Source organism: Pseudomonas sp. DTU12.1 (genome assembly GCF_009873475.1).
GTDB lineage: Bacteria > Pseudomonadota > Gammaproteobacteria > Pseudomonadales > Pseudomonadaceae > Aquipseudomonas > Aquipseudomonas proteolytica.
Window position 1 is genome coordinate 1 of record NZ_CP045254.1, and the last position, 55,461, is coordinate 55,461.

Sequence of the window (55,461 nt, forward strand, 5' to 3'; positions counted from 1 at the left end):
ATGTCCCGACTCAATCCCCGGCAGCAAGAAGCCGTGAACTACGTCGGCGGCCCTCTATTGGTGCTCGCCGGTGCTGGCTCCGGCAAGACCAGCGTGATCACCCGCAAGATCGCGCACTTGATCCAGAACTGTGGCATCCGTGCCCAGTACATCGTCGCCATGACCTTTACCAACAAGGCCGCGCGCGAGATGAAAGAGCGCGTCGGCACCCTGCTCAAGGGCGGCGAAGGCCGTGGCCTCACCGTGTGTACCTTCCACAACCTGGGGCTGAACATCATCCGCAAGGAGCATGCGCGGCTGGGCTACAAGCCGGGCTTCTCGATCTTTGACGAGACCGACGTCAAGGCCCTGATGACCGACATCATGCAGAAGGAATACGCGGGCGACGACGGCGTCGATGAGATCAAGAACATGATCGGCGCCTGGAAAAACGACCTGATCCTGCCCCCCGAAGCCCTGGAAAACGCACGCAACCCCAAGGAACAGACCGCCGCCATCGTCTACACCCACTACCAGCGCACGCTCAAGGCGTTCAATGCGGTGGACTTCGACGACTTGATCCTGCAGCCGGTCAAGCTGTTCCAGGAACACGCCGACATCCTCGAAAAGTGGCAGAACAAGGTGCGTTACCTGCTGGTGGATGAATACCAGGACACCAACGCCAGCCAGTATTTGCTGGTGAAGTTGCTGATCGGTACGCGCAACCAGTTCACCGTGGTCGGCGACGATGACCAGTCGATCTACGCCTGGCGCGGCGCGCGCCCGGAAAACCTGATGCTGCTCAAGGTCGACTACCCGTCGCTGAAAGTGGTGATGCTGGAGCAGAACTATCGCTCCACCAGCCGCATCCTGCGTTGCGCCAACGTGCTGATCTCCAACAACCCCCACGAGTTTGAAAAGCAGCTGTGGAGCGAGATGGGCCATGGCGACGAAATCCGCGTGATCCGCTGCCGCAACGAAGATGCCGAAGCCGAGCGCGTGGCCGTCGAGATCCTCAGCCTGCACCTGCGCACCGACCGGCCCTACAGCGATTTTGCGATCCTGTATCGCGGTAACTACCAGGCCAAACTGATCGAGCTGAAGCTGCAGCACCACCAGGTGCCGTATCGCCTGTCAGGCGGCAACAGCTTTTTCGGACGCCAGGAAGTAAAGGATCTGATGGCCTACTTCCGGTTGATCGTGAACCCGGATGACGACAACGCCTTCCTGCGCGTGATCAACGTACCGCGTCGGGAGATCGGCTCCACCACCCTGGAAAAACTCGGCAACTACGCCACCGAACGCAAGATCTCGATGTACGCCGCCACCGACGAAATCGGCCTGGGCGAACACCTGGATACGCGCTTCACCGATCGCCTGTCGCGCTTCAAGCGCTTTATGGACAAGGTGCGCGAGCAGTGCGCCGGCGAAGACCCGATCAGCGCCCTGCGCAGCATGGTCATGGATATCGACTACGAAAACTGGCTGCGCACCAACAGCTCCAGCGACAAGGCCGCGGATTACCGCATGGGCAACGTCTGGTTCCTGATCGAAGCGCTGAAGAACACCCTGGAAAAAGACGAAGACGGTGAAATGACCGTCGAGGACGCCATCGGCAAGCTGGTCCTGCGCGACATGCTCGAGCGCCAGCAGGAAGAAGAAGATGGCGCCGAAGGGGTGCAAATGATGACCTTGCATGCATCCAAAGGCCTGGAATTCCCCTACGTGTTCATCATGGGCATGGAAGAGGAAATCCTCCCACACCGCTCCAGTATCGAAGCCGACACCATTGAAGAAGAACGGCGCCTGGCCTACGTGGGCATTACCCGCGCACGTCAGACCCTGGCCTTCACCTTTGCGGCCAAGCGCAAGCAATACGGCGAGATCATCGACTGCGCCCCGAGCCGCTTCCTCGATGAGCTGCCACCGGACGATTTGGCCTGGGAAGGCAACGACGACACCCCGACTGAAGTCAAGGCGGTACGCGGCAACACTGCCCTGGCGGATATACGCGCGATGCTAAAGCGCTAGAATCGACTACTTTTTAATCTACTTTCGGCGCCCCTTGCGCCACCAGAGGAAGCTTTTGTGGAAGCACTGCACAAGAAAATTCGCGAAGAAGGCATCGTGCTTTCCGACCAGGTACTCAAGGTCGACGCCTTTCTGAACCATCAGATCGACCCGGCGCTGATGAAGCTGATCGGCGACGAATTCGCCGCGCTGTTCAAGGATTCGGGGATCACCAAGATCGTCACCATCGAAGCCTCGGGCATCGCGCCGGCGATCATGACCGGCCTGAACCTGGGCGTGCCGGTGATTTTCGCCCGCAAGCAACAGTCCTTGACCCTGACGGAAAACCTGCTGTCGGCGACGGTGTATTCCTTCACCAAGAAAGTCGAAAGCACCGTGGCGATTTCCCCGCGCCACCTGACCAGCAGCGACCGCGTGCTGGTGATCGATGACTTCCTGGCCAACGGCAAAGCGTCCCAGGCGCTGATTTCGATCATCAAACAGGCCGGCGCCACCGTGGCAGGCCTGGGGATTGTGATCGAGAAGTCGTTCCAGGGCGGCCGTGCAGAGCTGGATGCCCAGGGCTACCGTGTTGAGTCGCTGGCGCGGGTGAAGTCCCTGGCCGGTGGGGTTGTGACCTTCATCGACTGAAGGTGAGCGAACACAGTTAAAAATGTGGAAGCGGGCTTGCCTGCGATAGCGCAGTGTCAGGCGACAGAGATGTCGACTGGCAGGCCCTCATCGCAGCATAGGTATCTACACAACTTTACCGTAACGCCTAGATCCAGGTAGATAGCGCAGTTGTGGCGAGCGGGCTTGCCCCGCGCTGGGCTGCGAAGCAGCCCCAAAACCAGCCGCTGCGGTGTATCTGGTACAACGCATTCGGCTTATTGGGGCTGCTTCGCAGCCCAGCGCGGGGCAAGCCCGCTCGCCACAGGGGAGTTCGTCAGTTTCTGAAAGTTGTGTAGATACTTATGCTCATCGCAGGCAAGCCAGCTCCCACATTTGCCTTGTGTTACCTGTCAGTGTGCGGTGGCCTGTAGGCCAGCAAGCAATAGGCGCTGATACAGATCCTCTTTAAACCCCTCAGGCTTATCCAGGCGCATGCGCACCAGATGCTCGGGAAACGCCGCAGGTTCCGGTGCATCCAGCGCCGCCTTGCCCAACTCCAGAATCTCCGTCAGCTTGAATTTGCTCTTGAGCCAGTTCAACGCGCGCAACAAATCCCGCTCTTGATCAGTGAAGTCACTGCCCAGCGGATACTCCGGAAACAGCCTTGAATGCCGCGCCTGCACCGCCTGCAAACGCTCGGGGGTGTTGTCGGCAAAGCGTGGGTCGAGCTGGAAGTCCTTGGGCAACTTGCCGGCTTTTTGCGCCTGTTCGATCAAGTCGGCCTGGAACCGTGAGTCGGTGATATTGAGCAACGCCTCGATCACCTTGGCGTCGGTCTGGCCGCGCAGGTCAGCAATGCCGTATTCGGTGATCACGATATCGCGCAGGTGCCGGGGAATCGTGCAATGGCCGTACTCCCAGACAATATTGGAGCTGACCTCGCCAGCCGATTCGCGCCAACTGCGCAGGATCAGGATCGAGCGCGCACCCTCCAGCGCATGGCCTTGGGCGACAAAGTTGTATTGCCCACCCACACCGCTGAGCACGCGGCCATCTTCCAGTTGGTCGGCAACGCCTGCACCCAGCAGCGTCACCATGATCGCGCTGTTGATAAACCGCGCATCCACGCGCTGTAAACGCTTGAGTTCTTCCTGCCCGTACAGCTCGTTGATATAGCTGATGCGGGTCATGTTGAATTCCAGACGCTTGGCGTGGGTCATTTCCTGCAAGCGCTGGTAAAAACTGCGGGGGCCGAGGAAAAACCCACCGTGGATCGATATGCCATCGGGCTGCGCCGCATCGTCCAGCAGGCCTGCGTTGGCCTGCTCCTGCGTCGCCACATCCGGGTACACCTTGCGCCGCACAATCCCGGCATCGGCCAGCACCAGCAGGCCGTTGACGAACATTTCGCTGCAACCATAAAGGCCCCGGGCAAACGGTTCGACCCCACCCTCACGGCTGATCAGCGGCGCCCATTGGTACACATCCAAGTCGGTGAGCAACTGCCGATAGCTCTCGTTATCGGCCTGACGCGCCAGCAACGCGGCGGTCAAGGCGTCGCCCATCGAACCGATACCAATCTGCAAGGTGCCGCCATCGCGCACCAGGGTGCTGGCGTGCAAACCGATGAAGTGGTCTTGCAAACCCACTGGCATGTTGGGCGTAGAGAACAGCGTGGTGCGGTCTTTTTCGTCGATCAGGAAGTCGAACTGATCCATGCCCAGTTCGGCATCACCGGGCATGTAGGGCAAATCTTCATGCACCTGGCCGACCACCAGGATGGTCTCGCCTGCCGCGCGGCGCTTGGCGATCATGGGCAACAGGTCGAGGGTGATATCCGGGTTGCAACTCAGGCTCAGGCGATCCGGATGCTCACTGCTGCTGGCCACCAATTGCGCAACCAGGTTCAGGCCGGCGGCGTTGATATCGCGAGCGGCATGGCTGTAGTTGCTGCTGACATAGTCCTGCTGGGCCTGGGCGCTGTGCAACAGGCTGCCGGGCTGCATGAAGAACTGCTGCACGTGGATATTGGCCGGCAGGCTGTCCTTGCGCAGGGCGGCAAGGTAATCCAGCTCGGGATAATCACCGAACACCCGCTCGACAAACGGCTCCAGAAAGCGCTTCTGCAAACCATCACCCAGCGGCGGGCGGCCCAGGCTCAACGCGGTGTAGATCGTCAGCGACCGCTCGGGCAGCTTGGCGATACGCCGGTACAAGGCATTGGCAAACAGATTCGGCTTACCCAGACCCAGCGGCATACCCATGTGGATATGCGCCGGTAGGCGTTCCAGTACGTCGTCGACCGCTTGCTCGATTGAACACAACTGCACCATCCGACCCTCCTGACGTTCCGTGATTAGGGGTTGGACCGAGCTTGCCGGGTCTTTGCTGCAATGAACAGCCTTGGCCGGCAAATTGCGGGCACAAAAAAGCCGCTGGTCAGCGGCTTTTTGGCGAAGATTGGTTTATTTCAAACCAGACATCTTCTCGATTGCAGCCTTGAGGTCGTCATCCGAGCAATCGGAGCAGGTGCCTTTAGGCGGCATGGCGTTGATGCCGGTGATGGCCTTGGCCAGGATGCCGTCGAGGCCGCCCTGGTGGTCGGCGCGCTCTTTCCAGGCTGCGGTGTCACCGATTTTCGGTGCGCCCAAAAGGCCAGTGCCGTGGCAAGCATTACAGTGTTTGGCGATGATCTCGTCCGGCGTTTTTGCGCCGCCGCCGCCCGCTGTCACAGCGACTTCCATGCCCTTGCATTCCTCACCTTGAATACAGACCTTCCCCACGGGTTCAAGGCGCTTGGCAATATCATCATTGGTCGCAGCTTGAGCGCTGGCAGCCCAAAGGGCCAGTACGGTTGCTGGTACAGCCAGCATTTTCATAATTAGGTTCACGCGTTCACCCTCATGGTGGCTATTCACGCCTGCGGCCACGGTTTCGCAGGCGGCGAAAGTATAACGGTTAGGCCGCCTCACTGAAACAACCCTATTATCCAAGGGGAGATTGAGCATGGCGAAATACAACTACGGGCACCTCTGCAAGGTAGGCAGGGCGCCTCTTCTGTTAAAAGTTCGCGGGTGTGGCTGCGCTGATTAGTCGCGCCGGCACATCGAACGGATTGCGAAAACGGTGCGGCTTGGTGCTTTCAAAGTAGTAGCTATCGCCGGCTTCGAGCACAAAAGTTTCGACGCCCACGACCAATTCCAGACGACCTTCCAGCAGGATCCCGGTTTCCTCGCCGTCATGGGTCAGCATTTCCTCACCCGTATCGGCGCCCGGCGGGTAGATTTCGTTGAGAAACGCAATCGCCCGGCTCGGATGTGCCCGGCCCACCAGCTTCATGGTGACCGCGCCATCGGAGATGTCGATCAGCTCATTGGCTTTATAGACGATCTGCGTCGGTTTTTCCTGGAGGATCTCCTCGGAAAAGAACTCGACCATGGACATGGGGATGCCGCCCAGCACCTTGCGCAAGGAGCTGATGGAGGGGCTGACACTGTTTTTCTCGATCATCGAAATGGTGCTGTTGGTGACGCCCGCACGCTTGGCGAGTTCACGCTGGGAAAGACCTTTCAGTTTACGGATGGATTGCAGTCGTTCGCCGACGTCCAATGCAGGAGCCTCCTAGGATTCAGGCTTTGTTGTAATTGAGCGTTATCATGGCGACAGCGTTCAGTATTTACAACACTTTGGTCTGAATCCCGCAGGGCTTCATCTGCAGCTGGCGGCTAAGCGCCGGAATAGAGCCGTGGCACACGGCGCAGGTTGCAGAAAATCTGATAAGGGATGGTCTCGGCGGCGGTCGCCACATCGCTGGCGAGGATGTTTTTGCCCCACAACTCGACGGTCGAACCCAGACCCGCCTGGGGTACATCGGTCAGGTCGATGCACAGCATGTCCATCGACACCCGCCCCAGCAACTGGCTGCGCTGGCCGGCGACCAGTACCGGCGTACCGGTCGGCGCATGCCGTGGATAACCGTCGGCATACCCCATGGCAACCACACCGATACGCATCGGCTTGGGCGTCACGAAGCGCGCGCCATAACCCACTGGCTCGCCCGCAGGCAGCTCGCGGACGCAGATGACTTTCGACTCCAGGGTCATCACCGGCTGCAAACGCGCGGCAACCGCCTGGTCTTCGCCAAACGGCGTCGCACCGTAAAGCATGATGCCGGGCCGTACCCAGTCGCTGGAAACGCTCGGCCAGCCCATCACCGACGGCGAGTTGCGCAGGCTGACCTGGGCCGCCAAGCCCTGGCGCGCGGCCTCGAAGACCGTGACCTGTTCATCGCTGCTCGCGCAGTCCAGTTCATCGGCACGGGCGAAGTGGCTCATCAGCACGATCTTGGCTACTTTGCCGCTGGCCAGCAGGCGCTGATAGGCGTCGTGATAATCCTTGGGATGCAAGCCGACCCGGTGCATGCCCGAATCCAGCTTCAACCATACCGTCAGCGGCTTGCTCAGGCGCGCCTGTTCAATCGCTTCCAGCTGCCACAGCGAATGCACCACGCACCAGAAGTCATGCTCGATGATCAGCGGCAGTTCGTCGGCCTCGAAGAACCCTTCGAGCAACAATACCGGCCCACCAATCCCGGCAGCGCGCAGTTCCAGCGCTTCCTCGATACAGGCCACGGCAAAACCGTCGGCCTGGTCTTCCAGGGCCTGGGCCACGCGCACGGCTCCATGGCCGTAGGCATCGGCCTTGATCACGGCAAGGGCCTTGGCCCCGGTCAGTTCGCGGGCCAATTGGTAGTTGTGGCGCAGGGCTTGTAGGTCGATCAGGGCACGGGCAGGACGCATGGCGGCAGGCTTCTAGGCGGCGGTAGGAAGAAAAAACCGGTACCGACCGACAGCGCCGGCACCGGAAGAGGGATCGTTTAAGGCAGAGCGGCCACGACAGACAGCTCGACCAGGATTTCGGGTTCACACAGTTTCGATTCGACCGTGGCACGGGCGGGTGCGACACCTTTTGGCAGCCACTTGTCCCATACCGCGTTCATGCCGGCAAAGTCGGCGTCGATGTCTTTGAGGTAGATCGTCACCGACAGCAACCTGGTTTTGTCGGTACCGGCCAGATCCAGCAAGCGCTCGATGTTGGCCAAGGTCTCGCGGGTCTGCTGTTCAATCCCGGCACTCATGTCGTCGCCGACTTGCCCTGCCAGATACACGGTACCGCTGTGGACAACGATCTGGCTCATGCGCTCATTGGTGAGCTGGCGCTGGATTGACATGTTTTGTGGACTCCTGAGGGTTGCCGTAACGGGAAATATCGAGGCCTGCGGCGCTGATCTGCGGGGTTTTCTTGGCCATCAGGTCCGCCAGCAAGCGGCCAGAGCCACAGGCCATGGTCCAGCCGAGGGTGCCGTGGCCGGTGTTCAAGAACAGATTCTTGAACGGGGTGGCGCCGACAATTGGCGTACCGTCCGGGGTGGTCGGGCGCAGGCCGGTCCAGAACGTGGCTTCGCTCAGATCACCGCCTTGAGGATAAAGGTCGTTGACGATCATCTCCAGGGTTTCGCGCCGGCGCGGGTTAAGCGACAGGTCAAAACCGGCTATTTCAGCCATGCCGCCAACCCGGATGCGGTTGTCGAAACGGGTGATCGCAACCTTGTAGGTTTCGTCGAGAATGGTCGAAGTCGGGGCCATCGCCGGGTTGGTGATGGGCACGGTCAGGGAGTAACCCTTGAGCGGATACACCGGCGCCTTGATCCCCAGCGGCTTGAGCAACTGCGGCGAGTAGCTGCCCAGGGCCAGCACGTAGCGATCGGCGGTTTCCAGCTTGCCGTCGATCCACACACCGTTGATACGATCACCGGCGTGGTCCAGGCGCTGAATGTCCTGCTCGAAACGGAACTCCACGCCCAACTGCTTGCACATATCGGCCAGGCGGGTGGTGAACATCTGGCAGTCGCCGGTCTGGTCATTGGGCAGGCGCAAGGCACCGGCCAGGATATCCGTGACGCTGGCCAGGGCCGGCTCGACGCGGGCGATGCCGGCGCGGTCGAGCAGCTCGAACGGTACGCCGGACTCTTTCAACACGGCAATATCTTTGGCCGCACCATCGAGTTGCGCCTGGGTACGGAACAATTGCGTGGTACCCAGGCTACGGCCTTCGTAGGCAATGCCGGTTTCGGCGCGCAGTTCGTCGAGGCAGTCGCGGCTGTACTCGGACAGACGCACCATGCGCTCCTTGTTCACCGCATAGCGGTTGGCCGTGCAGTTGCGCAGCATCTGCGCCATCCACAGGTATTGGTCGATATCGGCCGTGGCCTTGATCGCCAGCGGCGCATGGCGCTGCAGCAGCCACTTGATGGCCTTGAGCGGCACACCCGGCGCAGCCCATGGCGACGCATAGCCGGGCGAAACCTGGCCGGCGTTGGCGAAGCTGGTCTCCATTGCAACGGCCGGCTGACGGTCGACCACGACCACCTCAAAACCGGCACGCGCCAAATAGTAGGCACTGGCCACACCAATGACACCGCTACCCAAGACCAAAACGCGCATTTTTATATCCTCATCACGGCTTGACCGCTGACGTTTGTTGTTCAGCACAAAGATGTGGGCAGTATAAAAAGCAATGACCAGTGCATTTCACTATATAAGTGCCTATATTTGGCGACAATTCTCGGCAAAAACCCTTTTCACGGAGGAGCATCCCCTATGCGGACCAATACCCAGACCAAGCGGGAGCTGGACAAGATCGACCGCAACATCCTGCGCATCCTGCAGGCGGACGGGCGGATATCGTTTACCGAGCTGGGGGAGAAGGTAGGACTGTCGACCACACCCTGCACCGAACGGGTCCGGCGCCTGGAGCGCGAGGGGATCATCATGGGCTACAACGCCCGCCTCAATCCGCAGCACTTGAAGGGTAGCCTGCTGGTGTTTGTCGAGATCAGCCTCGACTACAAATCCGGTGATACCTTCGAAGAATTCCGACGTGCCGTGCTGAAACTGCCCCATGTGCTGGAGTGCCACCTGGTCTCGGGGGATTTCGACTATCTAGTGAAGGCGCGGATTTCCGAAATGGCGTCGTACCGCAAACTGCTGGGCGACATCCTGCTCAAGCTGCCCCATGTGCGCGAGTCCAAGAGCTATATCGTGATGGAAGAGGTGAAGGAGAGCCTGAACCTGCCGATCCCGGATTGATCCTGTGGGAGCTGGCTTGCCTGCGATAGCGATCAACCCGCCGCCATTTTCATGGCCTGGCACACCGTCATCGCAGGCAAGCCAGCTCCCACCTTTTGACCGAGTACATCTGTCAGACCAGCACCTGCCGCGTCGTCGCCATGTACTCGTGGATCTGCTTCTCGACCCGAGGGTGAATCAGTTCCTCCGGCCCACGGTTATTGGGGCATGGCAGGCTGGGCGTAGTACCAAACAACCTACAGATCAATGGGCGCTCGTCGTACACCGTGCATCCGTTGGGCCCCAGGTGTACACAGTTCAGCTCATCCATGGCCGCTTCCTGCTCGGCCGCGGTCTTGCGCGGCAGGCGCGACATTTCCTCGGTGGATGTAGTCACCGGCCCACAGCAATCATGGCAACCCGGCACACACTCGAACGAGGGAATCTGCCGGCGCAGCGCGTTGACTTTCTGGCTGTTGCAACTCATCGAAACCCATACCGAACGGCGAATAGGTGTGGATTTTGCCCTAAAAGCCCCGAGTGAGACAGCTTCACCCGACCGCTGTATCCTGCGTCAAATTTTCCAAACACGGATGCTCCCCATGACCGCCAGCGCCCGGCACACCGCTTCCTACTACGCCGCCAGCAGCCTGCCGCAACCCGATTACCCGGCGCTGGCGGGTGAAGTCGTCGCCGATGTGTGCGTGGTGGGCGGTGGGTTTTCCGGGCTGAACACCGCGCTGGAGTTGGCGGAACGGGGCTTCAGCGTGGTGCTGCTGGAGGCCCGCAAGATTGCCTGGGGCGCCAGCGGGCGCAATGGCGGGCAACTGATTCGTGGCGTCGGCCACGGCCTTGATCAGTTTGCCAATGTGGTCGGCACCGAAGGCGTGCGGCAGATGAAGTTGATGGGCCTGGAAGCCGTGGAAATCGTGCGCCAGCGGGTCGAGCGCTTCCAGATTGAATGCGACCTGACCTGGGGTTACTGCGACCTGGCCAACAAGCCCCGCGACCTGCAGGGCCTGGCCGCCGATGCCGAGGAGTTGCACGACCTGGGTTATCGCCATGAACTGCGCCTGCTGCAAGCCGGGGAGATGGGTAGCGTGATCGGTTCCGACCGTTACGTAGGCGGCATGATCGACATGGGTTCCGGCCACCTGCACCCGCTGAACCTGGCCCTCGGCGAAGCCGCCGCCGCGCAGCAACTGGGAGTCAGGCTGTTCGAGCACTCCGAAGCGGTGCGCATCGACTACGGCCCTGAAGTCAAAGTCCATACCGCCCACGGCAGTGTGCGCGCCAAGACTCTGGTGCTGGGCTGCAATGCCTACCTCAACGGCCTCAACCCCCACCTGAGCGGTAAGGTGCTGCCCGCCGGCAGCTATATCATCGCCACCGAACCCTTGAGCCCGACCCAGGCCGCCGAGCTGCTGCCGCAAAACATGGCCGTGTGTGATCAGCGGGTCACGGTGGATTACTTCCGGCTGTCAGCCGACCGCCGCCTGCTGTTTGGCGGCGCCTGCCATTATTCCGGGCGCGACCCTCAAGACATCGCGGCTTATATGCGGCCCAAGATGCTCAAGGTCTTCCCGCAACTGGCCGAGGTGAAAATCGACTACCAATGGGGCGGCATGATCGGCATCGGTGCCAACCGCCTGCCGCAGATTGGCCGCTTGGCCGACCAACCCAACGTGTACTTTGCCCAGGCGTATGCCGGCCATGGCCTGAACGCCACCCACCTGGCGGGCAAGCTGCTGGCCGAAGCCATTAGCGGCCAGCACCGTGGGCGCTTCGATCTGTTTGCCCAGGTGCCCCACGTCACCTTCCCTGGCGGCAAGCACTTGCGCTCGCCGTTGCTGGCCCTGGGCATGCTCTGGCACCGCTTGAAAGAACTGCTCTGACTCACCCGCGCCAGAACGGTTTCAAGCCTTCCTGGCGCGCTTGCTCAGCGCTTAAGCCGATATCGCGCAGTTGCTCCGGGGTCAGGTCCAGCAGGGCCTGGCGCGTGTGGCGACGGCGCCAGAACAGTTCCCAACGGCTCGGCTGACCAGGCGCCAGCCCAGTCAGCCCACGCTCCTGCCCTGCTTCCAGTTCCTGACTGTGTAGCGCCAGCCGCACATCGCTCAAGCCACTCATTGTCCTGCCCCTCATTTGCCTGTTGCCATGAGTGACTAGAATGGACGGCGCGGCAAAACCATTACAGATTCAACCAACCTTTATTAAATCCATACAGATACTGCCATGCAGGGGCTGAATCCTGTATTTTCCCTTCATCTGTACTGGTCCACCGGGAGCGACCGCCATGACCCTCTACGTCAACCTCGCCGAATTGCTGGGTACCCGCATCGAGCAAGGCTTCTATCGCCCCGGCGATCGCCTGCCCTCGGTGCGTGCCCTGAGCGTGGAACATGGGGTCAGCCTGAGCACCGTGCAACAGGCTTACCGGTTACTGGAAGACAACGGCCTGGCGACGCCAAAGCCAAAATCCGGTTACTTCGTGCCCGTCGGCCGCGAGCTGCCGGCGCTGCCCGCCGTGGGTCGGCCGGCCCAGCGCCCGGTGGAGATCTCCCAGTGGGACCAGGTACTGGAACTGGTGCGCGCGGTGCCGCGCAAAGACGTCATACAGATGGGCCGCGGCATGCCAGATGTAATGTCACCGACCATCAAGCCCTTGCTGCGCAGCCTGGCCCGGGTCAGTCGCCGCCAGGACCTGCCCGGCCTGTACTACGACAATATCTACGGCTGTATGGAATTGCGCGAGCAAATAGCCCGTCTGTCATTGGATTCCGGCTGCCAGCTCGACGCCCAGGACATCGTGATCACCACTGGCTGCCACGAAGCCTTATCGTCCAGCATCCGCGCGATTTGCGAACCCGGCGATATCGTCGCCGTGGACTCGCCAAGCTTCCATGGCGCCATGCAGACCCTCAAGGGCCTGGGCATGAAAGCCCTGGAAATCCCCACTGATCCGCTCACCGGCATCAGCCTCGAAGCCCTGGAACTGGCCCTGGAGCAATGGCCGATCAAGGTCATCCAGCTGACGCCCAACTGCAACAACCCCCTGGGCTACATCATGCCCGAGGCGCGCAAACGGGCGCTGCTGACCCTGGCCCAGCGCTTTGACGTGGCGATCATCGAGGACGATGTGTATGGCGAACTGGCCTACAGCTACCCGCGGCCGCGCACCATCAAGTCCTTCGACGAAGATGGCCGCGTCCTACTCTGCAGCTCGTTCTCCAAGACCCTGGCCCCCGGCCTGCGGATCGGCTGGGTAGCGCCCGGACGCTATCTGGAGCGGGTGCTGCACATGAAGTACATCAGCACCGGCTCCACTGCCACCCAACCACAGATCGCCATTGCCGAATTCCTCAAGAACGGGCACTTCGAACCGCATTTGCGGCGTATGCGTACCCAATACCAGCGCAATCGCGACCTGATGCTCGATTGGGTCAGCCGCTATTTCCCCGCCGGCACCCGCGCCAGCCGGCCCCAGGGCAGCTTTATGCTGTGGGTGGAACTGCCCGAAGGCTTCGACACCCTCAGGCTCAACCGGGCCCTGGTCGAGCAGGGAGTGCAGATTGCCGTAGGCAGTATCTTTTCCGCTTCGGGCAAATACCGTAACTGCCTGCGGATGAACTACGCTGCCAAGCCAACCCCGCAGATTGAAGAGGCGGTGCGCAAGGTCGGGGCAACGGCGAGCAAGATGCTCGCCGAAGCCGAACAGCGGATGGACTGACCTTTTGCCAGCAATCACCGTCATATGCCCACCACCGTCCTGATTCGGAACCTGTCTCCTTGATGAGCCAACGGCTATTAGCGTTCTTTTTGCTGGGGTTCCTGGGCCTGGGCGGTTGCGCCACCCTGGACGTGCCCCGGGTGCCCAGCGAGGCACTGCCGGCGACGCAGTCCGCCTTTGGGCGCTCGATCCAGGCCCAGGCCGCGCCCTATCAGGGCCGCTCCGGGTTTCGCCTGCTGCCCAACAGCAGCGAAGCGTTCATGGCCCGCGCCGAATTGATCCGCAATGCCCAGACCAGCCTCGACTTGCAGTACTACATCGTCCATGACGGCATCAGCACGCGCATGCTGGTGGACGAGCTGCTGACGGCGGCCGACCGTGGCGTGCGGGTGCGCATCCTCCTGGATGACACCACCAGCGACGGCCTGGACCAGATCATCGCCACACTGGCTGCACATCCGCAGATCCAGATCCGCCTGTTCAACCCCTTGCACCTGGGGCGCAGCACCGGCGTGACACGGGCCATGGGCCGGCTGTTCAACCTGTCGCTGCAACACCGGCGCATGCACAACAAGCTATGGCTGGCCGACAATAGCGTGGCGATTGTCGGCGGGCGCAACCTGGGGGATGAGTATTTCGATGCCGAGCCCAACCTGAACTTCACCGATATCGACATGCTCAGTGTGGGGCCCGTGGCCGAGCAACTGGGCCACAGTTTTGATCAGTACTGGAACAGTGCGCTGAGCAAACCTATCGCCGACTTTATCTCCAGCGCCCCGTCCTCCCGCGACCTGGCCACGGCGCGCGGGGTTCTGGAGAAGTCCCTGGCCGAATCGCGCCAGCAAAACCATGCCCTGTATAACCGCCTGCGGACCTACCAGACCCAGCCACGCATGGATATCTGGCGCCGGGAACTGATCTGGGCCTGGAACCAGGCACTGTGGGACGCGCCGAGCAAAGTCCTGGCCAAGGCCGATCCCGACCCACAACTGCTGCTCACGACCCAACTGGGGCCAGAGCTGGAAGGCGTGCACAGTGAGCTGATGATGATTTCGGCCTACTTCGTGCCCGGCCAGCCGGGCCTGGTGTACCTCACCGGCCGCGCGGACGCAGGCGTCGACGTGCGCCTGCTGACCAACGCCCTGGAAGCCACCGACGTGCCGGCGGTGCATGGCGGCTATGCGCCCTATCGCAAGGCACTGCTGGAACACGGGGTGAAGTTGTACGAACTGCGTCGCCAGCCAGGCGACGGTGGCGGCAGTGGCCCGCACCTGCTGGGCAGCCGCTCGCTGCACGGTTCAGACTCGAGCCTGCACAGCAAGGCGATGATTTTTGATCGGCAGAAGTCGTTTATCGGCTCGTTCAATTTCGACCCGCGTTCGGTGCTGTGGAACACCGAGGTCGGCGTGCTGGTGGACAGCCCCGAACTGGCCGAGCATGTTCGTAACCTGGCCCTGCAAGGGATGGCGCCAGCGTTGAGTTATGAGGCAAAACTGCAAGATGGCCAGGTGGTATGGGTCACGGAGGACAACGGCCAGATGCACACCCTGAGCCGCGAGCCGGGGAGCTGGTGGCGCCGGTTCAATGCCTGGTTTGCCACCACCGTGGGTCTGGAACGCATGCTCTAAGAACCACGAATATCCATTGTGGGAGCTGGCTTGCCTGCGATAGCCATAGGTATCTACATAACTTTCAGAAACCGACGAACTCTCCTGTGGCGAGCGGGCTTGCCCCGCGCTGGGCTGCGAAGCAGCCCCAGTAAGCCGTACGCGGTGTATCAGATACTCCGTAGCGGCTGGTTTTAGGGCTGCTTCGCAGCCCAGCGCGGGGCAAGCCCGCTCGCCACAACTGCGCTATCTGCCTGGATTTAGGCGTTGCGGCAAAGTTGTGTAGATACCTACGCTGCGATAGCGGTGGGTCAGTTGGCCCATTTGCTACTGATACACCGCTATCGCAGGCAAGCCAGCTCCCACAGTTTTGATCGCATTTCCAGGTCAGGCTGGTTGCTCGAGGCCAAACGCGCCTTGGCGCAACAACAGAATCACCAATCCCAAGGCACCTGCGGCCATCAACAACGGCAACGCATGCCCGCTGATCCACTGGCTGCCAGCCCCCGCCACCAGCGGCCCGATCAGGCAGCCAATCCCCCACAACTGGGCAATATGGGCATTGGCTCGCACCAGCGCATCGTCACGGTAGCGCTCGCCGATCAGAATCAACGACAAGGTGAACAAGCCCCCCGCACTGGCACCGAACAGGACCCAGATCGGCCAGATCAGCCAGGTATCCAGCAACGGCGCAATGGCCAGGCTCGACAGCAGCAACAGCACCGCACAGCCGAGAAACAGGGTGCGCCTGGGCAGGTAGTCGGCCAGCGCACCAATCGGCAATTGCAGCAGGGCATCGCCTACTACCACGGTGCTGACCATCGCCAACGCCACTTCGGCAGTGAAGCCCTGTTGCAGGCAATACACCGGCAACAGCGTCAGAATCATCGCCTCAAACGCGGCAAACAATGCCACCGCCCAGGCGATCGCCGGCAAGCCCCGGCAAAATCCCCATAAGTCGCCAAAGGTCACGCTGAAGGCCTCTGCCGTCGGCGCCCCGCTACGCCCCAGCAGCAGGAAGGGCGCAACGATCAACAGGCCGACGCCAACCCAGAAGCCATAGTCGTGATCGGTGCCCAGCACGCCGAGCAACAACGGCCCCGACAGCTGGCTCAGGGCGTAGGTACAGCCATACAGCGCCACCAGCCGGCCACGCCACTGCTCCACCACCAGTTGGTTGATCCAGCTTTCGCCGAGGATAAACACAATGGTCAGGATCACCCCGATCATCAACCGCAGCACCAGCCACACCGGATAGCTGGGCAATACCGCCAGCAACCCGATGGAAACCGCCCCGGCCCACAGGCACAGGCGCATCAGATTTGCCGTGCCCAGCCAGGAAGCCAGGCGGCTCGACACCTTGGCGCCCAACAACACACCGAACGCTGGCATCGCCGCCATGATGCCGATAGCAAAGTTGCCATAGCCCCAGCTTTCCAGGCGCAGGGACACCAACGGCATGCTGACGCCCAGGGCAAGGCCGACGCTGAGTACTGAAGCCAGGACGGCAAAGTAAGTCGCCCAACGCATTGCCACGCTCCTGTGGATAACTCATTTGTGGACGGTAAAACGAACTGTAGGAGCGAGCTTGTGTGGGAGCCGGGCTTGCCCGCGATGCTGGCACCTCGGTACATCAGTTGCACCGAGGTGATGCTATCGCAGGCAAGCCAGCTCCCACACAAGCTCGCTCCTACAGGGGATCAGCGGGGTTGCTTACAGCTTGATCCAGGTTGCCTTCAGTTCGGTGTACTTGTCGAACGCGTGCAGCGACTTGTCGCGACCGTTGCCCGACTGCTTGAACCCGCCGAACGGCGCGGTCATGTCGCCGCCATCGTACTGGTTGACCCACACGCTACCGGCGCGCAGCGCTTTGGCGGTCAGGTGCGCCTTGGAGATATCCGAGGTCCAGACCGCAGCGGCCAGGCCATAAGGCGTGTCGTTGGCGATGGCTACGGCTTCTTCAGCGCTGTCGAAGGTGATCACCGACAGGACCGGGCCAAAGATCTCTTCCTGGGCAATCTTCATGGCGTTGGTCACACCGTCGAAAATCGTCGGCTCGACGTAAGTGCCGCCGGTTTCCTGCAGGGTGCGCTTGCCACCGGCCACCAGTTTGGCGCCATCGGCGTGCCCGGCTTCGATGTACGACAGCACGGTGTTCATCTGCTGGGTATCCACCAGCGCACCGACGTTGGTGGCCGGGTCCAGCGGGTTGCCCGGCTTCCAGCCCTTGAGGGCCTCGATCACCATCGGCAGGAATTTGTCCTTGATCGAACGCTCCACCAGCAGGCGCGAGCCGGCGGTGCAGACTTCGCCCTGGTTGAAGGCGATGGCGCCAGCGGCGGATTCGGCAGCGGCTTGCAGGTCCGGGGCATCGGCAAACACGATGTTCGGGCTCTTGCCGCCGGCTTCCAGCCAGACGCGCTTCATGTTCGACTCGCCGGAGTAGATCATCAGTTGCTTGGCGATCTTGGTAGAACCGGTGAACACCAGGGTGTCGACGTCCATATGCAGCGCCAACGCCTTGCCCACGGTGTGGCCGTAGCCCGGCAGCACGTTGAGCACGCCTTTGGGGATACCGGCTTCAACGGCCAGGGCGGCGATGCGGATGGCGGTTAGCGGCGACTTTTCCGACGGTTTGAGGACAACCGAGTTACCGGTGGACAGCGCTGGCCCCAGTTTCCAGCAGGCCATCATCAGCGGGAAGTTCCACGGCACGATGGCCGCCACTACGCCGACGGGCTCGCGGGTCACCAGGCCCAGTTGGTCATGGGGGGTGGCGGCGACTTCGTCGTAAATCTTGTCGATGGCCTCGCCGCTCCAGCTCAGGGCTTGCGCCGCGCCTGGAATGTCGATGCCCAGGGAATCACCGATTGGCTTGCCCATGTCCAAGGTTTCGAGCAGGGCCAGCTCTTCGGCATTGGCCTTGAGCAGCGCGGCGAAACGGATCATGGTGGCTTTGCGCTTGGCCGGGGCCAGGCGTGACCAGGCACCGGAGTTGAAGGTGGCGCGGGCGTTTTCCACGGCGCGCTGGGCGTCGGCGACGTCACAGCTGGCAACCGTGGTCAGCAGGCGGCCATCGACCGGGCTGAGACATTCGAACGTGTCGCCGGAAACGGCGGCGGTGTATTCGCCATTGATATACGCGCGGCCTTCGATCTTTAGGTCCTTGGCGCGTTGTTCCCAGTCGGCACGGGTCAGGGTGGTCATGCGAGTGTCCTCCTCTTATTAAATATAAGGGCCCGGCGTTATCACCAGTTCCCTTCCAAATGCTTGCCCGGCCAGCCAGCTATTCGGTCCGAGGCACCCGCCACCCTAAACCAGCCGCCGGGGATGTTTCAATATATTTGACATAACGGCCGCAAACGCCCTTGCGATGTTCATTTTAATAAACATAGACTTTGGCTCTCCAACCCCAGGCCTAGACGGGATACGTGCATGAACATTCAGGATGTCGTCGATTTCAGCCAGGCGAACACCGCCGCCGAACGCTACCGCCCCGCCACCGAAAAAATCCTCAAGGGCGACCCCGAGCAGACGCTCTTCAACCACTACAACAGCCCGTGCGGCCAGATGAACGCCGGGGTGTGGGAGGGTGAAGTCGGGCAATGGACGGTGAACTACACCGAACACGAATATTGCGAGATCGTGCAGGGGGTTTCGGTACTTCGCGATGGCGACGGCAACGCCAAGACCTTGCGCGCCGGTGATCGCTTCGTCATCCCGGCCGGCTTCAGGGGCACCTGGGAAGTGCTGGAGCCGTGCCGCAAGATCTACGTGGTGTTCGAAGAAAAGGCCTGATCGGTCGATCGCGACTTTTCAAAGACGAAAAAAAACCCGCATCGTGAGATGCGGGTTTTTTCACAAGAAAGAAAACCAATTACTTGATTTTGCCTTCTTTGTAGATCACGTGCTTGCGAACGCGCGGGTCGAACATTTTCTTTTCGAGCTTGTCCGGGGTAGTACGCTTGTTCTTGTCGGTAGTGTAGAAGTGACCAGTACCGGCGCTAGAGATCATTCGAATCAATTCACGCATGATATAGCTCCTTAGATTTTGCCGTCGCGGCGCAGTTCAGCGAGCACGACAGTGATGCCACGCTTGTCGATGATGCGCATGCCTTTGGCAGATACGCGCAGACGGACAAAACGTTTCTCTTCTTCAACCCAGAAGCGGTGATGCTGCAGGTTTGGCAGGAAACGACGACGGGTTTTGTTGTTTGCGTGGGAAATGTTATTCCCAGTCACCGGACCCTTACCGGTAACTTGACAGACTCTCGACATGCCTCAGCCCTCTAAAACCACATGCCCAACCCGGCATGGGTTGGCCGCTTAATCTCTCAGTCATTTGGCGCCAGGCGCCGCGTTTCTTTAAGGGTCTTACCGGCTACACCTACAGTGAAGGAACCGGGCCCCTAGAAAAGAGCGCTGCTTTATACCAGAAAGACCCCAGTGCAACAACAGCCGGTGTGTTTTTCCCGCTGTAAATCTCGCTCGAACAGGCCTCAAGCGCTGCCAGGGTGGGGCGCCGTGCTGCAGAACCGCTCGTCGCACCGAATGATTTGTCGCCGCTGCTTGCAGGCCAAGGCCCTGGGCAAAATGACCTGAAGCGCCATCAAAACAGTATTTGCCGTAAATGCACAGGCAAAAATGGGCTAGTCATTTATGAATGAGCCCACTACGGTAGGACTTTTCCAGACTGCACTCGCAGATGGGCCTCCGATCTGCAAAGGAAACCGACCATGCGTCTCGCTGCCCTACCCTTATTGCTCGCCCCGCTCTTCCTCGCCCCACTGGCCCAGGCAGCCTCTACGCTGAGCGTCTGCACCGAGGCCAGCCCCGAAGGGTTTGACGTGGTGCAATACAACTCGCTGACCACCACCAACGCCTCGGCGGATGTGCTGATGAACCGCCTGGTGGACTTCGATGCCGCGAGCGGCAAGCTGGTACCGAGCCTGGCCGACAGCTGGGAAGTCTCCCCGGACGGCCTGACCTATACCTTTAAATTGCACCCGGACGTCAAATTCCACCGCACTGCGTATTTCAACCCAAGCCGCAGCCTCACGGCTGAAGACGTGCGTTTCAGCTTCGAGCGCATGCTCGACCCGGCCAACCCCTGGCACAAGATCGCCCAGAGCGGCTTCCCCCACGCCCAGTCGCTGCAACTGCCAGCGCTGATCAAGAAGATCGACGCCCTTGACCCGCTGACCGTGCGTTTTACCCTGGATCACGCCGATTCCACCTTCCTCGCCGCGCTGAGCATGGGCTTTGCCTCGATCTACCCCGCCGAATACGCCGACAAGCTGCTCAAGGCCGGTACCCCGGAAAAGCTCAATAGCCAACCCATCGGCACCGGGCCGTTCGTGTTCGGGCGCTTCCAGAAAGATGCGGCCATCCGCTACAAGGCCAACCCGGATTATTTTGCCGGCAAGCCGGCTGTGGATAACTTGATCTTTGCTATCACCACGGACGCCAATGTGCGCCTGCAGAAACTGCGCCGGGACGAATGCCAGATCGCCTTGTCACCCAAGCCCCTGGATATCGGTGAAGCGCAAAAGGATCCTGCACTCAAGGTGGAAAAAACTGCTGCCTTCATGACGGCTTTCGTCGCCATCAATAGCCAGCACCCGCCACTGGACAAACCCGAAGTGCGCCAGGCAATCAACCTGGCCTTCGACAAGGCCAGCTACCTCAAGGCCGTGTTTGAAGGCACCGCCGAAGCTGCCAATGGGCCTTACCCGCCCAATACCTGGAGCTTTGCCAAGGAGTTGCCGGGTTATCCACAGGACATTGCCAAGGCCAAGGGGCTGCTGGATCGCGCCGGGCTCAAGGACGGGTTCAAGACCACTATCTGGACCCGGCCATCCGGCAGCTTGCTCAATCCCAACCCCAGCCTGGGCGCCCAGCTGTTGCAGGCAGACCTGGCCAAGATCGGCATCCAGGCAGAGATCCGCGTGATCGAATGGGGCGAGCTGATCCGCCGCGCCAAGGCCGGCGAGCACGATCTGTTGTTCATGGGCTGGGCCGGCGACAACGGCGACCCGGATAACTTCCTGACCCCGCAGTTTTCCTGCGCGGCGGTCAAATCCGGCACCAACTTCGCCCGTTACTGCGACCCGGCGCTGGACAAGCTGATCAGTGCCGGCAAGACCACCAACGAGCAAGGCGTGCGCAGCAAGCTCTACCAACAGGCGCAGGCGCAGATCCAGCAGCAGGCGCTGTGGTTGCCACTGGCCCATCCGACGGCCTTTGCCCTGACACGCAAGAATGTCGAGGGGTATCAGGTCAGCCCGTTTGGGCGCCAGGACTTCTCCAAAGTCAGCGTCACCCCCTGACCCTTCGTGTGTAGGAGCCAGCTTGCCGGCTCCTACACGGGATTGCGTTATATCCAGCCATATTCGGCCATCGACAGCGGATCGCCGTCGCCGACGATAATGTGGTCGAGTACCCGCACATCCACCAGATCCAGGGCTTTTTGCAGCACCTTGGTCAATTTTCGATCAGCGATGCTCGGCTCGGCATTCCCGGAGGGGTGGTTGTGGCACAGGATCAACGCCGCCGCGTTGTAGTCCAGGGCGCGCTTGACCACTTGTCGTGGGTAAACCGTGGCGTTGTCGATGGAGCCCTGGAACAACGCTTCGAAGCCCAGCACCCGATGCCTTGAATCGAGAAACAGGCAACCAAAGATCTCATGGGGTTGATGGCGCAGCAGTGCCTTGAGGTAATCACGCACCGCCACCGGGCTTTCCAGCACCGACTCATTACGCACATGCTCGGCCAGATGGCGCCGGCCCATTTCCAGCACCGCCTGCAACTGGGCGAATTTAGCCGGCCCCAGCCCCAGATGCTGGATGAATAAGGCCTGCCGAGCCTCCAGCAATGCGCGCAGGCTGCCAAATTGCTCCAGCAGATGACGCGCCAGATCCACTGCACTTTTACCCGAGACGCCGGTGCGCAGGAATATCGCCAGCAACTCGGCATCCGAAAGACTCGCCGCGCCCAACTCCAAAAGCCTCTCCCGCGGACGCTCCGCCGCAGGCCAATTGCGAATACTCATGCCACCTCCCTGTGCATGTGCGCCGCTGTTGCATGGCGGACGCTGTGTTATCTTAGCCCCTCTTTTTTGCGCGCGATTTCTCCTGGGGAGGGGGGATCGCAACGCCATCACTGAACTGGAAAGGCAAACCAATGCAGCGTCTGTATCGGAAACGCATCGTTCTCGGCGTCGGCGGCGGCATTGCCGCCTACAAGAGCGCAGAGCTGGTTCGCAGGCTCCTGGACCAAGGCGCCGAAGTGCGCGTGGTCATGACCCGTGGCGGCAGTGAGTTCATTACCCCGCTGACCATGCAGGCGCTGTCCGGCCACCCGGTTCACCTGGACCTGCTGGACCCGGCGGCCGAAGCTGCCATGGGCCATATCGAGCTGGCCAAATGGGCCGACCTGGTGCTGATCGCACCCGCCACCGCCGACCTGATTGCGCGCCTCGCCCAAGGCATTGCCGACGACTTGCTGACCACGCTGGTACTGGCCACCGACGCCACCGTCGCCATCGCCCCGGCGATGAACCAGGCCATGTGGCGCGACCCCGCCACCCAGGCCAACACCCAATTGCTGCAAAGCCGTGGCCTCAAAGTCTTCGGCCCGGCCTCCGGCAGCCAGGCCTGTGGCGACGTAGGCCTGGGCCGCATGCTCGAAGCCACCGACCTGGCGCTGTGCGCCGCCGAGTGTTTCCAGCACCTGGCCCTGACCGGCAAGCACGTGCTGATCACCGCCGGCCCGACCCAGGAAAACATCGACCCGGTGCGCTACATCACCAACCATAGCTCAGGGAAAATGGGCTTTGCCCTGGCTGAAGCGGCGGTTGAGGCAGGCGCACGCGTGACCCTGATCACCGGCCCGGTGCACCTGCCGACCCCGGATCGGGTCACCCGCATCGACGTAGTCAGCGCCCGTGACATGCTTGCGGCCTGTGAGGCGGCGATTCCCTGCGATGTGTTTATCGCCTCGGCAGCGGTCGCAGACTACCGTCCGGAAGTAGTTGCGCCGCAAAAACTCAAGAAAGACCCTACAAGCGGCGACGGCCTGCTCCTGCAAATGGTCCGCAACCCGGATATTTTGGCCACCATCGCCACCCGCGCAGATCGTCCGTTCAGCGTCGGTTTCGCCGCCGAGACCGAAAACCTGCTGGACTACGCCGCACGCAAACTGAAAGACAAAAACCTCGACCTGATCGTTGCCAATGATGTCGCCAACCCGAGCATCGGTTTCAACAGCGAGGAAAACGCCTGCAGCGTGATCGACCGCGAACTGCACGCGACCCTTTTCGCCCAGACCAGCAAGGGCAAGATTGCCCGCCAACTGATCTCTTTTATCGCCCAACGGCTGAACCAGGTTTAATTTCCATGCACGCTTTGCAAGCCAAGATCCTCGACCCCCGCATCGGCAGCGAATTCCCACTGCCGGCCTACGCCACACCGGGCTCCGCCGGCCTGGACCTGCGCGCCATGCTCAAGCAGGACACCGTGCTTGAGCCGGGCCAGACCCTGCTGATCCCCACCGGCCTGTCGATCTACGTCGGCGATCCCGGCCTGGCCGCGCTGATCCTGCCGCGCTCGGGCCTGGGCCACAAACACGGGATCGTCCTGGGCAATCTCGTTGGCCTGATCGACTCCGATTACCAGGGCGAACTGATGGTCTCGTGCTGGAACCGTGGCCAGACCGCCTTCAATATCGCCGTTGGCGAACGTATCGCCCAACTGGTGCTGGTACCGGTGGTGCAGGCGCATTTCGAACTGGTGACCGAGTTCGACGAAACCCAGCGTGGCGCAGGCGGTTTCGGGCATTCCGGCAGCCACTGACTACGCTCAGGCATGCCGGGCTCCGCGCCCGGCATGCCCCGATGGCATTTCCGCACCACGAACTCTAGGCCAAAAACGCCGTCTTACCCTTCAGTTTGAGCCTGCCGGTCGCCATATTCAGGCCTGTCCGCCCCGTATCGATGGAGTTTTCCCAGTGATGAGCAACGCAGCCCCAGTCGCACCGACGTTTCCCGACAGTATTTTCCGCGCCTACGACATCCGTGGCGTCGTCCCGAAAACCCTGACCGCCGAAACCGCCTACTGGATCGGCCGCGCCATCGGCTCCCAAAGCCTGGCCCAGGGCGAACCCAACGTCTCGGTAGGCCGTGATGGCCGCCTGTCCGGCCCCGAGCTGGTGGAACGCCTGATCCAGGGCCTGGCCGACAGCGGCTGCCATGTCAGCGACGTCGGCCTGGTGCCGACACCGGCGCTGTACTACGCCGCCAACGTGCTGGCCGGCAAGTCGGGCGTCATGCTCACCGGCAGCCACAACCCGTCGGACTACAACGGCTTCAAGATCGTGATTGCGGGCGACACCCTGGCCAACGAACAGATCCAGGCCCTGCACACGCGCCTGAAAACCAATGACCTGACCAGCGGCAAAGGCAGCATCACCAAGGTCGATATCCTCCAGCGCTATTCCGACGAAATCACCCGGGACGTCAAGCTTGAGCGTCGCCTGAAGGTCGTGGTCGACTGCGGTAACGGCGCGGCCGGCGTAATCGCCCCGCAATTGCTCGAAGCCCTGAACTGCGAAGTGATCCCGCTGTTCTGCGACGTCGACGGCCACTTCCCCAACCATCACCCGGACCCGGGCAAGCCTGAAAACCTGGTGGACCTGATCGCCAAGGTCGAAGAAGTGGGCGCCGATGTCGGCCTGGCCTTCGATGGCGATGGCGACCGCGTGGGCGTGGTGACCAACACCGGCAGCATCGTGTTCCCCGATCGCCTGCTGATGCTGTTCGCCCGCGACGTGGTGGCGCGCAACCCAGGCGCCGAGATTATTTTCGACGTGAAGTGCACCCGTCGCCTCACACCGCTGATCAAGGAATACGGTGGCCGCCCACTGATGTGGAAGACCGGTCACTCGCTGATCAAAAAGAAAATGAAGGAAACCGGCGCCCTGCTGGCGGGCGAAATGAGCGGCCATGTGTTCTTCAAGGAGCGCTGGTTCGGTTTCGACGACGGCATCTACAGTGCCGCACGTCTGCTGGAGATCCTCAGCAAGGAAAAATCCAGCGCCGAGGATCTGTTCGAGACCTTCCCGAACGATATTTCTACGCCGGAAATCAATATCCATGTGACCGAAGAGAGCAAATTCAGCATCATTGACGCACTGCACGATGCGCAATGGGGTGAAGGCGCCAACCTGACCACCATTGATGGTGTGCGAGTCGATTATGCCGAAGGCTGGGGCCTGGTTCGCGCGTCCAACACCACACCGGTGCTGGTCCTGCGTTTCGAGGCGGATACCGAGGCCGAGTTGCAGCGCATCAAGGACGTGTTCCACGCCCAGTTGAAACGTGTTGCCCCTGATCTCCAACTACCGTTCTGATTATTTGCCCCGGAGCCCTGAATGACCCTCGAACGCGAAGCCGCCGCCAACACCGCCAAGGTCCTTTCCGAAGCGCTGCCTTACATTCGACGCTACGTCGGCAAGACGCTGGTGATCAAGTACGGCGGCAATGCCATGGAAAGCGACGAGCTGAAAACCGGCTTTGCCCGCGACATCGTGCTGATGAAAGCCGTCGGGATCAACCCGGTGGTGGTCCACGGCGGCGGCCCGCAGATCGGTGACCTGCTCAAGCGCTTGTCCATCGAGAGTCACTTCATCGACGGTATGCGCGTCACCGATGCGCAGACCATGGACGTGGTGGAGATGGTCCTTGGCGGCCAGGTGAACAAAGACATCGTCAACCTGATCAACCGTCATGGCGGCAGCGCCATCGGCCTGACCGGCAAGGACGCCGAGCTGATCCGGGCGAAGAAACTCACCGTGACCCGCAAGACCCCGGAGATGACCCAGCCGGAAATCATCGACATTGGCCAGGTAGGCGAAGTGATCGGCATCAACACCGACTTGCTGAACCTGCTGGTCAAGGGTGACTTCATTCCAGTGATCGCGCCGATCGGCGTGGGTGCCAATGGTGAGTCCTACAACATCAACGCCGACCTGGTCGCCGGTAAAGTAGCCGAGGCCCTGAAGGCCGAGAAGCTGATGCTGCTGACCAACATTGCCGGCCTGATGGACAAGGAAGGCAAGGTCCTGACCGGCCTGACCACCCAGCAGGTCGACGATTTGATCGCCGACGGCACCATCTACGGCGGCATGCTGCCGAAGATCCGCTGCGCACTGGAAGCCGTGCAAGGTGGCGTAGGCAGCTCGCTGATCATCGATGGCCGGGTGCCGAACGCGGTGTTGCTGGAAATCTTCACTGATACCGGCATGGGCACGCTGATCAGCAATCGCAAGCGCCCCTGACCGCTGAAACAAAAAGCCCCCGTTCAACCTGGTTGAGCGGGGGCTTTTTTATGTGCGCCGACCTGCAGCCTTGTGGAAATCCCCTGTAGGAGCGGGCTTGCCCCGCGCTGGGCTGCGAAGCAGCCCCAATAAGCCAAATGCGTTGTACCAGATACACCGCAGCGGCTGGTTTTGGGGCTGCTTCGCAGCCCAGCGCGGGGCAAGCCCGCTCGCCACAGGAAAGTTCGTCAGTTTCTGAAAGTTGTGTAGATACCTATGCCGCGATGAGGGCTTGTCAGTCAACATCAGTGTTGAATGTACTACCGCCATCGCGAGCAAGCTCGCTCCTACACGAGCTCATCAGCTACAAGGGGGTTGTGTCAGACGCCAAACTGCTCGCGGTACGCCCGTACAGCCGGCAGGTGTTGCTTGAGCTGTGGGTCGTCTTCGAGGAACTGCAATACCTGGTTCAGCGAGACAATACTCACCACCGGGATTGCGAAGTCACGCTCCACTTCCTGGATCGCCGACAACTCACCGTTGCCACGCTCCTGGCGGTTCAGCGCGATCAACACGCCAGCGGCCTTGGCGCCATCCTGGGATGCAATGATCTGCATCACTTCGCGGATCGCGGTGCCGGCGGTGATCACGTCGTCGATGATCAGCACATCACCGGTCAACGGAGCGCCGACCAGGCTGCCGCCTTCGCCGTGGGCCTTGGCTTCCTTGCGGTTGAAGCACCATGGCAGATCCCGGTCGTGATGTTCAGCCAGGGCCACCGCGGTGGCCGCAGCCAACGGAATGCCTTTGTAGGCCGGGCCAAACAGCACGTCGAAGGAAATGCCGCTTTCAACGATGGCGGCAGCGTAGAAACGCCCCAGCTGCGCCAGGGCAGAACCCGAGTTGAACAGGCCGGCATTGAAGAAGTATGGGCTGGTGCGCCCGGACTTGAGGGTGAACTCACCGAAGCGCAAAACCCCGCGATCGATGGCAAAACGAATGAAATCGCGTTGATACGCCTGCATGAAAAAAGCCTCAGATACCACGGATTTAGCTAAATAGGTAGACGGCGTGTATCATACACGCACGCGATTTTTGGGGCCATTTATGCGGATCATCAGTGTGAACGTTAATGGTATTCAGGCTGCAGTCGAGCGTGGTTTGCTCAGTTGGCTGCAAGCCCAGAATGCCGACGTCATCTGCCTGCAGGACACGCGCGCCTCCGCCTTTGAACTGGACGACCCAGCCTTCCAACTGGATGGCTACTTCCTTTATGCCTGTGATGCCGAAGTCCCTGCCCAAGGTGGCGTGGCTCTGTATTCACGGTTGCAACCCAAGGCGGTCATCAGCGGCCTCGGCTTCGAGACAGCCGATCGCTACGGGCGCTACCTGCAAGCCGATTTCGACAAAGTCAGTATTGCTACCTTGCTGCTCCCTTCGGGGATGAACGGCGATGAAGACTTGAACCAGAAGTTCAAGCTAATGGACGATTTCGCCCGTTATCTGGATAAACAGCGACGCAAACGCCGCGAGTACATTTATTGTGGCTCGCTGTACGTGGCGCAACAGAAGCTGGATATCAAGAACTGGCGCGACAGCCAGCAATCCCCGGGCTTCCTGGCGCCGGAACGGGCCTGGATGGACGAGATTGTCGGCAACATGGGCTATGTAGATGCCCTGCGTGAAGTCAGCCGTGAAGGTGACCAGTACAGCTGGTGGCCGGACAACGAACAGGCCGAGATGCTCAACCTGGGCTGGCGTTTTGACTACCAACTGCTGACCCCCGGCCTGCGCCGGTTTGTCCGCAGCGCACGCCTGCCGCGTCAACCGCGCTTCTCGCAACACGCGCCGTTGATCGTGGATTACGACTGGACCTTGACCATCTGAGGTCATGTTCCAGGTACAAAAAAACCGACATCGCTGTCGGTTTTTTTGTGGGCGATCATTATTTGATCAATCGCCATGTGCACGGGTAACGGTAGGCAATGCCTTTATTGGCCTTGATGCCCCCAATGATGGTCAGCACCAACGCGGCAATCACCAGCACCGCCATCATCAGGAAACCAATGATCACAAAACCCAGAACAAAGCAGACCAGCCAGGCAATGGCCACGGTCAGCTGGAAGTTCAGCGCTTCCTTGCCCTGATCATCGATCAGCGGGTCCATGTCCTTCTTCACCTGCCACAGGATCAAAGGCCCCAGCACACTGCCAAAGGGGAACACCAGGCCAAGGAACGCCGCGAAGTGACAGAGCATGGCCCACTGGCGCACTTCCTTGGTCTGGGCTGGCACAGGAAGCTGGTTGTCACTCATGGCGTTGCTCCTTGAGGCGGGTTTCAGTCAGCCAGTGCGGCGGTCTGTAGTTCGAAGATTTCGCTCATGCCTTTCTGGGCCAGGGCCAGCATGGCGTTCAGGTCTGCTGGCTGGAACGGCGCGCCTTCGGCGGTGCCCTGCACTTCGATGAACCCACCGGTGCTGGTCATGACCACGTTCAGGTCGGTCTCGGCCGCCGAATCTTCCAGGTAGTCCAGGTCCAACACAGGCTCGCCCTGATACATGCCCACCGATACAGCTGCAATCATCTGCTTGAGCGGGTCGCCGCCTTTCAGGCCGCCGCGCTTCTTGATCACTTTCAGCGCATCGACCAGCGCGACCATGGCGCCAGTGATGGACGCGGTGCGGGTGCCGCCGTCGGCCTGGATCACATCGCAGTCGACGTACAGGGTGACGTCGCCCAGCTTGGACATGTCCAGCGCAGCGCGCAGGGAACGGCCGATCAGGCGCTGGATCTCCAGGGTGCGACCGCCCTGCTTGCCACGGCTGGCTTCACGCTGGTTACGCTCGCCGGTGGCACGCGGCAACATGCCGTATTCGGCGGTCAACCAACCCTGGCCCTGGCCCTTGAGGAAACGCGGCACGCCGTTTTCAACGCTGACGGTGCAGATGACCTTGGTATCGCCGAACTCGACCAGTACAGATCCCTCGGCGTGTTTGGTGTAGTTGCGGGTGATGCGGATCGAGCGGAGCTGATCGGCAGCGCGACCACTTGGACGTTTCATAGGGGATACCTGTACTGAGGACGAAAAACTGCCGAGCATTATAGAGCCGCAGGCCGCTTCGCGGCACTGCTAATAAATTCGGTTACCAAAGGGCGGCCCTGGGCACCCTTTGTCACAGCCAGCATTTGGGGGCGCTTGCCCCGTTGCGCTACAATCCTGCGCCTTCGCAGCCAGTCGGCTTCAATCTACCTACCAGCCCGCCCGTTTGCGGGACTGTATCGCGAGGTACCTCCATGGTGCATAGCATGACCGCCTTCGCCCGCGTCGAAAAAGCCGGCGCCCAAGGCACCCTGAGCTGGGAGTTGCGCTCGGTCAACAGCCGCTACCTGGAGCCGCACCTGCGCCTGCCCGAGTCCTTTCGCGACCTTGAAGGCGTCGTGCGCGAAGCCCTGCGCGCGGGTATCTCACGCGGAAAACTGGAATGCACCCTGCGCTTTACCGAGGAAACCACCGGCAAGCCACTGCAGGTTGATCGCGAGCGCGCTGCACAGTTGGTCGCTGCCGCTGAAACGATTGCCAGCCTGATCAAGCAGCCGGCGGCACTGAACCCCCTGGAAGTCCTGGCCTGGCCCGGCGTACTGGTGGCTGACGCCACTGACCCGCAGGCACTGAACGCCGAGGCCCTGGCCATGTTCAATCAGGGCCTCAAGGAGCTCAAGGCCGGCCGTGAGCGCGAAGGCGCCGAACTGGCCCGCCTGATCAATGAGCGCCTGACTGCCATCGAAGAAGACGTCGTGACCTTGCGCGAGCTGGTGCCACAAATGCTGGCCACCCAGCGCCAGAAAGTCCTCGACCGCTTCACCGACATGAAGGCCGACCTCGATCCGGTACGCCTGGAACAGGAAATGGTCCTGCTGGCGCAAAAAAGCGACGTCGCCGAAGAACTCGACCGCCTGAGCACCCATATCCTGGAGGTGCGTCGCGTACTCAAGTCGGCCGGTGCCGCTGGTCGGCGCCTGGACTTCCTGATGCAGGAACTCAACCGCGAAGCCAATACACTGGGCTCCAAAGCCTTCGACCCGCGCAGCACCCAGGCTGCGGTCAACCTCAAAGTGTTGATCGAGCAAATGCGCGAACAAGTACAGAATATTGAGTAAGGCAACTCCCATGACCCACAGCACCGGCACCCTGTACATCATTTCCGCCCCCTCGGGCGCGGGCAAAAGCAGCCTGGTCAAGGCCCTGACCGACACCAACCCGGAGATCCGCGTATCGGTCTCCCACACCACCCGCGCCATGCGCCCCGGTGAGGTGAACGGTGTGAACTATCACTTCGTCGAGCGCAGCGAGTTCGTGAAGATGATCGAGCACGGTGACTTCCTGGAGCGCGCCGAAGTGTTCGGCAACCTCTATGGCACGTCCCAGAGCCACCTGCAGCAGACCCTGGACGAAGGCCACGACCTGATCCTGGAAATCGACTGGCAAGGCGCCGAACAGGTCCGCCAATTGATGCCCAAGGCGCGTTCGATCTTTATCCTGCCGCCTTCACTGGAAGCCTTGCACCAGCGCCTGAACAATCGCGGCCAGGACAGCGAAGAGGTCATCGCCGGGCGCATGCGCGAAGCTGTCAGCGAAATGAGCCACTATGTGGACTACGACTACCTGATCATCAACGACGATTTTGCCCACGCCCTGGACGACCTGAAGGCGATTTTCCGCGCCAATCAGCTCCAGCAAAAACGCCAGCAGCAGCGTTTTGGCAAATTGTTGGCCGAACTGCTCGGTTGAATGGCTCTTCCCAAAACCGCTGCAAGGGCCTTACATTGGCACTTGTAGCGTGTTTGCCGGGGCCTGCGCAAAATCAGCGCTTCCCTAAACGCTGGTGATTTTTTAAACTGTTGAGTCCGCTCGCCCAACCGGGCAGCGCGCATCTTGCATTCGCTCCGAGGAATACCATGGCCCGCGTAACCGTTGAAGACTGCCTAGAACACGTGGATAACCGCTTTGAGCTGGTCATGCTCTCTACCAAGCGTGCCCGTCAATTGGCCACTGGCGGCAAAGAGCCCCTGGTCCAGTGGGAAAACGACAAGCCTACCGTTGTAGCCCTGCGTGAAATCGCTGAAGGCCTGATGAGCTACGAGTTCATCGCCAACGCCGAAATCGTTGAAGACGAACCGCTGTTTGCAGCGTTCGAGGACGAGTCCAACGAGGCCGTCTAAGCCTATGCCTGGTCGACGTAGCACGGCGCGGGGTCACAGCCTTCGGCAGGAGTTAACACTTTGCCGAGTATAGACGCCCTCGCCGATCGCTTATCGACCTACCTCGGCACCGACCAGGTCAACCTGGTCCGCCGAGCGTACTTCTACGCCGAACAAGCCCACGACGGCCAACGCCGCCGTAGCGGCGAGGCGTACGTCACCCACCCTCTTGCGGTGGCCAATATTCTTGCCGACATGCACATGGACCATCAAAGCCTGATGGCCGCGATGCTGCATGACGTGATCGAAGACACCGGTATTGCCAAGGAAGCGCTCAGCGCACAATTTGGCGAAACCGTGGCCGACCTGGTCGACGGGGTCAGCAAGCTGACCCAGATGAACTTCGAGACCAAGGCCGAGGCCCAGGCGGAAAACTTCCAGAAGATGGCCATGGCCATGGCCCGGGATATCCGGGTAATCCTGGTCAAGCTGGCCGACCGGCTGCACAACATGCGCACGCTGGAAGTGCTATCCGGTGAAAAACGCCGGCGCATCGCCAAGGAAACCCTGGAAATCTACGCGCCCATCGCCAACCGGCTGGGCATGCATGCCATTCGTATCGAGTTCGAAGACCTCGGCTTCAAGGCCATGCACCCGATGCGTTCGGCGCGCATCTACCAGGCGGTCAAGCGCGCCCGGGGCAATCGCAAGGAAATCGTCAACAAGATCGAAGAGTCCCTGAGCCATTGCCTGGCAATCGACGAGATTGAAGGCGAAGTCAGCGGGCGGCAAAAGCATATCTACGGCATCTACAAGAAGATGCGCGGCAAGCGCCGGGCCTTCAACGAGATCATGGACGTGTATGCGTTCCGGATCATCGTCGACAAGGTCGATACCTGTTACCGCGTGTTGGGCGCTGTACATAATTTGTACAAACCCCTGCCGGGGCGCTTCAAGGACTACATCGCCATCCCCAAGGCAAACGGCTATCAGTCATTGCACACCACGCTGTTTGGCATGCATGGGGTACCGATCGAGATCCAGATCCGCACCCGGGAAATGGAAGAGATGGCCAATAACGGCATCGCCGCCCATTGGCTGTACAAATCCACCGGCGACGAGCAGCCCAAAGGCACCCATGCCCGCGCCCGCCAGTGGGTCAAGGGCGTGCTGGAAATGCAGCAACGTGCTGGCAACTCGCTGGAATTCATCGAAAGCGTGAAGATCGACCTGTTCCCGGACGAGGTCTACGTGTTCACGCCCAAAGGCCGGATCATGGAGCTGCCCAAGGGCTCCACGGCGGTCGACTTTGCCTACGCGGTACACACCGACGTCGGCAACAGCTGCATCGCGTGCCGGATCAATCGTCGCCTGGCCCCGCTGTCGGAACCGTTGCAAAGCGGCTCCACCGTGGAGATCGTCAGCGCGCCGGGGGCCCGGCCGAATCCGGCGTGGCTCAACTTCGTGGTCACCGGCAAGGCGCGCACCCACATCCGCCACGCGCTGAAGCTGCAACGCCGGTCCGAGTCCATCAGCCTGGGTGAACGCCTGCTGAACAAGGTACTCAACGGCTTTGACAGCTCCCTGGAGAAGATCCCCGCCGAGCGCGTGCATGCGATCCTCCACGAGTACCGCCAGGAAACCATCGAAGACCTGCTCGAAGATATCGGCCTGGGCAACCGCATGGCCTATGTCGTCGCCCGTCGCCTGTTGGGCGAAGGCGAGCAGTTGCCAAGCCCCGAAGGCCCGCTGGCCATTCGCGGCACCGAAGGCCTGGTCCTCAGCTACGCCAAGTGCTGCACGCCGATCCCGGGCGACCCGATTGTCGGGCACCTGTCTGCCGGCAAAGGCATGGTGGTGCACCTGGATAACTGCCGCAATATCAGCGAAATCCGCCACAACCCGGAAAAATGCATCCAGCTGTCATGGGCCAAGGATGTGACCGGCGAATTCAACGTCGAGCTGCGAGTGGAGCTGGAGCACCAGCGCGGGCTGATCGCCTTGCTGGCCAGCAGTGTCAACGCGGCCGACGGCAATATCGAAAAAATCAGCATGGACGAACGCGATGGTCGCATCAGCGTGGTCCAACTGGTGGTCAGCGTGCACGACCGTGTGCACCTGGCCCGTGTGATCAAGAAACTGCGTGCCCTGACCGGGGTTATCCGCATCACTCGCATGCGCGCATAACGCCTCCCCTATAGCCCGGACATTACAAGGAGTCATTCATGACCAAGACTGTTATCACCAGCGACAAGGCACCTGCTGCCATCGGTACTTACTCCCAGGCGATCAAGGCGGGCAACACCGTCTACATGTCCGGCCAGATCCCATTGGACCCAAAGACCATGGAGCTGGTTGAAGGCTTCGAAGCCCAGACCGTACAAGTCTTCGAAAACCTCAAGTCGGTAGCCGAAGCAGCGGGCGGTTCGTTCAAGGACATCGTCAAGTTGAACATCTTCCTCACCGACCTGAGCCACTTCGCCAAGGTCAACGAGATCATGGGCAAGTACTTCGAACAACCCTACCCAGCCCGCGCCGCCATTGGCGTTGCCGCCCTGCCAAAGGGTTCGCAGGTTGAGATGGACGCGATTCTGGTCATCGAGTAATACATTCGGCGCAACCCCAGGGGTTGCGCCGACTTCGTTTTAAAAGGATTTCGTAATGCGCAAAGCGCTCGTTGCCTCCACGCTGCTCACCCTGTTCCTTGGCGGCTGCGCCAGCAATCCTGCCGCCCGGGATGTGAGCGGCACCTGGATCAACCAGGTCGCCATCGATGCGGCGTCCAAGGGCGGCCCTTTGCGTGAAGCCCTGCAGGCCTATGGTCCGAACCTCGAATGGGAGGTCAATACCCGGGCCAACCAAGCGCGCTACTTCAACGGTTTTGAACGCCCTGAAGGCACGCTGGAAGGTGAAAAGTCAGGCACCTGGAATGTCGATTTCTACGGTAGCTCAACCACCGAACTCAAGCGTGATGGCAAGCAGTTGCTGCAAGTGGCCAACGACAATGAGCCCGAACAGCTCTTTGACCGGCCCAAGGACCCTGCTCCCGAAGGCGCGCCCCTGGGTGCCAACTTCGAGCGGGCACTGTATTCGGCCTATATGGGCGGCAGCTGGAAAATCACCAGCGGCAATGGCGTCGGCGCGACGGTGCAGTTCCAGGCCAACGGCCAAGTCACCGGCCTGCCCGGCGTAGACCAATACTCACTGTGCCTGGCCGGCGATTGCGCCTCCATGAGCGGTGGCTACGACAGCATCTGGCTGCAACAAGGCGGCCAGGGCAACCCGTGGATCTTCAGCCGCAATGACAAGCAACTGGAGATTTTCCAGGCGATCAATACGTCCCAGGCCGACGAAGTACCTTCGTTCACCCCGGGGCCACGCCAGTGGTTGCTGGATAAACAGTAAAGTCACTGCAGGCACCTCGGTGTGTCAGTGACACCAAGGTGATGCTATCGCAGCGATGCGGCGACCCGACAAGCCAGCTCCCACTCAAGCCGGTAGTGCTCAGCCTTTGAGGATGGCCGCGTAGCCTTCGCGGTAACTCGGATAGGTGGGCGACCAGCCCAGTGCCTTAGCCCGCGCATTACTGCACTGCTTGCTGCCCGCGCGGCGCACGCTGGCGTCTTCGGCCCATTCGGTCACCCCAAGGTAGCCACGCAGCCAGTCCACGACTTCGGCCAGCGGTGCGGGCGCGTTGTCGACACCGATATAGACCTTCTCCAACGCTCCGCCCTGCTCTACATGCAGCAGCAGATAAGCCAGCAGGCCTGCCGCGTCATCGACATGTATGCGGTTGCCATATAAAGGCGGCTCGACCGCCACGCGATAGCCTTGGCGCACCTGGCTCAACAACCATTCACGTCCAGGCCCGTAGATCCCGGTCAAGCGCACAGTCGTAGCCGGGATACCGCTGTCGAACGCCACTTGCTCGGCTTCCAGCATCACCTGCCCGGAATAGCCGACGGCCTGGGTGGGCGAGGTTTCATCGACCCATTCACCGTTTTGCTGACCGTAGACGCTGCTGCTGGAGACGAAAACAAGGTGCTTGGGCTCCTGGCCATAGTCGCCCAGCCACTCCAGCACATGCTGCAGGCCCTGGACATAAGCCTTGCGGTAGCCAGCCTCGTCGTGATCGGTTGCAGCGGCGCAGTACACCAGGTAATCCACGCCGCCGATCGGCCACGTGTCGGGACACTCTTTATTGAACAGGTCGCCGGCAATGCCGATCACCCCTTCCGGCAAGCGCGCGACATTGCGCCGCAGGCCATGAACCTCCCATCCCGCGGCCAGCAATTGACTCGCCAGCCGACTACCTACATCACCACAACCGGCAATCACCACAGAAGGCGCAGACATCACAAAACTCCGTTCTCAAAGGTCTAGATTAGCCCTCACAGGTGACCAGCGGCCAGAAAAAGCACAAATAAAGTTACTGTATTACTTCTGTTAACAAGAATTACTTGCAATAATAACCGCCCATTTGTCCTCGGCCGTCCTCCGGCCTGGCAGGACAATTACTTATTTTCAACTCTCAGGTCCGGCCAGCATGACACGCAATAACCTCCCCGCTTCGCCAACCAAGCCTCACAGCCCATCCCGCGCCTGGCGCGCGATTGCTGCGGTGCTGTTCAGCGCCCTGCTGGCACCGACCGCCGCGTTTGCAGATGCCACGGCGCCGGCAACCCCGCCTGCCGCTACGGCACCAGCCCCGGCTGCGGCCGCCGCACCTGAGCAAAATGCCGCCGTACCAGGTGCCCCGGCTGCCGCACCTGCCGCCACCGACCCGGTCGCCGCCGAGGGTGTGACCCCGGAAGATGAAACCGGTGTGGTCCTGGAAGAAGACAACACCCTGGGCATGGCACACGACCTGTCGCCGTGGGGCATGTACCAGAACGCTGACATCATCGTGAAGATCGTGATGATTGGCCTGGCCATCGCCTCGATCATCACCTGGACCATCTGGATCGCCAAAGGCTTCGAGCTGCTGGGCGCCAAACGCCGCCTGCGCAATGAAATCGTCAACCTGAAAAAAGCCACCACCCTTAAAGAAGCCAGCGAAAGCGCGGCCATCAAGGGCACCCTGGCGCACCTGCTGGTGCACGACGCACTGGAAGAAATGCGCCTGTCGGCCAACACCCGCGAAAAAGAAGGCATCAAGGAACGCGTGAGCTTCCGCCTCGAGCGCCTGGTAGCGGCCTGCGGTCGCAACATGAGCAACGGCACCGGCGTGCTGGCAACCATCGGTTCCACCGCGCCGTTCGTCGGTCTGTTCGGTACCGTGTGGGGCATCATGAACAGCTTCATCGGCATCGCCAAGACCCAGACCACCAACCTCGCCGTTGTCGCCCCCGGCATCGCCGAAGCCCTGCTGGCAACTGCGCTGGGCCTGGTCGCCGCGATTCCTGCGGTGGTGATCTACAACGTGTTCGCCCGTTCGATCGCCGGCTACAAGGCCCAGGTGTCGGACGCTTCGGCAGAAGTCCTGTTGCTGGTCAGCCGTGACCTCGATCACCTGCCTACCGAGCGCAGCTCGCAACCGCACATGGTGAAAGTGGGGTAATCGGCCATGGGCCTGCATTTGAATCAAGGTGACGACGAGCTCGTCGAGAACCACGAAATCAACGTCACGCCGTTTATCGACGTGATGCTGGTGCTGCTGATCATCTTCATGGTGGCAGCACCCTTGGCTACGGTGGACATCAAGGTCGACCTCCCCGCCTCCAGCGCGAAACCCGCGCCCCGGCCGGAGAAACCGGTGTTCCTCAGCGTCAAGGCGGACCAGCGCCTGTTCCTGGGCGAAGAAGAAGTCAAATCCGAAACCCTCGGTGCGGTGCTCGACGCCCGTACCCAGGGCAAGAAAGACACGACGATCTTCTTCCAGGCCGACAAAGGCGTGGACTACGGCGACCTGATGAGCGTGATGGATGCCCTGCGGGCAGCCGGCTACCTCAAGGTCGGTCTGGTCGGACTTGAGACGGCAGCCAAAAAATGATCACGACGCGCCACAAACTGACGCGTTATGGCACCAGCCTCGCCGTCGTGCTGGGCGTCCACGCCGTCGCGATCATCCTCGCGTACCAGTGGTCGGCGCCACATATGGTGCAGTTGCCACCGGCAGCCATGGTCATCGACCTGGCGCCGCTGCCGGCCCCACCACCTCCGGCCCCGCCGAAGGTGGTGACGCCTCCACAACCGCCAGCACCGGTGGAAGAGCTGCCATTGCCGAAACTGGCAGAGGCCCCCAAGCCGACGATTTCCGTGCCCAAGCCGGTCAAACCCAAGCCCAAGCCACAGCCGCCCAAGCCTGAGAAGAAGATCGAGCCGCCCAAGGAGAAACCTTCCGAGGATCCGCCAAGCGAAAGCCCGGCGAATAATGCGCCTTCGGAAAAGTCGGCGCAGCCGCAACCCGGCCCTTCGCCGGCGCAGATCGCGGCCAAGGCAACGTGGGAAAGTACGCTGCTAGGTCACTTGGCGAAGTACAAGAAGTACCCGCCAGGCGCCCAGGCCCGTGGCAAGGAAGGCTTGAACCGCTTGCGGTTCGTGGTGGATGCCGAAGGCAAGGTGCTGTCCTATGAGCTGGTGGGCCGCTCCGGCAACGCCGATCTGGACCGCGCTACCCTGGAGATGATCCGTCGTGCCCAGCCGCTGCCCAAGCCACCGGCCGATATGTTGAAAAACGGCAGCATCGAAATCGTTGCGCCGTTTGTCTACAACATCGAGAAGCGCCGCCGCTGACCCAGTGGGAGCGGGCTTGTCGGATCGCGGCGGTGCGGCGATCCGACAAGCCCCCTCTCACATTCAGGACCCGCTTCAGCGTTAAGCAAAATCCCCCGCACAAACCGCTCAATCCCCACTCTAGTTCTGATAACGTGCGCCTATCGATTGCAGCCGGTATGCTTGGCCCGCAACCTCATGGACGCCCGCTATGACTCTTACAGAATTACGCTACATCGTGACCCTCGCCCAAGAGCAACACTTCGGCCATGCCGCCGAACGTTGCCATGTCAGCCAGCCGACGCTGTCGGTGGGCGTGAAAAAGCTTGAAGACGAACTCGGTGTGCTGATTTTCGAGCGCAGCAAAAGCGCCGTGCGCCTCACCCCGGTCGGCGAAGGCATTGTCGCCCAGGCCCAGAAGGTGCTGGAGCAGGCCCAGAGCATTCGTGAACTGGCCCAGGCCGGCAAGAACCAACTGACGGCCCCGCTCAAAGTCGGCGCGATCTACACCGTCGGCCCGTACCTGTTCCCGCACCTGATCCCGCAACTGCACCGCGTCGCGCCGCAGATGCCGCTGTATATCGAAGAAAACTTCACCCACGTACTGCGCGACAAGCTGCGCAACGGTGAGTTGGACGCGATCATCATCGCCCTGCCGTTCAATGAAGCCGACGTGCTGACGTTGCCGCTCTACGACGAGCCGTTCTATGTGCTGATGCCCGCCTCTCACCCGTGGACGAAGAAAGACACGATCGACGCTGGCCTGCTCAACGACAAGAGCCTGCTGCTGCTCGGTGAGGGTCACTGCTTCCGCGACCAGGTCCTGGAAGCCTGCCCGACCCTGACCAAGGGCAACGACGGCGCCAAGCACACCACGGTCGAATCCAGCTCCCTGGAGACTATTCGCCATATGGTGGCGTCCGGCCTGGGTATTTCGATCCTGCCGTTGTCGGCCGTGGACAGCCATCACTACGCCGCCGGCGTGATTGAAGTGCGTCCGCTCACCCCGCCCGTGCCGTTCCGTACCGTGGCGATTGCCTGGCGTGCCAGTTTCCCGCGCCCGAAAGCGATTGATATCCTCGCCGACTCGATCCGCCTGTGTTCGGTGGCCAAGCCGCCTGCTGCGAGCTAAGCAAGCGTATGACAGAGCTGTCGCAGGTGTCGGTGACGGCACTCAAGGGTGTCGGTGACGCCATGGCCGAGAAACTGGCCAAGGTTGGCCTGGAAAACCTCCAGGACGTGCTGTTTCACCTGCCCTTGCGCTATCAGGACCGCACCCGCGTAGTGCCCATCGGCCATCTGCGCCCTGGGCAGGATGCGGTGGTCGAAGGCACCGTCAGCGGTGCCGATGTGGTGATGGGCAAGCGCCGCAGCCTGGTGGTGCGCCTGCAGGACGGCACCGGTGGCCTGAGCCTGCGCTTCTACCATTTCAGCAACGCGCAAAAGGAAGGCCTCAAGCGTGGCACTCGTGTGCGCTGCTACGGCGAAGCCCGGCCGGGTGCATCGGGCCTGGAAATCTACCATCCGGAATATCGCGCCATTACCGGCGACGAACCGCCGCCGGTAGACACCACCCTCACCCCCATCTACCCGCTCACCGAAGGCCTGACGCAACAGCGCCTGCGCCAGCTATGCATGCAGACCCTGACCCTGCTCGGCCCGCAAAGCCTGCCCGACTGGCTGCCGCAAGAGCTGGCCCGCGATTACCAGTTGGCGCCCCTGGCTGACGCGATCCGCTACCTGCATCATCCACCGGCCGACGCGGACGTGGATGAGTTGGCCCTGGGTCATCACTGGGCCCAACATCGCCTGGCCTTCGAAGAGCTGCTGACCCATCAACTGTCCCAGCAACGCCTGCGCGAAAGCATGCGTTCCCTGCGTGCGCCAGCGATGCCCAAGGCCACGCGCCTGCCCGCGCAATACCTGGCCAACCTCGGTTTTGCGCCGACCGGTGCGCAGCAGCGCGTAGGCAATGAAATCGCTTACGACCTGAGTCAGAAAGAACCCATGCTGCGCCTGATCCAGGGCGATGTTGGGGCCGGCAAGACCGTGGTCGCCGCCCTGGCTGCGCTGCAGGCCCTGGAGGCCGGTTACCAGGTGGCGCTGATGGCGCCGACCGAGATCCTCGCCGAACAGCACTTCATCACCTTCAAGCGCTGGCTCGAACCCCTGGGCCTGGAAGTGGCGTGGCTGGCGGGCAAGCTCAAAGGCAAGAACCGCACGGCCGCCCTGGAGCAGATCGCCGCCGGCGCGCCGATGGTGGTCGGCACCCACGCGCTGTTCCAGGATGAGGTTAAATTCAAGAACCTGGCCCTGGTGATCATCGACGAGCAGCACCGTTTCGGCGTGCAGCAACGGCTGGCCCTGCGTGAAAAAGGCGTGGGCGGGCGAATGAACCCGCACCAGTTGATCATGACCGCCACCCCGATCCCACGCACCCTGGCCATGAGTGCCTACGCCGACCTCGACACCTCGATCCTCGACGAACTGCCGCCGGGCCGAACGCCTGTCAACACGGTGTTGGTCACCGACACCCGCCGCGTCGAAGTGATCGAACGCGTGCGCGGCGCCTGCGCCGAAGGGCGCCAGGCCTATTGGGTGTGCACGCTGATCGAAGAATCCGAAGAGCTGACCTGCCAGGCTGCCGAAACCACCTACGAAGACCTCACCAGCGCCTTGGGCGAGCTCAAGGTCGGGCTGATCCATGGGCGCATGAAACCTGCGGAAAAAGCCGCGGTGATGGCCGAGTTCAAGGCCGGCAACCTGCAACTGCTGGTGGCCACCACCGTGATTGAAGTCGGCGTGGATGTACCCAACGCCAGCCTGATGATCATCGAAAACCCCGAACGCCTGGGCCTGGCGCAACTGCACCAACTGCGCGGGCGTGTCGGCCGGGGCAGTGCCGCCAGCCACTGCGTGCTGCTCTACCATCCACCGCTGTCGCAGATTGGCCGCCAGCGCCTGGGGATCATGCGCGAGACCAATGACGGCTTCGTGATCGCCGAAAAGGACCTGGAACTGCGCGGCCCCGGCGAGATGCTCGGCACCCGCCAGACCGGGCTGCTGCAATTCAAGGTGGCCGACCTGATGCGCGACGCCGACCTGCTGCCCGCCGTGCGCGACGCCGCCCAGGCCCTGCTGGAACGCTGGCCGCACCACGTCAGCCCGCTGCTGGATCGCTGGCTGCGCCACGGCCAGCAATACGGTCAGGTCTGATCAGCCACCCCCTGTAGGAGCGGGCTTGCTCGCGAAGAACACCCAGGCGCCACGGATATGCCGGTGCCCCGCGTTACCGTCAAGGTTCTTCGCGAGTAAGCTCGCTCCTACAGGAATGGGGACCGTCAACACCATCACAAACCACAGTTAGACCCCCCTCAGCCGGACCAAGCTGGTTATACTCCAAGCAAATGTAGGAAATTGGATCCGGCCATGTCAGAAGTAGCCCACGCCACAGCCCCACCGACCGCACCCTCGGTCATTCGGGACCTGCTCGCAAAACTCGCCGTCAGCTACAAGGAAGTCATCGAACACCCCGGCCTGAACCCCGCTCGCAAGGTTCAAGCGGTGCTGCTCGACGATGCCGTGGGCGCCCTGATGGTGCTGTTCCCCCAGAGCCAACTGCTGGATCTCAATCGTCTTACCGAACTGACCGGCCGCAACCTCACCGCCGTGGCACCGGAACGCCTGGAGCGCATGCTCGGCAAACACAGCCTGAGCCTGCTGCCTGGCCTGCCACCGCTGACCAGTTCGCCGTGCCTGTACGAAGAAAGCCTGCTGCGCGAGCCGACCTTACTGGTGCACTCGGGCGAAGCCACGGTGCTGCTGGAAATCGCCAGCGATGACTTCAAGCGCATGCTAAGCAAGGCCAGTGCGGCCAACTTCGGTGAGCCCTTGAGCAGCATCCGGCCCAACTTCGACCGCCCCAACGACGACCGCGACGAGATCTCCCAAGCGATGCAGGCGTTTACCGCCCGGCGTATCCAGCAACGCCTGGAAGCCACCATCGAGATCCCGCCGCTGGCCGACACCGCGCAGAAGATCATCAAGCTGCGGGTCGATCCCAACGCGACCATCGATGACATCACTGGCGTCGTGGAAACCGACCCGGCCCTGGCCGCGCAAGTAGTGAGCTGGGCGGCATCGCCGTACTACGCCTCGCCGGGCAAGATCCGCTCGGTAGAGGACGCCATTGTCCGCGTGCTGGGCTTCGACCTGGTGATCAACCTCGCCCTGGGCCTGGCGCTGGGCAAGACCCTGAGCCTGCCCAAGGACCATCCGCAACAGGCCACGCCTTACTGGCACCAGTCGATCTACACCGCGGCGGTGATCGAAGGCCTGACCCGCGCCATGCCCCGCGCCCAGCGCCCGGAAGCCGGCCTGACCTACCTGGCGGGCCTGCTGCACAACTTTGGCTATCTGTTGCTGGCCCACGTGTTCCCGCCGCACTTCTCACTGATCTGCCGGCACCTGGAGGTCAACCCGCACCTGTGCCACAGCTATGTCGAGCAACACTTGCTGGGAATCAGCCGCGAGCAGATCGGCGCCTGGCTGATGCGTTACTGGGACATGCCGCAAGAACTGTCCACGGCCTTGCGCTTCCAGCACGACCCGAGCTACGACGGCCAGTACGCCGAATACCCCAACCTGGTGTGCCTGGCCGTGCGCTTGCTGCGCGGGCGTGGGATTGGCTCGGGGCCTGAAGCCGAGATTCCGGACGAGCTGCTGGAGCGCCTGGGCCTGGACCGCAGCAAGGCAGAGGATGTGGTGAGCAAGGTGCTGGATGCTGAGGTGCTGCTGCGGGAGTTGGCGTCGCAGTTCAGCCAGGGCTGAAGCGGGCGTCTGTCAAACCGCTATTCGCGAGCAAGCCCGCTCCCACATTTGACTGCATTCCAAAGTTGGAACCCGATCAAATGTGGGAGCGGGCTTGCTCGCGAAGCGCTCACCTCGGTCTGACTGAAGCCCTACTTCTTTTTCTTCGGCTTCAAGTACTTGGTCAACCCCTGGAACCACATCACCAGCGCCGGGTTGCCCTTGATCTGGATCGACTTGTCCTGAATCCCCGTCATGAACGCCAGTTGCTTGTTCTTCGCCTGCATGGTGGCGAAGCCATAGGCGGCGTCTTTGAAGGCAATGGCGAACGCAGGCTCCGGGTGGACACCCGAGCGGCTGGTGATGCGCTGGTCTTTGACGATGAAGTGACGGGCAACCTTGCCGTCGAGGGTCTGCAGCTGGAACGCCAGGTCCTTGTCACCCAACTGCTGTTGGAACGCGGGGTTGTTGCGGCTGGCTTTGGCCATCATCAGGCCCAGCACCCACAGGAGAAAACGAAATTTCATGCACACGGCCTCAGTGTAATTATTGGGTGGCCGCAGCAGTTTAACGATTTGTGCGCGGAACGCTACCGATCTCCCGCGTTAGCAGGAGATCGGCTGGCGTTTACCGCTTATAGCAACAACTTGGCTTAAACGTTAGGGCAAGGTACCGGCGCCCAGTCGGCTCGTCATAGTCAGTCATTGGCCCGCTGCAAAAACTCGCTGCTGCGCCAACGCCCCCGCTTCACCTCCCAAGAACACACCCCAACAAAAATGGGCACCCGACCCAGTCGGCGTGCCCATTTTTCATACCTCCCCGCCTCCCTTCGAGACGGTGCCGCGCTTACGGGTTGACGCTGTCTTTGAGCGACTTGCCCGGTTTGAACGCTACGGTGTTGCTCGCCTTGATTTTCACTGGCTCGCCGGTTTGCGGGTTCTTGCCGGTGCGGGCGCCACGGTGGCGTTGCAGGAAGGTGCCGAAACCAACCAGGGTGACGCTGTCTTTGCGATGCAAGGCGCCGGTGATTTCTTCAAGTACGGCGTTGAGGACGCGGTTGGCCTGTTCTTTGGTCAGGTCTGCTTTTTCTGCAATGGCGGCTGCGAGTTCTGGTTTACGCATAGGTGAAGCCTCTTTGACGGTTTTTTGTTGTTATGTCCGTGCTGCTCTCTGCTGGAGCAGCGCCAAGGCGCCGCAGGCTCTACTCTGCGGCAGACGGGAGTGAGGATGGCATGCCATTGGTGCCTGCGCCAGTCTCCCGGCGACCTTTCTAGGGGGAAAAAGGTGGTTATTCCGACAGAACGACCAGCATTTACGCCAGCAGTGGCGGAAGTTCCTTATTCAGGGCCAGTTTTTCCATGACTGCCGTGCCGGTAAGCGCGTAGCCCAGCAGGCGGCCGCTGGCGTCGCGGCACAAGGCCTTGATGTCCCCGCCCTGCCCTTCGACGCTCCACACGCCTTCGGTGCCCCGTGGCGGTGGCGAGACCACCAGCGGGCACGCCGGGGTTTTTACCGTGACCGGCATCGGCCCGTAGTTGACCGCCGTGGCATTGCCCGCCAGGGTCTGGGCCAATGCGCGGGCGCAGCTCATCAGGGGCATGACGTACAGCAGGTTCAGGCCATCGACCTCGGCGCAGTCGCCCAGGGCGTAGATATTGGCGTGGGAGGTCTTGAGGTGGCGGTCGACCATGATCCCGCGATTGATTTGCAGGCCGGCCGCAGCCGCCAGGTCCACCCGTGGGCGCAAGCCAATAGCCGACACCACCAAGTCGCACTCAATCAGCGTGCCATCGGACAGGTGGGCTTCCAGCCCGTCAGCCGTGCGCTGCAGGCGGTTGAGCACCGGCCCCAGGTGGAAGCGCGCACCGAGGCCTTCGAGCCCGGCCTGTACCGCTGCAGCTGCCGCCGGGTGCAGCAGGGTCGGCATGACTTGCTCGCAGGGCGCCACCAGGTCGATGGTGTAACCGCCCAGGATCAGGTCGTTGGCAAATTCACAGCCGATCAGCCCCGCACCCAATAGCAGCACACGGCGCTTGCCGGCGGCGGCGTGGCGGAAGCGTGCATAGTCTTCCAGGTCGTTGATCGGGAAAATCAGTTCAGCAGCATCGCCCTCCACCGGTACCTGTACCGTCTGGGCACCCCAGGCCAGGATCAGGTCGCGGTAGGCCACCGCCTCCTCGCCGATCCACAGGCGCTTGTGACCGGGGTCGATCCCGCTGATTCGGGTATGGGTGCGCACTTCGGCCTTCAGTTGCTCGGCCATCGCGCCAGGGGTTGCCATGCTCAGGCCATCGGCATCCTTGTTTTTGCCGAAACCGGTGGAGAGCATGGGCTTGGAGTAGGAACGCCCGTCATCTGCTGTGATCAGCAACAGCGGGGTTTCGCTGTCGAGCTTGCGAAACTCCCGAGCCAGGTTGTAACCAGCCAAGCCCGTACCGATGATCACGACAGGTGCGCTCATTCCATTCTCCTTGTAGTACGTTTGTAAAATTCAGCGAATCAACCGATTTCGATCATTTCGAAATCCATTTTGCCAACGCCGCAGTCCGGGCACAGCCAGTCTTCCGGGACGTCCTGCCACGGGGTGCCTGGGTCGATCCCATCATCCGGCCAACCGTCTGCTTCGTTGTAGATCAGGCCGCAGACTACACATTGCCACTTCTTCATTACTTGTTTCCTCAGGGTCCAGGCTTACTGGCCGACAGTCGATAGATCCAGCATTGCCGTCCGGCTCAGGGCGTTTTGTACTGATCGGGGCGCCCAGATGCAAGCACGTTCGACCCAATGTCCCGGCGCAGCCCGGCAAAAATTCGGGTGACCATGGTAAGCTCGGCGCCTCATTAACTGCCAATAATGACTCCCCGTGCCGCATTCGATTGCCGTTCCCGATGCTTGCCAATGGCTGAACCAGAGCCTTCTGCACCCTCTGCCCGCGCCTCCTGCCCTCGACTGGCTGTTCGATGAGGGCTCACTGACCCGCCGCCTGACGCACCTGTCCAACGATGGTTTCAGCGTCACGCCACTGTTCGAAGGCTGGCAGCCCCTGCGAGACGACGAATGCGCCGCCCTCGACCTGCCAGCGGCCAGTATTGGCTGGGTACGCGAGGTGTATTTGCGCGGTCACGGCCAGGCCTGGGTGTTCGCCCGCAGCGTGGCGGCCCGTAGTGCCTTGCAGGGCGACGGCCTGCATATGGATGAGTTGGGCAGTCGCTCCCTGGGTGAGTTGCTGTTTTGTGACCAGGCGTTCACCCGCCAGGCCATCGAGGTCTGCCACTACCCACGCGCCTGGCTGCCGAAGGCGGATCAGGCCAATGGCTTATGGGCGCGACGCTCGCGCTTTGATCGCGGCGCGTTGAGTGTTCTGGTGGCGGAAGTGTTCCTGCCAAGCCTGTGGCAAGCGGTGCACCAATCTGCGGAGAATTGCTGATGTACCAGCGCCTGCTCCAATCCCTGAACCGCCTGAACCCACGGGCCTGGGACTTCGTTCAATTGACCCGGATGGACAAGCCCATCGGCATCTATCTGCTGCTGTGGCCCACCTTGTGGGCGCTGTGGATCGCCGGCAAGGGCTCGCCGTCGTTGAGCAATATCGTGATTTTTGTCTTGGGCGTGACACTGACCCGGGCGGCAGGTTGTGTGATCAATGACTGGGCTGACCGCAAGGTCGACGGCCATGTGAAGCGCACCGCGCAACGCCCGCTGGCGAGCGGCAAGATCAGTTCCAAAGAAGCCCTGGTGTTCTTTGCGGTGCTGATGGCCATCAGTTTCCTGCTGGTGCTGCTGACCAACACCGCCACCATCTGGCTGTCCCTGGGCGGCCTGGCGCTGGCTGTCAGTTATCCGTTCATGAAGCGCTACACCTATTACCCGCAGGTGGTGCTGGGCGCGGCGTTTTCCTGGGGCATGCCCATGGCGTTTACCGCCGAGACCGGCAGCCTGCCGGCCATTGCCTGGCTGCTGTATATCGCCAACTTGCTGTGGACGGTGGCGTACGACACCTATTACGCGATGACCGACCGCGATGACGATCTGAAAATCGGCGTCAAATCCACCGCGATCCTGTTTGGCGATGCCGATCGCATCATCATCCTCACCCTGCAGGGGCTGGCGCTGCTCTGCCTGCTGCTGGCGGGCTCGCGCTTCGAACTGGGTGGCTGGTTCCATCTGGGGCTAGTGGCGGCGGCAGGGTGTTTTGCCTGGGAGTTCTGGTACACCCGGGATCGCGACCGGATGAAATGCTTCAAGGCGTTTTTGCACAACCATTGGGCGGGATTGGCGATTTTTGTCGGGATTGTGGCCGACTACGCCTTCAGGTAATGCCCTGTACCTTGCCGGCGATGAGCATAGGTATCTACACAACTTTCAGAAACTGACGAACTCTCCTGTGGCGAGCGGGCTTGTCGGAACGCCGCATCGCCCGCGCTGGGCTGCGAAGCAGCCCAAAAAGCCCTCCACGTTTCTTCAGATAAACCGCGACGGCCGGGTTTAGGGCTGCTTCGCAGCCCAGCGCGGGCGATGCGGCGTTCCGACAAGCCCGCTCGCCACAACTGCGCTATCTGTGTGGATTTAGGCGTTGCGGCAAAGTTGTGTAGATACCTATGCGGCGATTAGGCCAGCAGCCCTGCGGTGATTTCAGGGCCGCCATCGCCGGCAAGCCGGCTCCTACAGGGGAGCTCAGGGTTTGGCGATCTTCCAGGCGCCATCCATTTTGCCGTCACCGGTCGCATCGCCAGCGTTCTTGTCGGCAATGAAGGTGTACAGCGGCTTGCCGTCATAGGCCCACTGGCTGGTGTTGTCGTCACGGGTGATGACGGTCCACTTGCCCATTGGCTTATCGGTGGACTCGGCCTTCAACGGCGGCCAGTTGGTGGCGCACTTGTCATTGCAGGCAGACTTGCCATCAGCATCCTTGGCGAAGGTATAGAGCGCCATCCCCTTGTGATCCACCAACATCCCGTCTTTAGTCATGGCGGGGTCTGCCGCGACAGCCAGTGTCGGCAGCGTCAACGCCGCCGTGACCAGCAGGGCTTTCCACGAAAAAATACGCTGAGTCATCAGAACCTTCCTTTTGCGGTTGTCAGGATTCGGACTCAAAGCGTAGTTCAGGACCAGGCCGATTGCGCAGGCCAGTAAAATACTGTCACACGACTGCAATAATTCCGTTATCTAATGCGGCGCAAGACAGTTAAATGACAAGAGGACTTAGCATGGTTGGCAGGAGCATTCTGATCGTTGACGACGAAGCGCCCATTCGCGAAATGATCGCCGTTGCGTTGGAAATGGCCGGCTATGACTGCCTGGAGGCAGAGAACTCCCAGCAGGCCCACGCCATTATCGTCGACCGCAAGCCGGACCTGATCCTGCTGGACTGGATGCTGCCCGGCACCTCCGGCATCGAATTGGCCCGGCGTCTCAAGCGCGATGAGCTGACCGGGGATATCCCGATCATCATGCTCACCGCCAAGGGCGAAGAGGACAACAAGATCCAGGGCCTGGAAGTGGGTGCCGATGACTACATCACCAAGCCATTTTCCCCACGGGAACTGGTCGCACGTCTGAAGGCCGTGCTGCGCCGCGCTGGCCCGACCGATGGCGAGGCACCGATTGAAGTCGGCGGCCTGCTACTGGACCCGATCAGCCACCGCGTGACCATCGACGGCAAGCCGGCCGAGATGGGCCCTACCGAATACCGCCTGTTGCAGTTCTTCATGACCCACCAGGAACGCGCCTACACCCGCGGCCAACTGCTGGACCAGGTGTGGGGCGGCAACGTGTATGTCGAGGAGCGCACCGTGGACGTGCATATCCGCCGCCTGCGCAAAGCCTTGGGCGATGCCTACGAGAATCTGGTACAAACCGTGCGCGGTACCGGTTATCGGTTTTCCACCAAAGGCTGAGCCAGCCCTATCCAGACTTAACAGCCGACAAGGACGCATGTTCAAGTGAATCAAAACTGGCATGGCACCCTGATCCGCCACATGCTCCTACTGGTCACCGGCTGCCTGTTGGTCGGCCTGATCAGCGGCTACTACGGCTGGAGCCTGGCCATCGGCCTGGGCCTCTACCTGGGCTGGACCCTCAAGCAATTGCTGCGCCTGCACGAGTGGCTGCGCCAGCACAAACCCGACGAAGCGCCACCCGACGGCTATGGCCTGTGGGGCGAGGTGTTCGACAGCATCTACCACCTGCAACGCCGCGACCAACGGGTACGCGGCCGCCTGCAAGCGGTGATCGACCGGGTCCAGGAGTCGACCGCCGCGCTCAAGGACGCGGTGATCATGCTCGACAGCGACGGCAACCTGGAATGGTGGAACCGCGCCGCCGAGACCCTGCTGGGCCTCAAGACACCCCAGGACAGCGGCCAGCCAGTGACCAATCTGGTGCGTCATCCGCGGTTCAAGGAATACTTCGAGCAGGACAACTACGAAGAAGCCCTGGAAATTCCGTCGCCCACCAACGACCGGGTGCGCATCCAGCTGTACCTCACGCGCTACGGCAACAACGAACACTTGATGCTGGTGCGCGACGTGACCCGCATCCATCAGCTAGAACAGATGCGCAAGGATTTCGTCGCCAACGTCTCCCACGAATTGCGCACGCCCCTGACCGTGATCTGCGGCTACCTGGAGACGCTGCTGGACAACGTCGAAGAGGTCAACCCGCGCTGGAGCCGCGCCCTGCAGCAAATGCAGCAACAAGGCTCACGCATGCAGACGCTGCTCAACGACCTGTTGCTGCTGGCTAAGCTGGAAGCCACCGACTACCCCTCGGACAACCATCCCGTGGCCGTACAGAGCCTGCTGCAGACCATCAAGAACGATGCCCAGGCCCTGTCCGGCGAACGCGGCCAGCACATCACCCTGGAAGCCGACCCGTCGGTGCTGCTCAAGGGCAGCGAGGGCGAGTTGCGCAGCGCTTTCTCCAACCTGGTGTTCAACGCCGTGAAGTACACCCAGGACAAAGGCACGATCCGCATCCGCTGGTGGGCCGACCAGCAGGGTGCACACCTGAGCGTGCAGGATTCGGGGATTGGGATCGACAGCAAGCATTTGCCACGCCTGACCGAGCGTTTCTACCGCGTCGACTCCAGCCGCAACTCCAACACCGGTGGCACCGGGCTGGGGCTGGCGATCGTCAAGCACGTGCTGTTGCGCCATCGGGCCCGCCTGGAAATCAGCAGCGTACTGGGACATGGCAGCACTTTTACCTGCCACTTTGCGCCGACCCAGGTCAGCCGCTCGCAGGCAATTGCGGCGAAGGAATAATCTGAAGCTATCCCCCTGTGGCAAGCCCGCTCGCCACCACAGGACTATCTGCTTGGTTCTATCGCATCCCAAATAAGCCCTATGCAGCATGCATTCGCGCCCCCACCCGGCAGCCGCCACTAGGCAAGCGCCCCTTCAGCCGCTACATTGCCTGACTTGTGCCCGCCCTTGAGGCACAGCCATCACCCCTTTTTGAATACACGGAACCCGCAAAACCCCATCATGGACCCTTCCCCTGGTATCACCCTCGCGACACTCTTCGCCGATTTCGGCATGATTCTTTTTGCACTGATCCTGGTACTGCTCAACGGTTTCTTCGTTGCGGCGGAATTTGCCATGGTCAAACTGCGCTCCACCCGGGTCGAGGCCATCGCCCACACCAACGGCTGGCGCGGGCAGATCCTGCGCACCGTACACAGCCAGCTCGACGCGTATCTGTCGGCCTGTCAGTTGGGTATCACCCTCGCCTCCCTGGGTTTGGGCTGGGTCGGTGAGCCGGCTTTTGCGCACATCCTGGAGCCGTTGCTGGGGGCCATGGGCGTCGAGTCGCCTGAAGTCATCAAGGGCGTGTCGTTCTTCGCCGCCTTCTTCGTGATTTCGTACCTGCACATCGTGGTCGGTGAGCTGGCGCCCAAGTCCTGGGCCATTCGCAAGCCCGAGCTGCTGTCGCTGTGGACCGCGGTGCCGCTGTACCTGTTCTACTGGGCGATGTACCCGGCCATCTACCTGCTCAACGCCAGCGCCAACGCGATCCTGCGCATCGCCGGCCAGGGCGAGCCCGGCCCCCATCACGAGCACCATTACAGCCGCGAAGAGCTCAAGCTGATCCTGCACTCCAGCCGTGGCCAGGACCCGAGCGACCAAGGCATGCGCGTGTTGGCCTCGGCCGTGGAAATGGGTGAGCTGGAAGTGGTGGACTGGGCCAACTCCCGGGAAGACCTGGTGACCCTGGACTTCAACGCGCCGCTCAAGGAAATCCTCGCGCTGTTCCGCCGCCACAAATTCAGCCGCTACCCGGTGTACGACCCCGTGCGCGGTGAGTTTGTCGGCCTGCTGCACATCAAGGACCTACTGCTGGAACTGGCGGCCCTGGATCATATTCCCGAGTCGTTCAACCTGGCCGAGCTGACCCGCCCATTGGAGCGCGTGTCGCGGCACATGCCGCTGTCGCAGTTGCTGGAGCAGTTTCGCAAAGGCGGCGCGCACTTTGCCCTGGTTGAAGAAGCCGACGGCAATATCATCGGCTACCTGACCATGGAAGACGTGCTGGAAGTGCTGGTGGGCGATATCCAGGACGAACACCGCAAGGCCGAGCGCGGCATCCTCGCCTACCAGCCGGGCAAGCTGCTGGTACGTGGTGACACACCACTGTTCAAGATCGAGCGCCTGCTGGGCATCGACCTGGACCACATCGAGGCCGAAACCCTCGCCGGCTTGATCTACGACACCCTGAACCGGGTGCCGGAAGAGGAAGAAGTGCTGGAAGTGGAAGGCCTGCGGATCATCATCAAGAAGATGAAAGGCCCGAAAATCGTCCTGGCCAAAGTACTGATGCTCGACTAGGGCACACCCCCTGTAGGAGCGAGCTTGCTCGCGAAGGACGTTAACGATAACGCTGGGATCCTGACACCCGGCAGCGCCCTCAGGTTTTTCGCGAGCAAGCTCGCTCCTACAAAAGCCTTACCGCGTGCCCGACGCAAAGTTGGGCAACGCCTGTACCGGTTGCGTGAACTCATACGGAATCGACACCCATCCCGCCCCCGTATCGCGCTGCACCACAAAATGCAGGTGTGGCCCACTGCTGTTGCCGGTATTGCCCGACAGCGCCAACGGGCTGCCCACCGCTACCCGCTGCCCTTCCCTGACACTGACCGACCCCAGCTTGAGGTGCAGATACACACTCTGGGTGCCGTCATCGTGCAACACCCGCACGAAGTTGCCCGACGGGTCACTGCCCCGCCCCGATTGGCTGTTCTCCGTTTTCACCACGACCCCGCCCCGCGCAGCGATGATCGGCGTGCCTTCGGGCATGGCGATGTCCATGGCGTAGCGGCTCTTGACGTCAGAGTGGCTGAACGTGCCGCCAGGGCCCTGGGTCAGGCGAAACGGCCCGCCGCGCCAGGGCAGCGGGTAACGCTGCAACTGCGCTGGCCGCAGGTTACGCAGCGGCTGGGGATCAAGCACCTGGCGCTTCACCGGCACCGCACGGCGCTCCTGGAACACAAACGCTTGGGCGCCAGGGGTCTTCTGGTCGCTGAAAAACACCACGCCACGGGCATCGGTGGAACGATAGAGGGTCATGGCCAGGGTCGATGAAGCGACTGCGCACAGGCCACAAAACAACAGAAAACGCACAAGCATCGGATAAACCTGCCAAGTATGACTGACCGGCAGGCTAGCAAGGGTTCATGACACTGTTGTGTGGACCGACGCCCCTGTAGAAGCCGGCTTGCCGGCATCTACAGGGATCAGGGGGTTGGTTCAGGCACCCGGCACAAAATGCTTCTGCGCTGTGCCTCGGGCGATCAGGCGGGAGATGTAGTCGAGCTTCTGCGCGTCCTGGTCGATAAAGCGGAAGGTCAGTTGCAGCCAGTCGCTGTCGGGTCGCGGTTCGTAGGCGACGATCGCGTGCAGGTAGCCGTTGAGGCGTGCGGTTTCAGCGTTCTCGCCTTGCTCCAGGTCGAGCACTGCGCTTTCCAGCACTTGGGGCAGCACGTCGCCACGGCGCACCACCAACAACGCCTCCTTGATGCTCAGGCCCTTGATCACGCATTGCTGGGTGCCACTGGACAGGCGCAACTGGCCCTGGCCACGACCGCTGGCGGCCGAGGGTGCGGCGGCGGCCTGCACGGGCGGGCTGTTGAGCAGGCCTTTGCTCGGCGCGGCCACCGGGGCTGGCTTGACCGCTTCGGGCTTGCCGCCGGTCAGGGCGCTGAGGGAGTCGTTGCCAAAAGCCGAGTTCATCTTCGTCGGTGCGCTGGCCAGCAAGGCGTCGAGGCGCCCGATCTTGTTCAGGGCCTGCTTGACCTTGTTCAGCAACTGCTCGTTGGTGAACGGCTTGCTGACGTAGCCGGAGACGCCGGCCTGGATGGCCTGGACCACGTTTTCCTTGTCGCCGCGGCTGGTGACCATGACAAACGGCATGGACTTGAGCTGCGGCTGCTCACGGCACCAGGTCAACAATTCCAGGCCCGACATTTCCGGCATTTCCCAGTCGCACAGCACCATGTCGAAGGTTTCGCGCATCAGGATGGCCTGGGCTTTTTTGCCGTTTACCGCATCTTCAATCTTGATACCGGGGAAGTAGTTACGCAGGCACTTCTTCACCAGGTCGCGAATAAACGAGGCGTCATCCACCACCAATACACTGACTTTACTCATCGACCCTTCATCCTCTCAAAACCCCGGCAAGCAAAATGCTTAACTGATGGCATTTTGCCAAAAACTCGTCAGTCACGCCGGGACTTTATGGCTGCCCGCAGCGCAAAACTCATACGCCACAAACGCAAACGCCCGACCAGAGGCCGGGCGTTTATTTCTCGGGCAATCTTACTTATCGTCAGATTCGTCCGGAACATTAGGGATTTGATCGGCTGTGCCTTCAACTTCGGCTTTCATGCGCTTGAGGCCCATGTGCCGCACGTCGGTGCCGCGTACCAGGTAGATGACCAATTCCGAGATATTGCGCGCGTGGTCGCCGATCCGTTCCAGGGAGCGCAACACCCAGATGATGCTCAACACCCGCGAGATGGAGCGCGGGTCTTCCATCATGTAGGTCGCCAGCTCACGCAGGGCTGTCTTGTATTCGCGGTCGATGATCTTGTCGTACTGGGCCACCGACAACGCCAGGTCGGCGTCGAAACGGGCAAAGGCATCCAGCGCATCGCGGACCATGTTGCGCACCTGGTCGCCGATGTGACGCACTTCGACATAGCCGCGCGGCGCTTCGCCTTCTTCGCACAACTGGATGGCGCGACGGGCGATCTTGGTGGCTTCGTCACCGATACGCTCCAGATCGATCACCGACTTGGAAATGCTGATGATCAAACGCAGGTCGGACGCCGCCGGCTGGCGACGGGCGAGGATGCGCAGGCATTCCTCGTCGATGTTGCGCTCCATCTGGTTGATCTGGTCGTCGATCTCGCGCACTTGCTGGGCAAGGCCCGAGTCGGCCTCGATCAGCGCGGTCACCGCATCATTGACTTGCTTCTCCACCAGCCCGCCCATGGCCAGGAGGTGGCTGCGCACTTCCTCAAGCTCGGCGTTGAACTGCGCGGAGATGTGGTGGGTAAGGCCTTCTTTGCTAATCATGTTGGCGTCCTTGGAGCGTCCGGTAAGGTGCGGAGAACCGCAGCGTCAGTGCAATCAGAACCACAGCTTCCTAGCCGTAGCGACCGGTGATGTAGTCTTCGGTCTGCTTCTTCGCCGGATTAGTGAACAGGGTGTCGGTGTCACCGAACTCCACCAGTTTGCCCATGTACATGAACGCGGTGTAGTCGGAAACCCGCGCCGCCTGTTGCATGTTGTGGGTCACGATGACGATGGTGAACTTGGACTTGAGCTCGTAGATCAGCTCTTCGACTTTCAGCGTCGAGATCGGGTCGAGTGCCGAGCACGGTTCGTCGAGCAGCAGCACTTCAGGTTCCACGGCGATGGTACGGGCAATCACCAGGCGCTGCTGCTGGCCGCCGGACAGGCCGAGGGCCGATTCGTGCAGGCGGTCCTTGACCTCGTCCCACAGCGCGGCGCCTTTAAGGGCCCACTCGACTGCTTCGTCGAGGATGCGCTTTTTGTTGATGCCCTGGATGCGCAGGCCGTAGACCACGTTTTCGTAGATGGTCTTGGGGAACGGGTTGGGCTTCTGGAACACCATGCCCACCCGACGACGCAGCTCGGCCACGTCTTCGCCCTTGCGGTAGATGTTGCTGCCGTAGAGGTTGATCGCGCCTTCCACACGGCAACCGTCCACGAGGTCGTTCATGCGGTTGAAGGTGCGCAGCAGCGTGGACTTGCCGCAGCCCGAGGGGCCGATAAAGGCGGTCACGCGCTGCTTGGGGATGTTCATGCTGACGTCGAACAACGCCTGCTTCTCACCGT

General features: G+C 61.4%; 55 protein-coding genes and 1 pseudogene (1 of these 56 only partly in view). 30 read left to right on the forward strand and 26 right to left on the reverse strand.

What is annotated here, in order from left to right; all coding sequences use genetic code 11:
* Both rep and GDV60_RS00010 read left to right on the forward strand, forming a co-directional pair.
* Positions 1 to 2,010, forward strand: a complete 2,010-nt coding sequence (gene rep, locus GDV60_RS00005) for a DNA helicase Rep (protein ID WP_029289758.1) — start codon at positions 1 to 3, stop codon at positions 2,008 to 2,010.
* A gap of 57 nt (positions 2,011 to 2,067) precedes the next feature.
* Entirely contained in the window at positions 2,068 to 2,640 is a 573-nt protein-coding gene (locus GDV60_RS00010) for a xanthine phosphoribosyltransferase (protein ID WP_029289761.1), read from the forward strand.
* Between the two features lie 371 nt (positions 2,641 to 3,011).
* Here the strand turns inward: GDV60_RS00010 and GDV60_RS00015 are convergent, their stop codons facing one another.
* The 6 genes from GDV60_RS00015 to dadA form a co-directional block, all read right to left on the reverse strand.
* The gene (locus GDV60_RS00015; protein WP_070994046.1) at positions 3,012 to 4,934 is read right to left on the reverse strand and encodes an acetyl-CoA hydrolase/transferase C-terminal domain-containing protein; all 1,923 of its coding nucleotides are present in this window, start codon (positions 4,932 to 4,934) and stop codon (positions 3,012 to 3,014) included.
* A gap of 132 nt (positions 4,935 to 5,066) precedes the next feature.
* Positions 5,067 to 5,480 carry a cytochrome c5 family protein gene (locus GDV60_RS00020; protein WP_092232109.1) on the reverse strand — a complete coding sequence of 138 codons (414 nt, stop codon included), beginning with the start codon at positions 5,478 to 5,480 and terminating at the stop codon, positions 5,067 to 5,069.
* Between the two features lie 181 nt (positions 5,481 to 5,661).
* Positions 5,662 to 6,210 (reverse strand): cupin domain-containing protein, encoded by a 549-nt coding sequence (locus GDV60_RS00025; protein ID WP_029289768.1) that lies wholly within the window; start codon positions 6,208 to 6,210, stop codon positions 5,662 to 5,664.
* A 116-nt stretch (positions 6,211 to 6,326) separates the two neighbouring features.
* Positions 6,327 to 7,400 (reverse strand): alanine racemase, encoded by a 1,074-nt coding sequence (alr, locus tag GDV60_RS00030; protein WP_070994048.1) that lies wholly within the window; start codon positions 7,398 to 7,400, stop codon positions 6,327 to 6,329.
* 77 nt (positions 7,401 to 7,477) lie between these two features.
* The gene (locus GDV60_RS00035) at positions 7,478 to 7,831 is read right to left on the reverse strand and encodes a RidA family protein (RefSeq protein ID WP_029289772.1); all 354 of its coding nucleotides are present in this window, start codon (positions 7,829 to 7,831) and stop codon (positions 7,478 to 7,480) included.
* The gene (dadA, locus tag GDV60_RS00040; RefSeq protein ID WP_029289774.1) at positions 7,803 to 9,104 is read right to left on the reverse strand and encodes a D-amino acid dehydrogenase; all 1,302 of its coding nucleotides are present in this window, start codon (positions 9,102 to 9,104) and stop codon (positions 7,803 to 7,805) included. Before dadA ends, GDV60_RS00035 begins: the two co-directional genes overlap by 29 nt.
* A gap of 156 nt (positions 9,105 to 9,260) precedes the next feature.
* Here dadA and GDV60_RS00045 point away from each other — a divergent pair, with 156 nt between their 5' ends.
* Positions 9,261 to 9,749 (forward strand): Lrp/AsnC ligand binding domain-containing protein, encoded by a 489-nt coding sequence (locus tag GDV60_RS00045; RefSeq protein ID WP_003206849.1) that lies wholly within the window; start codon positions 9,261 to 9,263, stop codon positions 9,747 to 9,749.
* Between the two features lie 112 nt (positions 9,750 to 9,861).
* Here the strand turns inward: GDV60_RS00045 and GDV60_RS00050 are convergent, their stop codons facing one another.
* Entirely contained in the window at positions 9,862 to 10,215 is a 354-nt protein-coding gene (locus GDV60_RS00050; protein ID WP_159905931.1) for a YkgJ family cysteine cluster protein, read from the reverse strand.
* A 115-nt stretch (positions 10,216 to 10,330) separates the two neighbouring features.
* Between GDV60_RS00050 and GDV60_RS00055 the strand changes: the two genes are divergently transcribed.
* The gene (locus GDV60_RS00055; RefSeq protein ID WP_159905933.1) at positions 10,331 to 11,623 is read left to right on the forward strand and encodes an FAD-binding oxidoreductase; all 1,293 of its coding nucleotides are present in this window, start codon (positions 10,331 to 10,333) and stop codon (positions 11,621 to 11,623) included.
* 1 nt (position 11,624) lies between these two features.
* On the opposite strand, the gene GDV60_RS00060 is transcribed toward GDV60_RS00055, so the two are convergent.
* Positions 11,625 to 11,858 carry a DUF1127 domain-containing protein gene (locus GDV60_RS00060; protein WP_029289783.1) on the reverse strand — a complete coding sequence of 78 codons (234 nt, stop codon included), beginning with the start codon at positions 11,856 to 11,858 and terminating at the stop codon, positions 11,625 to 11,627.
* Between the two features lie 166 nt (positions 11,859 to 12,024).
* On the opposite strand from GDV60_RS00060, the gene GDV60_RS00065 reads away from it, so the two are divergent.
* Together GDV60_RS00065 and GDV60_RS00070 are read left to right on the forward strand one after the other, a co-directional pair.
* The gene (locus GDV60_RS00065) at positions 12,025 to 13,458 is read left to right on the forward strand and encodes a PLP-dependent aminotransferase family protein (RefSeq protein WP_029289785.1); all 1,434 of its coding nucleotides are present in this window, start codon (positions 12,025 to 12,027) and stop codon (positions 13,456 to 13,458) included.
* A 62-nt stretch (positions 13,459 to 13,520) separates the two neighbouring features.
* Positions 13,521 to 15,086, forward strand: a complete 1,566-nt coding sequence (locus GDV60_RS00070) for a phospholipase D family protein (RefSeq protein ID WP_159905935.1) — start codon at positions 13,521 to 13,523, stop codon at positions 15,084 to 15,086.
* A 366-nt stretch (positions 15,087 to 15,452) separates the two neighbouring features.
* Here the strand turns inward: GDV60_RS00070 and GDV60_RS00075 are convergent, their stop codons facing one another.
* Positions 15,453 to 16,595 carry an MFS transporter gene (locus GDV60_RS00075; protein ID WP_070994050.1) on the reverse strand — a complete coding sequence of 381 codons (1,143 nt, stop codon included), beginning with the start codon at positions 16,593 to 16,595 and terminating at the stop codon, positions 15,453 to 15,455.
* 183 nt (positions 16,596 to 16,778) lie between these two features.
* Positions 16,779 to 18,272 carry an aldehyde dehydrogenase gene (locus GDV60_RS00080; protein WP_029289792.1) on the reverse strand — a complete coding sequence of 498 codons (1,494 nt, stop codon included), beginning with the start codon at positions 18,270 to 18,272 and terminating at the stop codon, positions 16,779 to 16,781.
* 228 nt (positions 18,273 to 18,500) lie between these two features.
* On the opposite strand from GDV60_RS00080, the gene GDV60_RS00085 reads away from it, so the two are divergent.
* Positions 18,501 to 18,863 (forward strand): cupin domain-containing protein, encoded by a 363-nt coding sequence (locus tag GDV60_RS00085; RefSeq protein WP_029289794.1) that lies wholly within the window; start codon positions 18,501 to 18,503, stop codon positions 18,861 to 18,863.
* Between the two features lie 79 nt (positions 18,864 to 18,942).
* Here GDV60_RS00085 and rpmG read toward each other — a convergent pair whose 3' ends face one another.
* Together rpmG and rpmB are read right to left on the reverse strand one after the other, a co-directional pair.
* Positions 18,943 to 19,098, reverse strand: a complete 156-nt coding sequence (gene rpmG, locus GDV60_RS00090) for a 50S ribosomal protein L33 (RefSeq protein WP_003176906.1) — start codon at positions 19,096 to 19,098, stop codon at positions 18,943 to 18,945.
* Positions 19,099 to 19,109: 11 nt separating this feature from the next.
* Positions 19,110 to 19,343: a 50S ribosomal protein L28 gene (gene rpmB / locus GDV60_RS00095; protein WP_007920377.1), complete on the reverse strand. Its 234-nt coding sequence runs from the start codon at positions 19,341 to 19,343 to the stop codon at positions 19,110 to 19,112.
* Positions 19,344 to 19,801: 458 nt separating this feature from the next.
* Between rpmB and GDV60_RS00100 the strand changes: the two genes are divergently transcribed.
* Positions 19,802 to 21,394 (forward strand): ABC transporter substrate-binding protein, encoded by a 1,593-nt coding sequence (locus GDV60_RS00100; RefSeq protein ID WP_029289801.1) that lies wholly within the window; start codon positions 19,802 to 19,804, stop codon positions 21,392 to 21,394.
* Between the two features lie 47 nt (positions 21,395 to 21,441).
* Here the strand turns inward: GDV60_RS00100 and radC are convergent, their stop codons facing one another.
* The gene (radC, locus tag GDV60_RS00105) at positions 21,442 to 22,116 is read right to left on the reverse strand and encodes a DNA repair protein RadC (RefSeq protein WP_029289803.1); all 675 of its coding nucleotides are present in this window, start codon (positions 22,114 to 22,116) and stop codon (positions 21,442 to 21,444) included.
* 131 nt (positions 22,117 to 22,247) lie between these two features.
* Here radC and coaBC point away from each other — a divergent pair, with 131 nt between their 5' ends.
* The 4 genes and pseudogenes from coaBC to argB all read left to right on the forward strand — a co-directional run bounded on the left by coaBC (position 22,248) and on the right by argB (position 26,399).
* Positions 22,248 to 23,456, forward strand: coding sequence for a bifunctional phosphopantothenoylcysteine decarboxylase/phosphopantothenate--cysteine ligase CoaBC (gene coaBC / locus GDV60_RS00110; protein WP_029289805.1), 1,209 nt, complete (start codon positions 22,248 to 22,250; stop codon positions 23,454 to 23,456).
* Between the two features lie 5 nt (positions 23,457 to 23,461).
* Entirely contained in the window at positions 23,462 to 23,917 is a 456-nt protein-coding gene (dut, locus tag GDV60_RS00115; RefSeq protein ID WP_029289808.1) for a dUTP diphosphatase, read from the forward strand.
* 151 nt (positions 23,918 to 24,068) lie between these two features.
* Positions 24,069 to 25,472, forward strand: a pseudogene (locus GDV60_RS00120) (phosphomannomutase/phosphoglucomutase); the annotation flags it as partial.
* 21 nt (positions 25,473 to 25,493) lie between these two features.
* Positions 25,494 to 26,399, forward strand: coding sequence for an acetylglutamate kinase (gene argB / locus GDV60_RS00125; RefSeq protein ID WP_029289812.1), 906 nt, complete (start codon positions 25,494 to 25,496; stop codon positions 26,397 to 26,399).
* Positions 26,400 to 26,758: 359 nt separating this feature from the next.
* Here argB and pyrE read toward each other — a convergent pair whose 3' ends face one another.
* Positions 26,759 to 27,403: an orotate phosphoribosyltransferase gene (gene pyrE, locus GDV60_RS00130; RefSeq protein WP_070994053.1), complete on the reverse strand. Its 645-nt coding sequence runs from the start codon at positions 27,401 to 27,403 to the stop codon at positions 26,759 to 26,761.
* Positions 27,404 to 27,485: 82 nt separating this feature from the next.
* On the opposite strand from pyrE, the gene GDV60_RS00135 reads away from it, so the two are divergent.
* Positions 27,486 to 28,265, forward strand: coding sequence for an exodeoxyribonuclease III (locus GDV60_RS00135; protein WP_029289816.1), 780 nt, complete (start codon positions 27,486 to 27,488; stop codon positions 28,263 to 28,265).
* A 58-nt stretch (positions 28,266 to 28,323) separates the two neighbouring features.
* Here GDV60_RS00135 and GDV60_RS00140 read toward each other — a convergent pair whose 3' ends face one another.
* Both GDV60_RS00140 and rph read right to left on the reverse strand, forming a co-directional pair.
* A complete protein-coding gene (locus tag GDV60_RS00140; RefSeq protein ID WP_029289818.1) occupies positions 28,324 to 28,692 on the reverse strand; it encodes a DUF4870 domain-containing protein in 369 nt (122 codons plus the stop codon).
* A 23-nt stretch (positions 28,693 to 28,715) separates the two neighbouring features.
* Positions 28,716 to 29,438 carry a ribonuclease PH gene (rph, locus tag GDV60_RS00145; protein ID WP_029289820.1) on the reverse strand — a complete coding sequence of 241 codons (723 nt, stop codon included), beginning with the start codon at positions 29,436 to 29,438 and terminating at the stop codon, positions 28,716 to 28,718.
* A gap of 233 nt (positions 29,439 to 29,671) precedes the next feature.
* On the opposite strand from rph, the gene GDV60_RS00150 reads away from it, so the two are divergent.
* From GDV60_RS00150 to GDV60_RS00175, 6 genes are all read left to right on the forward strand, one after another.
* Positions 29,672 to 30,535 (forward strand): YicC/YloC family endoribonuclease, encoded by an 864-nt coding sequence (locus tag GDV60_RS00150; RefSeq protein ID WP_159905937.1) that lies wholly within the window; start codon positions 29,672 to 29,674, stop codon positions 30,533 to 30,535.
* A 10-nt stretch (positions 30,536 to 30,545) separates the two neighbouring features.
* Positions 30,546 to 31,166, forward strand: a complete 621-nt coding sequence (gene gmk, locus GDV60_RS00155) for a guanylate kinase (protein ID WP_070994054.1) — start codon at positions 30,546 to 30,548, stop codon at positions 31,164 to 31,166.
* A gap of 167 nt (positions 31,167 to 31,333) precedes the next feature.
* Positions 31,334 to 31,597, forward strand: a complete 264-nt coding sequence (rpoZ, locus tag GDV60_RS00160; protein WP_003176920.1) for a DNA-directed RNA polymerase subunit omega — start codon at positions 31,334 to 31,336, stop codon at positions 31,595 to 31,597.
* 60 nt (positions 31,598 to 31,657) lie between these two features.
* The gene (spoT, locus tag GDV60_RS00165) at positions 31,658 to 33,763 is read left to right on the forward strand and encodes a bifunctional GTP diphosphokinase/guanosine-3',5'-bis pyrophosphate 3'-pyrophosphohydrolase (protein ID WP_159905939.1); all 2,106 of its coding nucleotides are present in this window, start codon (positions 31,658 to 31,660) and stop codon (positions 33,761 to 33,763) included.
* Between the two features lie 38 nt (positions 33,764 to 33,801).
* Positions 33,802 to 34,182: a RidA family protein gene (locus GDV60_RS00170; protein WP_025130815.1), complete on the forward strand. Its 381-nt coding sequence runs from the start codon at positions 33,802 to 33,804 to the stop codon at positions 34,180 to 34,182.
* A gap of 55 nt (positions 34,183 to 34,237) precedes the next feature.
* Entirely contained in the window at positions 34,238 to 34,981 is a 744-nt protein-coding gene (locus GDV60_RS00175) for a hypothetical protein (protein ID WP_092232125.1), read from the forward strand.
* A 99-nt stretch (positions 34,982 to 35,080) separates the two neighbouring features.
* On the opposite strand, the gene GDV60_RS00180 is transcribed toward GDV60_RS00175, so the two are convergent.
* On the reverse strand, positions 35,081 to 35,932 hold the full coding sequence (locus tag GDV60_RS00180) for an NAD-dependent epimerase/dehydratase family protein (protein ID WP_029289834.1): 852 nt from the start codon (positions 35,930 to 35,932) through the stop codon (positions 35,081 to 35,083).
* Positions 35,933 to 36,122: 190 nt separating this feature from the next.
* On the opposite strand from GDV60_RS00180, the gene exbB reads away from it, so the two are divergent.
* The 6 genes from exbB to GDV60_RS00210 all read left to right on the forward strand — a co-directional run bounded on the left by exbB (position 36,123) and on the right by GDV60_RS00210 (position 43,120).
* Positions 36,123 to 37,136, forward strand: a complete 1,014-nt coding sequence (exbB, locus tag GDV60_RS00185; protein ID WP_029289836.1) for a tonB-system energizer ExbB — start codon at positions 36,123 to 36,125, stop codon at positions 37,134 to 37,136.
* Between the two features lie 6 nt (positions 37,137 to 37,142).
* The gene (gene exbD / locus GDV60_RS00190) at positions 37,143 to 37,568 is read left to right on the forward strand and encodes a TonB system transport protein ExbD (protein WP_029289838.1); all 426 of its coding nucleotides are present in this window, start codon (positions 37,143 to 37,145) and stop codon (positions 37,566 to 37,568) included.
* Complete coding sequence (locus GDV60_RS00195) at positions 37,565 to 38,311, forward strand: energy transducer TonB (RefSeq protein WP_029289840.1); 747 nt, start codon at positions 37,565 to 37,567, stop codon at positions 38,309 to 38,311. The genes exbD and GDV60_RS00195 overlap by 4 nt, the downstream gene beginning before the upstream one ends.
* 190 nt (positions 38,312 to 38,501) lie before the next feature.
* Positions 38,502 to 39,422, forward strand: coding sequence for a hydrogen peroxide-inducible genes activator (locus GDV60_RS00200; RefSeq protein WP_029289842.1), 921 nt, complete (start codon positions 38,502 to 38,504; stop codon positions 39,420 to 39,422).
* 8 nt (positions 39,423 to 39,430) lie between these two features.
* Positions 39,431 to 41,506 carry an ATP-dependent DNA helicase RecG gene (recG, locus tag GDV60_RS00205; protein ID WP_029289844.1) on the forward strand — a complete coding sequence of 692 codons (2,076 nt, stop codon included), beginning with the start codon at positions 39,431 to 39,433 and terminating at the stop codon, positions 41,504 to 41,506.
* A 213-nt stretch (positions 41,507 to 41,719) separates the two neighbouring features.
* Complete coding sequence (locus GDV60_RS00210) at positions 41,720 to 43,120, forward strand: aminoacyl-tRNA deacylase and HDOD domain-containing protein (RefSeq protein WP_070994058.1); 1,401 nt, start codon at positions 41,720 to 41,722, stop codon at positions 43,118 to 43,120.
* Positions 43,121 to 43,251: 131 nt separating this feature from the next.
* Here GDV60_RS00210 and GDV60_RS00215 read toward each other — a convergent pair whose 3' ends face one another.
* From GDV60_RS00215 to GDV60_RS00230, 4 genes are all read right to left on the reverse strand, one after another.
* Positions 43,252 to 43,626: a helicase gene (locus tag GDV60_RS00215; protein ID WP_090292443.1), complete on the reverse strand. Its 375-nt coding sequence runs from the start codon at positions 43,624 to 43,626 to the stop codon at positions 43,252 to 43,254.
* Between the two features lie 319 nt (positions 43,627 to 43,945).
* Positions 43,946 to 44,221: an HU family DNA-binding protein gene (locus tag GDV60_RS00220; RefSeq protein WP_003213368.1), complete on the reverse strand. Its 276-nt coding sequence runs from the start codon at positions 44,219 to 44,221 to the stop codon at positions 43,946 to 43,948.
* 190 nt (positions 44,222 to 44,411) lie between these two features.
* Positions 44,412 to 45,560 (reverse strand): NAD(P)/FAD-dependent oxidoreductase, encoded by a 1,149-nt coding sequence (locus tag GDV60_RS00225; protein ID WP_133715227.1) that lies wholly within the window; start codon positions 45,558 to 45,560, stop codon positions 44,412 to 44,414.
* Between the two features lie 38 nt (positions 45,561 to 45,598).
* Complete coding sequence (locus tag GDV60_RS00230) at positions 45,599 to 45,766, reverse strand: rubredoxin (protein ID WP_092232179.1); 168 nt, start codon at positions 45,764 to 45,766, stop codon at positions 45,599 to 45,601.
* A 196-nt stretch (positions 45,767 to 45,962) separates the two neighbouring features.
* On the opposite strand from GDV60_RS00230, the gene GDV60_RS00235 reads away from it, so the two are divergent.
* Both GDV60_RS00235 and ubiA read left to right on the forward strand, forming a co-directional pair.
* A complete protein-coding gene (locus tag GDV60_RS00235) occupies positions 45,963 to 46,526 on the forward strand; it encodes a chorismate lyase (RefSeq protein ID WP_092232182.1) in 564 nt (187 codons plus the stop codon).
* Positions 46,526 to 47,416: a 4-hydroxybenzoate octaprenyltransferase gene (ubiA, locus tag GDV60_RS00240; protein ID WP_029289922.1), complete on the forward strand. Its 891-nt coding sequence runs from the start codon at positions 46,526 to 46,528 to the stop codon at positions 47,414 to 47,416. Before GDV60_RS00235 ends, ubiA begins: the two co-directional genes overlap by 1 nt.
* A gap of 357 nt (positions 47,417 to 47,773) precedes the next feature.
* Here the strand turns inward: ubiA and GDV60_RS00245 are convergent, their stop codons facing one another.
* Positions 47,774 to 48,154 carry a hypothetical protein gene (locus tag GDV60_RS00245; protein WP_029289924.1) on the reverse strand — a complete coding sequence of 127 codons (381 nt, stop codon included), beginning with the start codon at positions 48,152 to 48,154 and terminating at the stop codon, positions 47,774 to 47,776.
* Positions 48,155 to 48,306: 152 nt separating this feature from the next.
* Between GDV60_RS00245 and phoB the strand changes: the two genes are divergently transcribed.
* The 3 genes from phoB to GDV60_RS00260 all read left to right on the forward strand — a co-directional run bounded on the left by phoB (position 48,307) and on the right by GDV60_RS00260 (position 51,927).
* Positions 48,307 to 48,996 (forward strand): phosphate regulon transcriptional regulator PhoB, encoded by a 690-nt coding sequence (gene phoB, locus GDV60_RS00250; RefSeq protein WP_003176964.1) that lies wholly within the window; start codon positions 48,307 to 48,309, stop codon positions 48,994 to 48,996.
* Positions 48,997 to 49,077: 81 nt separating this feature from the next.
* Positions 49,078 to 50,364, forward strand: coding sequence for a phosphate regulon sensor histidine kinase PhoR (phoR, locus tag GDV60_RS00255; RefSeq protein ID WP_186352305.1), 1,287 nt, complete (start codon positions 49,078 to 49,080; stop codon positions 50,362 to 50,364).
* Between the two features lie 222 nt (positions 50,365 to 50,586).
* Positions 50,587 to 51,927 (forward strand): hemolysin family protein, encoded by a 1,341-nt coding sequence (locus GDV60_RS00260; protein ID WP_029289929.1) that lies wholly within the window; start codon positions 50,587 to 50,589, stop codon positions 51,925 to 51,927.
* Between the two features lie 117 nt (positions 51,928 to 52,044).
* Here GDV60_RS00260 and GDV60_RS00265 read toward each other — a convergent pair whose 3' ends face one another.
* From GDV60_RS00265 to pstB, 4 genes are all read right to left on the reverse strand, one after another.
* Entirely contained in the window at positions 52,045 to 52,725 is a 681-nt protein-coding gene (locus GDV60_RS00265; protein ID WP_133715225.1) for a M23 family metallopeptidase, read from the reverse strand.
* Positions 52,726 to 52,845: 120 nt separating this feature from the next.
* Positions 52,846 to 53,745 (reverse strand): response regulator, encoded by a 900-nt coding sequence (locus GDV60_RS00270; RefSeq protein ID WP_070996696.1) that lies wholly within the window; start codon positions 53,743 to 53,745, stop codon positions 52,846 to 52,848.
* Between the two features lie 168 nt (positions 53,746 to 53,913).
* Positions 53,914 to 54,675 carry a phosphate signaling complex protein PhoU gene (phoU, locus tag GDV60_RS00275; protein ID WP_029289933.1) on the reverse strand — a complete coding sequence of 254 codons (762 nt, stop codon included), beginning with the start codon at positions 54,673 to 54,675 and terminating at the stop codon, positions 53,914 to 53,916.
* A gap of 70 nt (positions 54,676 to 54,745) precedes the next feature.
* Positions 54,746 to 55,461 carry the 3' portion of a phosphate ABC transporter ATP-binding protein PstB gene (pstB, locus tag GDV60_RS00280; protein ID WP_029289934.1) on the reverse strand. Its footprint extends 118 nt past the window's final position, so 716 of the gene's 834 nt are visible here — the last part of the coding sequence; the start codon falls outside the window, past its right edge; the stop codon is at positions 54,746 to 54,748.

Excerpts from the sequence above, each read along its gene's own strand:
- GDV60_RS00055 (WP_159905933.1), top strand. The coding sequence starts at position 10,331 with ATGACCGCCAGCGCCCGGCACACCGCTTCCTACTACGCCGCCAGCAGC.
- exbD (WP_029289838.1), top strand. The coding sequence starts at position 37,143 with ATGGGCCTGCATTTGAATCAAGGTGACGACGAGCTCGTCGAGAACCAC.
- recG (WP_029289844.1), top strand. The coding sequence starts at position 39,431 with ATGACAGAGCTGTCGCAGGTGTCGGTGACGGCACTCAAGGGTGTCGGT.
- GDV60_RS00195 (WP_029289840.1), top strand. The coding sequence starts at position 37,565 with ATGATCACGACGCGCCACAAACTGACGCGTTATGGCACCAGCCTCGCC.
- argB (WP_029289812.1), top strand. The coding sequence starts at position 25,494 with ATGACCCTCGAACGCGAAGCCGCCGCCAACACCGCCAAGGTCCTTTCC.
- GDV60_RS00175 (WP_092232125.1), top strand. The coding sequence starts at position 34,238 with ATGCGCAAAGCGCTCGTTGCCTCCACGCTGCTCACCCTGTTCCTTGGC.
- GDV60_RS00245 (WP_029289924.1), bottom strand. The coding sequence starts at position 48,154 with ATGACTCAGCGTATTTTTTCGTGGAAAGCCCTGCTGGTCACGGCGGCG.
- GDV60_RS00020 (WP_092232109.1), bottom strand. The coding sequence starts at position 5,480 with ATGAAAATGCTGGCTGTACCAGCAACCGTACTGGCCCTTTGGGCTGCC.
- coaBC (WP_029289805.1), top strand. The coding sequence starts at position 22,248 with ATGCAGCGTCTGTATCGGAAACGCATCGTTCTCGGCGTCGGCGGCGGC.
- exbB (WP_029289836.1), top strand. The coding sequence starts at position 36,123 with ATGACACGCAATAACCTCCCCGCTTCGCCAACCAAGCCTCACAGCCCA.
- GDV60_RS00230 (WP_092232179.1), bottom strand. The coding sequence starts at position 45,766 with ATGAAGAAGTGGCAATGTGTAGTCTGCGGCCTGATCTACAACGAAGCA.
- GDV60_RS00015 (WP_070994046.1), bottom strand. The coding sequence starts at position 4,934 with ATGGTGCAGTTGTGTTCAATCGAGCAAGCGGTCGACGACGTACTGGAA.
- GDV60_RS00050 (WP_159905931.1), bottom strand. The coding sequence starts at position 10,215 with ATGAGTTGCAACAGCCAGAAAGTCAACGCGCTGCGCCGGCAGATTCCC.
- rph (WP_029289820.1), bottom strand. The coding sequence starts at position 29,438 with ATGAAACGTCCAAGTGGTCGCGCTGCCGATCAGCTCCGCTCGATCCGC.
- GDV60_RS00100 (WP_029289801.1), top strand. The coding sequence starts at position 19,802 with ATGCGTCTCGCTGCCCTACCCTTATTGCTCGCCCCGCTCTTCCTCGCC.
- GDV60_RS00080 (WP_029289792.1), bottom strand. The coding sequence starts at position 18,272 with ATGACCACCCTGACCCGTGCCGACTGGGAACAACGCGCCAAGGACCTA.
- gmk (WP_070994054.1), top strand. The coding sequence starts at position 30,546 with ATGACCCACAGCACCGGCACCCTGTACATCATTTCCGCCCCCTCGGGC.
- dadA (WP_029289774.1), bottom strand. The coding sequence starts at position 9,104 with ATGCGCGTTTTGGTCTTGGGTAGCGGTGTCATTGGTGTGGCCAGTGCC.
- phoR (WP_186352305.1), top strand. The coding sequence starts at position 49,078 with ATGCTCCTACTGGTCACCGGCTGCCTGTTGGTCGGCCTGATCAGCGGC.
- alr (WP_070994048.1), bottom strand. The coding sequence starts at position 7,400 with ATGCGTCCTGCCCGTGCCCTGATCGACCTACAAGCCCTGCGCCACAAC.
- GDV60_RS00225 (WP_133715227.1), bottom strand. The coding sequence starts at position 45,560 with ATGAGCGCACCTGTCGTGATCATCGGTACGGGCTTGGCTGGTTACAAC.
- GDV60_RS00045 (WP_003206849.1), top strand. The coding sequence starts at position 9,261 with ATGCGGACCAATACCCAGACCAAGCGGGAGCTGGACAAGATCGACCGC.
- GDV60_RS00220 (WP_003213368.1), bottom strand. The coding sequence starts at position 44,221 with ATGCGTAAACCAGAACTCGCAGCCGCCATTGCAGAAAAAGCAGACCTG.
- GDV60_RS00060 (WP_029289783.1), bottom strand. The coding sequence starts at position 11,858 with ATGAGTGGCTTGAGCGATGTGCGGCTGGCGCTACACAGTCAGGAACTG.
- GDV60_RS00265 (WP_133715225.1), bottom strand. The coding sequence starts at position 52,725 with ATGCTTGTGCGTTTTCTGTTGTTTTGTGGCCTGTGCGCAGTCGCTTCA.
- GDV60_RS00065 (WP_029289785.1), top strand. The coding sequence starts at position 12,025 with ATGACCCTCTACGTCAACCTCGCCGAATTGCTGGGTACCCGCATCGAG.
- rpmB (WP_007920377.1), bottom strand. The coding sequence starts at position 19,343 with ATGTCGAGAGTCTGTCAAGTTACCGGTAAGGGTCCGGTGACTGGGAAT.
- GDV60_RS00170 (WP_025130815.1), top strand. The coding sequence starts at position 33,802 with ATGACCAAGACTGTTATCACCAGCGACAAGGCACCTGCTGCCATCGGT.
- phoB (WP_003176964.1), top strand. The coding sequence starts at position 48,307 with ATGGTTGGCAGGAGCATTCTGATCGTTGACGACGAAGCGCCCATTCGC.
- GDV60_RS00150 (WP_159905937.1), top strand. The coding sequence starts at position 29,672 with ATGGTGCATAGCATGACCGCCTTCGCCCGCGTCGAAAAAGCCGGCGCC.
- GDV60_RS00210 (WP_070994058.1), top strand. The coding sequence starts at position 41,720 with ATGTCAGAAGTAGCCCACGCCACAGCCCCACCGACCGCACCCTCGGTC.
- GDV60_RS00075 (WP_070994050.1), bottom strand. The coding sequence starts at position 16,595 with ATGCGTTGGGCGACTTACTTTGCCGTCCTGGCTTCAGTACTCAGCGTC.
- GDV60_RS00070 (WP_159905935.1), top strand. The coding sequence starts at position 13,521 with ATGAGCCAACGGCTATTAGCGTTCTTTTTGCTGGGGTTCCTGGGCCTG.
- GDV60_RS00035 (WP_029289772.1), bottom strand. The coding sequence starts at position 7,831 with ATGTCAATCCAGCGCCAGCTCACCAATGAGCGCATGAGCCAGATCGTT.
- phoU (WP_029289933.1), bottom strand. The coding sequence starts at position 54,675 with ATGATTAGCAAAGAAGGCCTTACCCACCACATCTCCGCGCAGTTCAAC.
- GDV60_RS00200 (WP_029289842.1), top strand. The coding sequence starts at position 38,502 with ATGACTCTTACAGAATTACGCTACATCGTGACCCTCGCCCAAGAGCAA.
- GDV60_RS00180 (WP_029289834.1), bottom strand. The coding sequence starts at position 35,932 with ATGTCTGCGCCTTCTGTGGTGATTGCCGGTTGTGGTGATGTAGGTAGT.
- GDV60_RS00135 (WP_029289816.1), top strand. The coding sequence starts at position 27,486 with ATGCGGATCATCAGTGTGAACGTTAATGGTATTCAGGCTGCAGTCGAG.
- rpmG (WP_003176906.1), bottom strand. The coding sequence starts at position 19,098 with ATGCGTGAATTGATTCGAATGATCTCTAGCGCCGGTACTGGTCACTTC.
- GDV60_RS00140 (WP_029289818.1), bottom strand. The coding sequence starts at position 28,692 with ATGAGTGACAACCAGCTTCCTGTGCCAGCCCAGACCAAGGAAGTGCGC.
- rpoZ (WP_003176920.1), top strand. The coding sequence starts at position 31,334 with ATGGCCCGCGTAACCGTTGAAGACTGCCTAGAACACGTGGATAACCGC.
- radC (WP_029289803.1), bottom strand. The coding sequence starts at position 22,116 with ATGAGTATTCGCAATTGGCCTGCGGCGGAGCGTCCGCGGGAGAGGCTT.
- rep (WP_029289758.1), top strand. The coding sequence starts at position 1 with ATGTCCCGACTCAATCCCCGGCAGCAAGAAGCCGTGAACTACGTCGGC.
- GDV60_RS00215 (WP_090292443.1), bottom strand. The coding sequence starts at position 43,626 with ATGAAATTTCGTTTTCTCCTGTGGGTGCTGGGCCTGATGATGGCCAAA.
- ubiA (WP_029289922.1), top strand. The coding sequence starts at position 46,526 with ATGTACCAGCGCCTGCTCCAATCCCTGAACCGCCTGAACCCACGGGCC.
- GDV60_RS00260 (WP_029289929.1), top strand. The coding sequence starts at position 50,587 with ATGGACCCTTCCCCTGGTATCACCCTCGCGACACTCTTCGCCGATTTC.
- GDV60_RS00085 (WP_029289794.1), top strand. The coding sequence starts at position 18,501 with ATGAACATTCAGGATGTCGTCGATTTCAGCCAGGCGAACACCGCCGCC.
- GDV60_RS00270 (WP_070996696.1), bottom strand. The coding sequence starts at position 53,745 with ATGAGTAAAGTCAGTGTATTGGTGGTGGATGACGCCTCGTTTATTCGC.
- pyrE (WP_070994053.1), bottom strand. The coding sequence starts at position 27,403 with ATGCAGGCGTATCAACGCGATTTCATTCGTTTTGCCATCGATCGCGGG.
- dut (WP_029289808.1), top strand. The coding sequence starts at position 23,462 with ATGCACGCTTTGCAAGCCAAGATCCTCGACCCCCGCATCGGCAGCGAA.